Here is a 54858-nt window from a genome sequence, read left to right as displayed (position 1 = left end):
CCGCAGGGAAGACGGTGGCCGACATCGTCGCCTCGCCGTACGTCTCGGACCACTATCCGGAGGCGCTGTTCGACGACGTCGAAGACATTCGGGCGGCGGCAGACGCTGGTCTGGTCACGATATCGAAACCCGGCGTCGTCGTCCTGTGTCCGATCGTTCCGGAACGCGTCGCAGATGCGCCTGGAAACACCGAACTTCCCGAGGCGTTCCCCCGTCCGTGGCCGACGACGTTCTGAGCGAGAACGAACGCCGGTGACGGTCGCTTTTTGTCACGACTGCGCGGCGACCGTCTCGGTGAGACTCCGCTCGTCTATCGAAACTCCGCCCGTCCGTTCTACTCGCCAGTCAGCGACTCGCTCGCCGGCGAGAAGTCGATGGTCGTTCCGAGCCCCTCCTCGCGCGCCTTCTCGTAGAGCATGTGCGCCGCGGCGACCGTCTCGATGCCCGTGCCGCCGCTGTCGAAGACGGTTATCTCCTCGTCGTCCTCGCGCCCGGCGGCGACGCCCGCGACGACCTCGCCGAGTTCGGCGTGGATGTGGTCCTCGTCGACGACGCCGGCCTCGACGGCGGCGAGGAACGACCCGGCGTCCATCGTGGCGCGCTCGCGGAGGTCGGGGACGTACGTCGCGCGCTCGATGGTCGTCTCGTCGAGTTCGCGCTTTTCGGGGTGGTACTGACCCATCGCGGTGACGTGCGTGCCGGGTTCGAGCAGGTCGCCGTCGAACACCGGCTCCGCGGCGGTCGTGGCGGTGACGACGATGTCGGCTCCCTCGACGGCCGCGGCGCTGGAGGCGACGGCGGCGACGCTGGCGTCGAGCGTGCGGTCCATCTCGCCCGCGAACGACTCGCGGCTCTCCTTCGTCGGCGAGTAGACCCAGACGGTGTCGAGGTCGCGGACGGTCGCGGCGGCCCGGAGCTGTCCGCGGGCCTGCGCGCCGCTCCCGATGAGCGCGAGCGTCGAGGCGTCGTCGCGGGCAAGGGCGTCGATGGCGACTCCGCCCGCCGCCCCGGTCTTGAAGGGATTCATGCTCGCGCCGTCGAGGAGCGCCAGCGGCTCGCCGCTCTCGGCGTCGAAAAGCGGCGTCATGAACCACGCGTCCTCCGCGCCGAAGCCGGCGGAGTACATGTAGCCGCCCATCGCGCCCGTCTCGGGGAGCACGGCCGCGTAGGAGGTGAGCATGCCCGGCGGCTCGCGGTTGAACAGTTTCGTCCGTGGCTCGGCCGGCGCGCCCTCGCCGCGCTGTCTGTAGCCCTCGCGGACGGCATCGACGTACTCGACAGGGGTCGCCAGTCCGCTAACCTCGTCGCTCGTGAGGAACAAGGTCGCTGTCATGGTCGGAAAAACGAGACCTGCGGTCAAAACCCTGCGGGCCGGCGAACCGACCGGACGGGCGCGGGTTGGGGGTTAGTCTGCGTCGAGGACCGAAGGAGAGGGCGCGTCAGCGGCGTTGGGACCGGCGTGTTCGTCGAGGCGGGCGGGGGACGGCGACGAGGGCCCGTTCACGAAGAGCGCGTGGCCGGTGAGGAGCGCGGCCATACCCGCGGCCATCGGCACTGCCGTGGTCAACTGCAACCCGGCGACGGTAAGCGTGCCGGTGATGCCGAGGAGTGTGAGCGGGATGAGCCCAAGAATGTAGTCGTAATATCCGGTCATAATATATAACATACTACGGACGTAAGTGGTATAATTCTTTCCCATAGATGACTGATACTGTTTTTGTGGCATTCGGGTACCTTCTCCATAACTTATAGCGAGATAATCGCAAGACGACGGAGGGGTTGTAGCCCCAGAAGAACATCACGAATTCGATACTGTGGATTGTGCCTCTCGCCCGAACAGTCGGGCCGGCGCTCGCGTCGTCTGCCGGAACTCCACACGATTATGGGAGTCGGTGCCGTGGCCGGAGACGTGAACCGTAACGACCGCTCAATCGTCGCGTTGGTGATGCTCGCCCACGGGATGGTCCACACGTACGAACTGTCCATCCCCATCTTCGTGGCCATCTGGCTCGGGGAGTTCGCGAGCATCGACCTCGGCATCGCGACGATTCCCGTCACGACCGCCTCGCTGGGCGTGATGACCGGCCTCGGATTCGCGCTGTTCGGCCTCGGGGCGCTCCCCGGCGGCATCCTCGTCGACCGCGTCGGTTCCAAGCGCCTCATCGTCGCCTGTCTCCTCGGCATGGCCGGGTCGTTCGTCCTGCTCGCGCTGTCGCCGAACCTCGTCGTCGTCGCCCTCGCGCTCGTCGTCTGGGGCGCGGCGGCCAGCGTCTACCACCCCGCCGGGCTCCGGCTCATCAGCACCGGCGTCGAGGAACGCGGGACCGGCTTCGCCTACCACGGCATCGCCGGGAACCTCGGCATCGGTTTCGGCCCCTTCCTCACCGCGCTCCTCCTGTTGTTCTTCGACTGGCACCTCGTCGCCGGCGTGCTCGCGCTCCCGGCGCTCGTGGCCGCCGCGCTCGCTACCCGCGCCAACTTCGAAGAGCAGGCCGCGGTCGCCGCGACCGACGGCGGCGACGGGAGCGACACCGGCGGCGACGACAAAGCCGGCGCGGGCGTCTCCTCGTTCGCGGAACTGGTCTCGCAGTCGAAGCACCTGTTCGCCGGCGGGTTCGCGCTCGTCTTCGCGCTCGTGATGTTCTCGGGGCTCTACTACCGCGGCGTCACGACGTTCCTCCCGGACCTCCTCGGCTCGGTCATCGGCATCGAGCCGATACCCGTCTCCGAACTCCTCCCCGCCGCCCTCGCGTCCGGGTCGGCCGGTGGCGCGCCGACGCTCGACGTGGAACTGTTCGTCTACGCCGGTCTCCTGACGGTCGGCGTCTTCGGGCAGTACGTCGGCGGGAAGCTCACCGACCGCATCAGGACCGAACGCGGTATCGTCGCCGGCTTCGGCGCGCTCGCCGTCATCGCCGTCGCCTTCCTCCCCGTGGCGAGTCTCGGCGTCGGCCCGCTCCTCGCAGTCTGTGCGCTCCTCGGCTTCTTCCTGTTCATGGTCCAGCCGTTCTATCAGGCGACCGTCGCGGAGTACACGCCCGCCGGGCTCCGCGGGCTCTCGTACGGGTTTACTTACCTCGGCGTGTTCGGCGTCGGCGCGCTCGGCGGTGCCGTCGCCGGCTACATCCTCACCGTCGCCGATTCGACGGCGCTGTTCTTGGTCCTCGCCGGGTTCGCGACGGCCGCGACGCTCCTCGGCGTGACGTTGTTGCGACGGCGGCCGACGCCCGCCTGAGGGCGGTCGATCGGCCGAAAAAACAGTTTTTGACGGACGGGTTCGGTCCGGTCTCCGCGTCTCAGAAGAGTCGGAAGTAAATCGTCCGCCAGACGCCGAGCGCGACGGAGCCGAGCACCAGCATGACCGCGACGAACGTGAGTTCGACGCCGCCTTCGAAAAGCGGCGTCCAGCGAATCGCCATGCCGATGACGGTCGCCGCGAGCCACGAGCGAATGCCGAGCGGGACGGCCGACTTCGCCGACTCGGCCGCGCCCGGCGAGTACGCGCCCAACAGCGGGGCGGTGACGAGCCATCCGATGAGGAACGGGACCGAGGTGAGTACCCAGCCGACCGGGTCGGCCGAGAGGTACGACACCCCGTTGTGCTGAACCACGCCGACGGTGACGAGGAGGAAGATGGCGAGCACGTCGCCCACCGCGATGGGTAACGCCCCGGCATCGAGTCGCTCCTCTAAGAACGAAGTCGAGGTTGCCATAGGCGAGGATTCGTCGCCCCCCTAATGGCTTTCCCGCTTTTTTCCGACCACCGTGTACTCGAAGCCCCGTTCGACCACGTCGGCCTCGAACCCGACGCGTTCGAGAAAGCGCACGAGCTCGTCGGGCGCGGCGAACGCCGAGCCGAAGCCGACGACGCGCTCGGCGGCGACGAGCCCCCGCCCGAGGAGCGTCTCGGGGTCGAACTCGTTGACGGCGAACACCCCGCCGGGCGCGAGCACGCGGAAGACCTCCTCGGCGACCCCCCGCTGGTTCGGCATGTGGTGGAAGGCGTCCACGACGGTCACGGCGTCGAGGGAGTCGTCGGCGAAGGGAAGCCCTCGGGCGTCGCCGCGGACGCAGTCGAGGCCTCGTTCGCGCGCCCGACGGAGCATCCCGGCCGAGCGGTCGAGGACGATGCGCTCGGGAACGTCGAGCGCGAGGGTCGCCCGCCCGGAGCCGCCGCCGATGTCGACGACGCGCTCGACGGGGCGGTCGGCGCGGTCGAGCGCGGTCCCGAGCGCGCCGGGGTCGGCGGGCGGCATCACGAGGTCGTAAACGGGTGCGAAGCGGTCGAAGAACCGAACGTCGCCAGCGCCGTGCATGCCCGACTCCACGGCTCCGCCGGGGAAGGTTCTTGCGCGCGGCGGTCCCATCTCGGCCATGGAGTTCGACCTGCTCGGGTGGCCCGAAGACGGGCCGCGACTCCGCCTCGACTACCGGCGGTTCGCCTACGCGGGGAAGTTCGTCACCGCGGGGACGGGCAAGACGGTGTTCCGCGACCCCGACGCGCCCCTGCCGGCGCTCGACGACGACCGACCCGCGCCGACCGGCGGCCCCGATTCTCTGCCGCCGCTGGCCGAGGACGTGGTCGCCGCCGTCGCGTTCAACGAGGACCGAACGGACCCGACGACGCTCTGGCTCCGGTACGTCACGGTCCGGCGGGACCGCCGGGGCGACGGACTCGGTCCCGACCTCCTCCGCCGGACCTGCGAAGCCGCCGCGGACCGCGGCTACGAGACGGTCCGCATCGCCGCGAACAACCCCTTCGCCTACGAGGCGTGCCACAAGGCCGGGTTCGGCTTCACGGGCCGCGAGACGGGCGTCGCCGAGTTGGTGCTGGAGCGCCCCGCCGACGCGCCCGTCGCGGTCTCACGCGAGACGTACCAGTCCGGCCTCGACCGCTACCGCGCCCGCGACCTCGGTGACCCGGAGCGGTCGTTTCTCGCGGCGCGCGAGGGGGCGGAGCCGCCCGGAGTCGGCGGCGTTCACTCGGACGATTGAAACCCTCGGCCCCCGAAGGCCGAGCAAATGGGAAACGCAGACCTGCGGACGCTCGCCGCGCTCTCCGAGGTGTCGTTCGACGAGGTGGCCGGGAGCGTCGTCGCCGTCGACGCCCACAACTGGCTGTACCGGTATCTCACGACGACGGTCAAGTGGACGAGCTCGGAGAAGTACACGACGAGCGAGGGGAAAGAGGTCGCCAACCTCGTCGGCATCGTCCAGGGGCTCCCCAAGTTCTTCGAACACGACCTGACGCCCGTCTTCGTCTTCGACGGCGGCGTCACGGAGATGAAAGACGACGAGGTGGCAAAGCGCCGCGAACAGCGCGAGAAGGCCGAAGAACGGCTCGAAGCGGCCCGCGAGGCCGGCGACGCGGTCGAGGCCGCCCGGATGGAAGCGCGCACCCAGCGACTCACCGAGACGATTCAGGACACCAGCCGCGAACTCCTCTCGCTGCTCGACGTGCCCGTGGTCGAAGCGCCCGCCGAGGGCGAGGCGCAGGCGTCCTACATGGCCCGCAAGGGCGACGCCGACTACGTGGGCAGCGAGGACTACGACACCCTCCTGTTCGGCGCGCCCTACACGCTCCGACAGCTCACGAGCAAGGGTGACCCCGAGCTGATGGACCTCGACGCGACGCTCGACAAGCACGACATCACCTACGAGCAACTCGTGGACATCGCCATGCTCTGCGGGACCGACTTCAACGAGGGCATCACGGGAATCGGTCCGAAGACCGCCGTGAAAGTCGTCAAGGAACACGGCGACCTCTGGTCGGTCCTCGAAGCCCGCGGCGACAGCATCCCCAACGCCGACCGAGTGCGCGAGTTCTTCCTCGACCCGCCGGTCACCGACGACTACGACTACGACACGGACATCGACCCGGACGTGGCCGCCGCCCGCGAGTTCGTCACCGAGACGTGGGAGGTCGACCCTGACGAGGTCCACCGCGGCTTCGAGCGCATCGAGGAGTCGGTCACGCAGACCGGCCTTGACCGCTGGACGTAGGCCGCGCTCGCGCCGAGCCAACAGCCCGCCGACACGTTTACACGGGCCGGTTCGGAACTCCGGCGTGTGTCCCCCGACGACGCCCCTCCCACAGACGACTCTCCCTCCGACGAACCCTCCTCGCTCTCGCGTCGCCAACTGCTCGGCCTCGTCGGCGGCGCGGGCGCGGTCGGCGGAATCGGCTGGTTCAGGCCGACGTGGCTCCCCGACCCGATTACCGACTGGCTGACGACGCTGTATCCCAATCCACCGAGTAACTACGTCTGGCAGCCGCCGGTGAGCGACGACCACGCCGACGCGGCGGTGCAGCGACTCGAAGAGACTGTCGAGCAAGCGACGGAACTGCGTTCGCGAATCGACCTCGATTCGGTGGGCGAGGAGATGCGGTTTCACCTCCGCGGGTCGCCGGCGGGGGGTCACCTCGAATCTGCCAAAGAGGAACGAGACACCCGTGACCGTCTCTTCTCGGCAACCTACGGAATGCTGTTCGCCGGCGAAGCCGTCGGCTACGCGAAGATTGCACTCGGAGAGGAGGACCCGGAGGCCCGTCTCGAACGCGGCCGTGAACTGCGGGAGGCGAGTGACGCGGTTGCGGACTCCATCTCTGCGTACCGTGTCTCCGCCCCCGGCCGTGACCTCGGGTATCTCTACGCCATCGAACGCGAACTGGCCTTTGTGCGAATCAGTTCGAACTGGAATGGGACGTACGTCGGCAGCGACCCCGACTCGGTAGACGAGTACTCGCCCCACGGACTCGCGAACACGTGGGGGTCGCAGTTGCGGGCGGAACAACGACTCGAAAACGCACGACACTACCGAGAGCAGTATCGCTCGGGTCTCGGAGACGACCCACAGCCGCATCGCGAGCGACTGGACGACGCGCTTCTCGGCCTCCTCGCCGAAACCAACCGGTTCCCGAGACGTGACGAGATGCGGACGAAACTCGAAGACGAACTCGAACTCGACCGGTCGTCGCCCTACGGTGCTGCCCGCTGGGAGTTGTACACGCTCTGCTTCGACAACGGCTTCAGATTCTACGGCAACGACCTCCGACGAGACCTGACGGTCTTTCGCGTCGTGAAGACCGGTCAGGCCCTCCTCGCGCGACAGGCCCACGACTTCGCGCTCGACGCCCTCGACGTGGAACCCGGCGATACCGACTACGACTCCGGCCGGTCGTTCCGAGCGAAACGCCGAGCGATGCGCGACTTTCGGGCGACGCGCGACGAATACGACTCGAACTTCGCGGGCGTCGTCGCGAACGAGGCGGCGAGCATTATCCGCGGCGGCGACGTGGGTCTCGAAATCGGCGACGGGCCCGCGTGGAAAGAGCGCGTCGAATCGGCGGTGTACTACCTCGTCGGTGCCGGGATGATGCGCGAACTCGGGAACGTGGTCGAACCCGTCGTCAACCGCGACGCGACCTGACCGGCCGCGTTACGACACGTCCTCGATGGCATCCAGAAGCATCGTCGCGCCGAGGTCGATTTCTCGGTCCGTCACGTCGAGCGGCGGGAGGATTCGAAGCACCTTGTAGCCGCACGAGAGGGTCAGGAGGCCGCGTTTGAGGGCGGCTTCCTGCACGGCGTCGCGGCGTTCTTTGGTGTCGAACTCGACGGCGAGCAGCAGGCCCTTGCCGCGCACGTCGACGACGGTTTCGGGCGCGTCGTCGCGCAGCCGCTCGATGAACTGTCGGCCGCGGGCGACGGCGTTGTCGAGCAGGTCGTACTCCTCGATTGCTTCGAGGGTGAACACGCCCTGCATCGCGGAGACGATGTCGCCCGCGCCCCACGTCGAGGAGAGCCGCGAGGTCTCGTCGGGGAATATCTCGTCGTTCGAGATGGTCGCGCCGACGCGGAGGCCCTTCGCGCCGGTGATGATGTCGGGCTCGATGGGGTAGTGGTCGGAGCCCCACAGCTCGCCGGTTCGGCCGACGCCGGTCTGAATCTCGTCGGCGATGAGCGTCAGGTCGTAGTCGTCGACGACGGCGGCGAGCTCTTCTGCGAAGGCGTCCGACGGGAAGCGGTAGCCGCCCTCGCCCTGAATCGGTTCGACGATGACGTAGGAGACCTCGTCGGCGTCGATGTGGCCCTTCTTCGGGTGGAGCTTCTGCCGGAGCTTGGAGACGGCGGAGTCGCCGTCGGGGAAGAAGCCGCAGGAACACGTCTCGGGCGAGCAGGTCCGGTCGTCGCAGAACGGCACGTCGAGGACGCCCGAAATCTCGGGGAACTTGCGCCGGTAGACGGACTTCGAGCGGTTGAGCGAGAGCGCGCCGAGGGTGCGGCCGTGGAACGCGCCCTCGAAGGTGACGCCGTACTTCGCGCCGTCGGCGTGGTCGTAGGCGATTTTGATGGCGTTCTCGACCGCCTCGGCCCCGGAGTTCGACAGGAACACCGTGTCCATCCCGTAGTGGCTCGTGAGGTCGGTCAGTTTGTCCATGAGCGCCGCGGGGCCGGGAAGCCGCTCCTCGCCGGGCGCGGAGCCGTCGCTGACGTAGAAGTCCTGGCCGGCGATTTTCGTCGGGTCGACGAGGTCGAACTCGGCCATGCGGTCCATGACCTTCGGGTTGTTGTAGCCGAGCGGGGCGGCCGCGACGTGGCTCGTGAAGTCGAGGAGGACGTTGCCGTCGACGTCGGTGCAGAAGGGCCCCTCGGACTCCGCCGTGATGTCCCAGACGAAGTCGTAGACGTACGTGCTCGGCGCGGCGTGCTCGTGGTGGTACTCGACCCACTGGCGCGCTTTCTCGCCGGGCATCGAATCGACGCGTGGCACCGCCGTCTCTCGGTCCATGCGGCTCGGTACGGAGACACGTGTGTTAAGATATTCGTTATTAATGGTGCAATATCGGCCGGGGCGCGGTCCAGTCGGTCGGTTTCGCCGCGCGAGAGGACGCCTTCGACGGCCGAACGTGACGGTGTGGCGTCGTGACCTGTCGCTCCCGCGATAGGCTTTTGACGCCTCCGCGTCCGTGTTGGGTATGGCTCTCCCCGACATCCAGCGTTCCCGCGCGATGTGGTGGTCGCTCGCGTTGGTCCTCGCGGGCGCGCTCGCCTACGTCGTCTACTCTTTTATCGGGACGTTCGTCTTCGGTCTCTTCATCTACTACGCCACGCGACCCATCTACCGGCGGATTCGGAGGCGGGTGAAGCCCCCAAGCCTCGCGGCGGCTGTGGCGCTTTTCGCCCTCGCGCTCCCCGCGCTCGGACTCGTCGTCTACGCCGCGACCATCGCCCTCCGCGAGTTCCTGAAATACGCCGACCAACTCTCCTCCGACGAGGTGCCCATCGACCTCGAAGCCTACGGCATCGACCCCACGCTGCTGGAGGGAATCGCCAGCCCGCAGGCGCTGTTGGAGTACGACTTCCGGTCAGTGTTGACTCCCGAAGCGATCAGCTCGGTGTTCGATTCGCTGAGCGTCGCCGCCAACACCTTCGCGTTCCTCGGTATCGGCGCGATTCACCTGTTCGTCATGATCGCGTTCGCGTTCTATCTCCTCCGCGACGGCCACCGACTCCGCCGGTGGGGCCAGTCGATGTTCGCCGACGACCACGGTATCCTCGAAGCCTACATGCGCGGCGTGGACCGCGATTTCAACAACATCTTCTTCGGCAACATCCTGAACGCCATCCTCACGGGCACCATCGGGGTCATCGCGTACTCGCTTTTGAACGTTATCGCGCCCATGGGCGTCAACATCCCCGCACCGGCGCTTATCGGCCTGCTCGCCGGCGTCGCGAGCCTCATTCCCGTCGTCGGGATGAAGCTCGTCTACGTCCCCGTCGCTGCCTACATGGCTCTCGAAGCGACGATTGCCAACCCGCCCGGGTTCTGGTTCGTCCTGCTTTTCGCCGCCGTCTCGTTCGTCATCGTGGACACGATTCCCGACCTCGTGCTCCGGCCGTACGTCTCCGGACGGAGCCTCCACGTCGGGGCCGTGATGCTCGCCTACACGTTCGGCCCGCTCCTGTTCGGCTGGTACGGCATCTTCCTCATGCCGATGATACTCGTGCTGTTCGTGAACTTCGTCCGGCTCGTTCTACCGGAGCTCCTGGCGGGAAAGCCGATTCGGCCGTACATGGTCGACCCCGGACATCTGGTCGACGGCCCGCCGGTCGAGGAGTTGACGGCCGACGAGGCGGACGACGAACCGCGAGAAACAGCCGCGACCGACCGGCCGGAAGTGAGCGAATCGGACGAGCTAGAGACGTTTACCGACCGAGACGAGAAATCGAGTCGTGACTCACGGTCGCCGTCCGACGCCGGCGTGGACGGGTAGTCCGAGTCGCCCGCTCACGCTTCGAAGTCTTCGGGGACGTACTCCGCTTCCCACTCGTCGCGGGCCTTTATCTCGCGGCGACCGCGGCGGGTGAGCGTGTAGTAGTTGGTCCGGCGGTCGCGCTGGCCCTTGTCGACCAGCCCCTTCTCGACGAGCGTGTCGAGGTTGGGGTAGAGCCGCCCGTGGTGAATCTCCTTTTCGTAGTAGGCTTCGAGTTCTTCTTTGATGGCGAGTCCGTGCGGCTCTTCGAGACCCGCGATGACGTACAGCAGGTCTCGCTGGAATCCTGTCAGGTCGTACATCGGTAAATTCGACTCGTATGTTACTGTCTAATTCAGATAAGCATATCGGCCTCGACCGACGATTCTCCCTCGAAAACCCGCTAGTCTCCGAGATACTCCGTCAGCAATCATGTAGTCCAAATTACTAATCTCCCGAAGTTGCCGTTTCGATGTCCGGATATGTCCACAACTGGACGGCTCGGGCGCAGTAAGCGAGTAGATTGTTAAGTGTTATCAATGAACAATCACACGACTATCCAAAACGGAAATCCGAGGCGAGATGGCGGCGTCACCGCTCTCGGAGCGACTGGCGGCGGGTCGAACACGTAGCTCGTGTGATGAGACCGAGTTGACGACTCGGATGGCCACCGAGAACGGCTGGGGCCGGGGCCGGGACCGGAAGCCGGAGCCGGAGCTCGGATGTGACTCGAACGCGGCACGAATGGAACAGTCGCTCTCGGGTCGTAGCTTCGCGCAGAAGGAAAGCAAGCCGTGCCGGAAATCTCCGGCACGGCATGCCGCCCTGAATTGGTCCCCGCTGACGCTTCGGCCCTCCAAAGCGAAGCGTCACTATCGGCTACTGTTCGGTTTCACTTAAAGATAACGACGCGTGCCAAACATTGACAATTCGGCTAACTGTCCGTCTGAGTGGCACGCACGCGCCGAATTCCGGAAACGATGCGGTTCCGCTCTACTCGAAGATTTATGTTATGAAACTCACATATGTTCCTCTTCCAGGACCCAGCCGAGCGCCCGCTTATAATGGGTCATGAGCTTTCTGACCCCCTCGTGTCGCATCTCGTCGGAGTCGAGTTCGTCCTTCAGGAACTCGTACTGCTCTCGGACCTCGGATTCGCTTCGCATATGCCGACGGTGGGCCGCCGGACGTATGTAGCCCGGCGGTCGTCTCGGCTGGCGACCGCTCGCGGCCGCGTCGACTCGCCTCGTCCCTGATGCCTTCGCGTCGGGTCGCCGTGCTTTTGCGCCGCCGGGTCGAATCCAGTCGCATGGAGATACGCGGCGAGCGCGAGTGCAAGGAGTGCGACCACCGGTGGTCGTACTACGAGACGGGAAGCGTATCGTGCCCGCAGTGCGGGAGCCTCCGGAGCGTCGGTGTCGGCGACAGGGAACGCCACACCGCCATGCAGGTCGACCTCGACCTCTCGGCGCACCGGTCGGCCGTCGGCGACGGGTCGATTCGCGACGCCGCCCCGGCGTTGAAGTCCGACCTCCGCGACTACATCCGGCAGACGGGCTACATCCGCGGGGGCGAACTGCTCCCCCTCGGCGACACCCCGCTGGCGGCTCACGAACTGCTCCACGCGGTCGACGTGGTCGCCCGGTCGAACCGCCCCACGGACGACGAACAGTTCTACGTCATCACCCTGCTCCGCCGCGCCGACGAGGGAGAGCGCCCCGACCCCGACGCCGTGCCCGACTCGATGGCCGACGCCCGCGGCCTCGCCTACGCCGAGGCCATCGACGCCTACTGCCGCGACCTCTCGACGTGGCTCGACGACAACCCGAACCCCGAGGTCAGGACGACGCTCGAAACCCTCTCGAACCATCGCAAGCGCGTCGAAGCGCTCGACGGGGCCGTCTCGCTTTCGGAGTCCGAGGCGCTCGTCGCGGCCGCCCGCGAGATACACACCGCGCTCGTCGACGACGACCTCGACGCGCTCGCGTCGGCCCGCGACACGCTCGCGGCGCTGTTCTGACGCTCCCGAACGTTTTTCCTCCACGACGACCCTTCGCCGACGATGACTGCCGGATTCGACATCCACGACGTGCGCCACCGGGTGAAACTGCTCCGCGACGACGGCGACACGATGCTCGTCGAGAACCGCGATGGCGTGGCCTGTCCGGCCTGCGGCGACGACTTCTCGCAACTGCTCATCTCCGACCGAAACGCGCACAGTTTCGACGTGGACGCCGACACCCGGTTCTGCGTTCGGCGGGACGACGACCGACTGCTCGTGGCGACCCACGAGTGAGAAAAAATCGCGGTCGAACGGGCCTCAGCGCCCGAGCAGAAACCGAATCAGCCCGCGGTCCAGCGTGTCCTCGGGGAGCGTCTCGAACCACGCCACGTCGGCGATGGCCTCGTCTTCGAGGCCGGGGTCGTCGGTGAGGTCGCCCGCGACGGTCGCCTCGTAAATCGCGAATCGAAAGCTCGCGGCGTCCCCACCGTGGTGGAACGACTGCTCCGTGACGACTCGGAGCGCGCCCGCGTCGGCGTCGAGGCCGGTCTCCTCGGCGACCTCGCGGACCAGCGCCTCGCGCCTCGTCTCGCCGGCTTCGACCCCGCCGCCGGGGAGGACCCACTGGCCGTCCTGCCGGACGAGAAGCACCGCGCCGTCACGCTCGCGCTCGCAGAGCGCGCCGACGCCCCATTCGAGGCCGCCTTCGATACGCTCGACGGCGCGGGCGAACGCCTCGGCGTCGAGGTCGTGGCGGTTCCGACGCCGGATGACGCCGTCCACGTCGTACGTCCACTCGCCGTCGATGTCGGCGTCTGACGGGGGACTCACGTCCCGAACTCAGGGAAGGTCCACGTCGACGTCCTCGGCCTCGGCGGCGGCCTTCACGGTGTTCCAGAGGAGCATCGCGCGGGTCATCGGGCCGACCCCGCCGGGGACGGGCGTGATGGCGCTGGCCTTCTCCTTCGCGGAGTCGAACTCCACGTCGCCGACGAGTTCGTAGCCCTTCTCGTTGTCCGCATCGACGCGGTTGACGCCCACGTCGATGACGACGACGCCCTCCGAGAGCATGTCGCCGGTGACGAGTTCGGGGACGCCCGCGGCGGCGACGACGATGTCGGCCTCGCGGGTCTTCGCGGCGAGGTCGTCCGTGCGCGAGTGGCAGACCGTGACCGTGGCGTTGCCGCCCTCGGCCTTCTGGATGAGCAGGTTCGCCATCGGCTTGCCGACGATGTCCGAGCGGCCGACGACGACCACGTCGGCGCCCTCGGTCTCCACGTCGGCGGCGGCGAGGAGCTTCTGGACGCCGTGGGGCGTACAGGGCTTGAAGCGGGCGTCACCGGCGACGAGGCGGCCCACGTTCTCGGGGTGGAAGCCGTCGACGTCCTTGGCGGGGTCGATGCGGCGGAGGACCGTCCGGTCGTCGACGTGGTCGGGGACGGGCATCTGGACGAGGATGCCGTGGACCTCGTCGTCGTCGTTGAGGTCGTCGACGAGCGAGTACAGCTCGTCGGCGGGCGTCTCGGGGTCGAGTTCGTAGTCGAACGCCTCGATGCCGACCTCCTCGCAGTCGCGCTGTTTCATCGAGACGTACGTCTCGCTCGCGGGGTCGTCGCTCATCAGCACGGTCGCGAGCCCCGGCTTCACGCCGGCCTCGTCGAGCGCGTCGATGGCGTCGGAAAGCCCGTCGCGAATCTCCTCGGCGACGGCGTTGCCGTCGATGATGGTCGTCATTGTCTCAGACAGCGCGCCCCGCCCATTTCAAAGATTCGGATTCGTGCGTATTCTCGGTCGTGATGGAGTCAAAATATGCACAAACGTGGACACAAGCAGTCATCCGAAAAGTAAGTTTACGGCGGCCACCGCGACGCCCGCGAGCGCCATCCGCAGGCCGGCGACGTACCACCGCTGGTCCGATATCGACCCCATGTACGCGCCGAACGAAAAGAGGATACTCGTCCCGAGGCCGACCGAGGCGAGCGTCGCCCACGTCATCGACAGCAGCGTGCCGACCGCGAGGAACGGGAGCAGCGGGACGACGATGCCGACCAAGGGACCGAGTCCGCTCGCGGCCGCGTTGATTCCCCGCGCGGCGACCTTGTCGCGTTCGACCGCGGTCCCGCCGAGGTCGGTCAGCATGGCGTCTTCGATGCGGCCCAACTCGGCTCGCTTCTCGGCGCGCTCTATCTCCCAGACGCTCCAGACGCCGGAGGTCGTCAGGCCCACCGCCGCGCCGACGCCGATTTTCACGACCGTCAGCCCCTCCGTGACGCCGGTGAGGTACGCGCCGATGACGAGCCCGATGCAGGTCAGCGCCCCGTCGAAGCCGTTCGAGACGAAGTACCGGCGGGAGATGGCGCGGACGCGGTCGTCGCGCAGGAGCGAAGCGAGGCGAGCCGACATCACGACGACGACGGGTCCTGCGGCTGGTCCCGGTACTCGACCAGCGTCTCGCCCGCAACGACCTCGTCGACGGAGTGGACCGTCCCCCCGAGGTCGCGAATCCGTCGTTCCACCTCGTCGTCGTCGACGGCCTCTCCCTCCACGACGAGTCTGAGGTTCTGGACCTCGCGGTCGGTTTCGAGGAGCGTCGCGTTCACGCCGGCCACGCCGGCCGCGTCGGCGACCTCGCGGGCGAACTCGACCGTCGACGGCGAGTGCGGTTTCAACACGTCGAGAACGAGCCGACGAATCGGAGCCATGTCGAGTGGCGATACGGCGGCGCGGCTAATAGTGTTACTCGACAGAGGGGTTTGAAAACCGGGCGAGCGGAACCGCGATAGTTCCGTCTGGACCCTTACTCGTACAGCGGGTTCGCGTCGCAGAGTTCCTGCACGCGCTCGGAGACGTCCGCGAGCACGTCGTCGTCCTCGGGGGCGTCGACGACCTTCACGATGAGTTCGCCGACTTCGCGAATCTCCTCCTCGCCGAAGCCGCGGGTGGTGAGCGCGGGCGTGCCGGCGCGGATGCCGCTGGGGTTGAACGCCGAGCGCGTCTCGCCGGGGACGGTGTTCGCGTTCAGCACGATACCCGTCGATTCGAGGGCCTCCTCGGCGGTGCCGCCGGTGAGGTCGGGATGCGAGTCGCGGAGGTCGACGAGCACGAGGTGCGTGTCGGTGCCGCCGGAGACGACGCTGAGACCGTGGTCCTGGAACGTCTCCGCGAGGACCTTCGCGTTGTCGACGACCTGCTGGGCGTACTCCTCGAAGGCGGGTTCGAGCGCCTCTTTGAAGCCGACCGCCTTGCCGGCGATGTTGTGCATGAGGGGGCCGCCCTGACCGCCGGGGAAGACGGCGCTGTCGATGTCGGAGGCGTACTCCTCGTCGCACATGATGATGCCGCCGCGACCGGCGCGGATGGTCTTGTGGGTCGAGCCGGTGACGAAGTCGGCGACACCGACCGGCGAGGGGTGGACGCCGGCGGCGACGAGGCCCGTGATGTGGGCGATGTCGGCGAGGTGGAGCGCGTCCACGTCGTCTGCGACCTCCTGAATCGTCTCCCACTCGACGGCGCGCGGGTACGCTGAGTAGCCGGAGACGATGATGTCCGGCTCGAATTCCGCGGCCTTCTCGGCGAGCTGGTCGTAGTCGATGTAGCCGCTTTCGGCGTCGACCTCGTACTGTTCGACGTCGTAGAGCTTGCCCGTGAAGTTCGCGGGGTGACCGTGGCTCAGGTGGCCGCCGTGGGTCAGGTCCAGCGAGAGAATCTTGTCGCCGGGTTCGAGCATGGCGAGGTAGACGCCCATGTTGGCCTGCGTGCCGGAGTGCGGCTGCACGTTGACGTGCTCTGCGCCCCACAGTTCCTTCGCGCGCTCGACGGCGAGGTTCTCCACGTCGTCGGCGTACTCACAGCCAGCGTAGTAGCGCTTGCCGGGATAGCCCTCGGCGTACTTGTTCGTCAGCGCGCTCCCCTGCGCTTCGAGGACCGCTTCGCTGACGTGGTTCTCCGAGGCGATCATCGCGAGCGTGTCGCGCTGGCGTTCGACCTCGCCGTCGAGGGCGTCTGCCACGGCGGGGTCGACGTCGCGGACGTGGCTGTAGTCCATACGTAGTATCCGGTCCAATTACGGCATAAATGTGTCCCATTTGGCTACGCCTGCCGGTGTTGTGTTGCACGCCCGTGTATATTCTGTGGTGTGCTACCGTGAACAGATACACGAACGCGCGATACCGACCGTCTCCGACGTGTTCCCGAGCCGAACTGACTGCCGAGGCCGACCGCCGCGGGCGACAACTCCCGGACGCACGGGGTTCTCGGTTCGCCATCGATTTTCCCGCTCGCCGATAGGGGTAAAATTTCTGAAACGAAATGCTCAATTCGCGCGATACAGCGTTGGTACAACTTGATTTCGAATACGTTCTGCCGGTCGTCTTGCGTTAATATTAAATATATTACTGGCGATATTCAAGCTATGGCTATTCGTTCTAATCTACTCGCTGAGGGGGTAGGAGACATCATCAAGTCCGTCCTTTCCTCGTCGGAAGACGAGGTGTTGGTCGCGAACCCGACCGCCGAGGTCATCGAAGGGCTCGTCGCCGTGGCGACCGACATCGACGGCGACCTGCCGGAGATCCGTCTCGTCGCCGACGAGGGCGTCCTGAAGGACGTGCTCGACGACTTCATCGTCGCCTCCAACGCCGCGAACCTCGTCGCCGAAGGCGCGCTCTCGATGCGGACCGCCGACGACGAAGTCGAGAACACGCTGTTCGTCACGCCGAACTCGGTCGTCGCGCTCGTCGCCGCCGGTGACAAGGTCGCCGGCCTCGTCACCGACGACGAGGCGTTCGTCGAAACGGCGTTCGAGGCCCATCAGGCCCACTGGGAAGCCGCGCCCGAATTCAAGCTCCGGACCCCGCCGCTCTCGCGCGTCCGCGAGACCCTCGGCGAGGACATCGGCGAAGAGACGCTCGCCGACTTCGACGCCGTGCTCGCTTCGCTGTCGTCGGCTCGCGGCGACGGCGACGGCCTCGACGAAGTGACTATCTCGCTTCTCGTCGCCGCCCGCAACGAAGTTCTCCTCTACGACATCTCGAAGTGGGGCGAGGACGTGGGCATCGCCAGCAAGGCGACGTTCTCCCGGACGAAGACGAAGCTCGAAGAACTCGGCCTCATCGACACCGAGAAAGTACCCATCGACGTCGGTCGCCCGCGGCTCCGCCTGAAGCTCGGCGCGGACGAGCTCGTCGCCGCCGCCGCCGACGAACTGGCCGACGAGGCCCAGAAACTGCTCGACGCGTAGCCGACCGCGACCCCCTCGCTTTTTCCCGCCGCCGCCCCTCGTCGCGCGCATGAACATCGGACTCGTCGGGAGCGGTCCCGCCGCCGAGTCGATTCGCGCGGCGTGCGCCGACATCGACGCGACGGTCTCGGAGACGACCCCCGACTCGCTCGGTTCGTTCGACCTCGGCTTCGTCGTCGCCGCGGCCGGCAGCGACGCCTTCGACGCGGCCGACGAAGCCGCTTCGAGATGGCTCGCCGTCGAAATCGGCGGTGTCGGCGGCCACCCCGTGGACGACCTTGACGCGGCCGTCTCGGCGTTCGACCCCGCCAGCGCCGACTTCGCGGACCTCCGGGCGCGCGTCGCGTCCACCACGGAGTCAGAGGGACGCCCCGGCGGTGACCGCGCGGCCGTCCGACTCGCCGGCGCGGTGGCCGGGCGGCGCGGTATCGCGCTCCTCTCGGGCGACGACGTGGCCGGGACCGTCGTCGAAGTCCCCGGTCCCGAGCGGTCGTTCCTCCCCGCGCCGTCGCCGATGGAGCGGGACCGAACCCTCGACCGCGACTTCCGCGCCGTGGAGTTAGACGACGCGCTCGCGCGGGCCGAATCGGCCGTGGACGACCGCGTCGGCATCGTCACGCAGGTCGGCGAGCGCGAGTCGTTCCCGCTGCCGTACTACGTCGCGCAGACGGCGGACACGACGGTCTACGCCGACGCTCGGGCGGCCGAACTCGCCGGCGGCGCGGCCGCCGGCTGGGACGAGGCCTACATGAAGGCGCTCGGCGAGGCGCTCGAACGCTACTCGGCGGGCGTCTACCGCTCCAGCGAGTTCGCCGTCGCGCCCGCGGCGTCTCGGCCGGCCGCGGTGCCGCCGAGTCGCTTCGTCAGACCCGACTCCTTTCGCGACCCCGACCCCGAGGAGCCGATTCAGTGGGTCGAAGGCGAGGACCTCGCGACCGGCTCGACCGTCTCGCTCCCGGCGGAGTTCGTCCACTACCCGCCGCCGTCCGAGCGACACAAGCCGTCGATTACGACCGGGCTCGGCCTCGGCAACTCGGGGACCGAGGCGATTCTCTCGGGGCTCTACGAGGTCGTCGAGCGCGACGCGACGATGCTCGCGTGGTACTCGACGTTCGACCCGCTCGGACTGGACGTGACCGACGAGACGTTCGAGACGCTGGCGGCCCGCGCCCGCTCGGAGTCCCTAGAAGTGACCGCGCTCCTCGTGACGCAGGACGTGGACGTGCCGGTCGTGGCGGTGGCCGTCCACCGCGACGGCGAGTGGCCGAAGTTCGCGATGGGCTCCGGCGCGGACCTCGATGCGAACCGCGCCGCTCGCTCCGCGCTGGCCGAGGCGCTCCAGAACTGGACCGAACTGCGCGGCATGGGACCGGAGCAGGCCGCGACGCAGGGCGGCGCGATTGCGACCTACGCCGACTTCCCGAAGCCGGCTCGGACGTTCGTCTCGCCGGACGCGACTATCCCAGCGGACTCGGTCGGCCCCGACGAGGTCCCCGAAGGCGCGGCCGAACTCGACGCGGTCGTCTCGGCGGTCACGGACGCCGACCTCGACGCGTACGCGGCGCGGACCACCCCGCGCGACGTGGAACGACTCGGCTTCGAGGCGGTCCGCGTGGTCGTTCCGGCCGCACAGCCGCTTTTCATCGGCGAGCCGTACTTCGCCGACCGCGCCGAGTCGGTGCCGCGAGACCTCGGCTTCGAGCCGCGACTGGACCGCGAGTTCCACCCGTTCCCGTAGCTGGCGGGTCCCGGGGGTCGCGGGCGTCAGAGCTGACAGCCGGCACGGGCGGCCGCGTGGCAGGCGGGGGCCTTCGTATCCGCGCGCCGGTGTGCCGGACACCCGCAGGCCGCCGCGCGGCGTGAGTCACAGAATAGCGGCGTTGGCCGCGGCTCGGTACTTGAAGCTTCGCCGGAGGAGAAAACGAGGGGTCGGAACGCGGGAGACTGCGGGGCGGTTAGACGCCGAACGTCGCGCGGAGCATGTCGCGGCTCCCCGGTCCGAGGCCGACCGCGAGGACGGCGATGAGGAGCAAAATCGCGTAGCGCGGGCTGTCCTCGAATATCTGCTCGTCGAACACCCAGACGACGGCGGTCGCGGCCACGAGCTTGACGAGCAGGAACGGCCACGCGTCGCCCGTGACGGCCAGCACCGACTCGGGGAGCGTGGAGGCCGTGAAGTCGACAACCGCTTGATTCACCGGGTGCTTCGGGACGAGGTTGTTGCCCGCGCCGAGCGCGACCATCCAGTCGAGGCCGATGACGTTCGCCACGCCGTCGATGGCGTGGCCCCAGATGACGACGAGGCCGATGTATCCCGTTCCCTCGTTGACCTCGGGGGCGAAGCGCTCGACGAGCCACCACGTCGCCGCGGTGACGAGCGTCGCGCCGACGAGGATGACGACGAGCACCTGCGGGTAGAACGTCGCGCCCTGCGCGCCGGTGAGGCCGGCCCACAGGAGGTAACCGACCGCCACCGCGAGCACCGCGAGGCCGGCCCCGAACAGCGGTTTCACGTAGTCGTCGACGAGCCCCCGCCGTTCGGCGAAGACGCTCGCGACGACGGCGACGAGCGTGATTGCGAAGACGGTCACGTAGATAACCGGGCTGATGACGAGCGTGTTCAGCGGGTAGCTGATGAGCGCGTCGGCGACGCCGGGCGAGTCGTTAGCGTCCTCGACAACGCGGAACGCGCCGCCGAACAGCATGAACGGGAAGAGCGCGTAGAAGAACCGGGGGCTCTCGCCGATGTCGAGGCGGCGGAGGAGGAACACGACGCCCGAGAGCGCGATGACGAGCGTGACCATGTAGCCGACCTCGGAGACGAGGGTGTAGCCGGGGTACGCGACGGGTTCGGCCGCGGCGGCGCAGGCCGACGCCGTGTCGAGGTACTGCGTGGCGCCGTTCGCCCGAATCGCACAGACGGCCGAGTTCGCGTCGGCTTGGACGGGGCCCCAGAAGTAGTGCCAGATGAAGCCGTCGTAGACGACGCGAGGGAACGCGAGCGACCCGCCGACGAGGGCGACGAGGATGGCCGCGACGCCGAGCCCCCAGAGGCGCTCGGGGTCGAGACCCATTCGCTCTGCTACCGTTGCCATAGGCGATACCCCGACGGCGGGCCTGTTGAGGGTTCCGGTCTCTCGCATCCGTCGCGCACGCCTCGGCGCGGCGAGTCCGCGTCGTGGCGAGTCCGCGTCGCAGCGAGGTGGCGCTCCGCGGCGGGCGTGGTTCAGTCCTCGTCGTCGGGGTCGCGAATCGGAAGCACCGGGTCGTCGTACTCGGTCCCGAGGATGACCATCGTCTGGGACCGCGAGAACCCGTCGAGCTCGGCGATGTGGTCGAACATGAGCTCGCGCAGGGCGTCTGTGTCCTCGGCGTACACTCGGAGCATCACGTCCCACTCGCCGGTGGTGAGGTCGATTTCCTGGACGCCCTCGATGTCGCGAAGCTGTTGGAGCGCCTCCTTCTCGCGACCCTGCTTGACCCGGAAGCCGACCAGCGCGGAGGTGCCCAGGCCGACCTGCCGCGGGTCGACGTGGGCGTGGTAGCCCTCGATGACGCCGGCGTCTTCCATCCGACCGACCCGGTCGTGAACCGTCGCGCTCGACATGTCGATTCTGCGGGCGATTTCGCTGAACGGGGTCCGCGCGTCTTCCATCAGAATCCGGAGAATCGCCCGGTCCGTCGCGTCGAGGTCCATGCTATCCTTTCTGATGGGGGGTGACTTCGCACTTGCGGATGGGAAGCACGCTCGCGCCCGCGGCGAGCGCGTCCGGTTCCGGGTTTCGTCCGTCTACCGCTCGTCGATTTCGCGGGCCGCCTCCAGCACGACGTCGTGGACGCGCCCGTTCGAGGCGACGAGTCCCGCCGAATCGTGTCGCCACTCGTTGCCGTCGAGGTCCGTGACCGTCCCCCCGGCCATCCGGATGAGGTGTGCGCCGGCGACCGAGTCCCACGGGTTCGCCCGCTTGTTCGTGATGACGCCGTCGAGCGACCCGTCGGCGACGTACGAGAGCACGACCTGCATGCTCCCGTAGCGACGGAGGTCGCCGAAGCGCGTCACGATGGCGCGGGCCGCCGCGGCGTACTCGTCGCGGACGTCGTAATCCCACCAGAACGTCGGACAGACCGTACACGTCTCGGGGTCGTCGCGCTGGCTCACCGAAATCTCCTCGCCGTTGCGGTAGGCCGCCTCGCCGTCGGCCGCGTAGCAGTCGTCGAGGGCGGGCAGGTAGTTGGCCGCCGCGACGGGGTCGCCGTCGCGGACGGCGGCGACCGAGGTCGCCCAGACCGGCACGTTGCGCACGAAGTTGTTCGTCCCGTCGATGGGGTCGACGACCCACGCCGGTCCCGACTCGGGAACCGACTTGAGTTCGTCGTCCTCCTCGCCGACGATTGGGTCCTCGGGAAACGCCCCGCGGATTCGCTCGACGACGCGGCGCTGGGCGTCCTTGTCGGCCTGCGTGACCACGTCCGTCTTTCCGTCTTTCGTCTCGACGGAGATGCCGGTTCTGAAGGCGCGCCGCGCGACTGCGCCGCCGTCGCGGGCCGCGCGCTGTGCCCGGTCCGCCCGGGCGTCGAGTTCGTTCATGGGCGTGACAGGACGGGGAGGCGCCTATATCCACCGACCCGACGCCGACGCGGCCCGGTGGCTTATGTCGATGGACGGTTTACCTCGTGTCGTGTCAGACGCTATCGACCTCCCGGCGCGGGTCCGCGAGTCGCTCGCGGCGTCCTTCGACGACGCCAGAGCGGCGGTCAGAGCCGGCGACGCCGAAACCGCGCTGGAACACGTCGAGACGGCGTCCCGCGTGCTCGGCCACAAGGTTCCGCCGAGCCCGCTCAAGGAGAAACTCCGGCACGGCGTCGCGGCCGTCGAGCGCACCGCGGCCGACGAACCGCTCGTCGCCTCGGAGTACCTCCGGCTCATGAGTCAGTTGGTCCGGCCGTAGCGTCGCCGCCATGGCGACCCGAGCCCGACGCGTCGCGGACTGCGTCGTCCCGCCAGACGGCCGGCTCGCTCGGGGGTCGGAAAACGGGAAAAGCCAGAATCCGCAATTAGAACCCGGACGGAAGACGTTTTCCGCAGCCCTCACGACCGTTTCGGCTTGCGCCGAGTTCCCGAACTCCGATTTCTCGTGGTCCGGTACTTGGTCTTCCCGCCGCTCGCTCGCAGAGCGGTTTACGGGGCTGTTTCGGTTCCTCTTCGGCACTTTGACCTCGTCTTCCTGTTACGAAAGACTCGGTGTTCGTGTCGATTCCATTCCTCCGCGTCTTGCGATGCGTACCGTCGTCGACGCCTTTCACGTCGTCCGACAGATTCGGTTTGGTCGTCCGGTGCGTCCTTGCGCTTCCGGCAACACTACAGTAGGCCCGGGAATATAATGAATGTTTCTGATAGATTCTGGACTGTCCGGAGAAGCTGATAGTTCGGTCGACGGAACGGTGGTCACGCTCGTCGCCGAACGTCGTCCTCGGTCGGCCCCCTTCCGGCGCTTTTCACCGGAAACCCGGTCTGTTCATGATGAATCGTTCGGAATGTGGGCGGCGGCGCTGTGGTGGCGGCGTAACCGGGAGACGACGGAGACAGAAGAGAACGCGTCCGCGGTCGAGCGACCGGGTTTATACCGGGGTTGCGGGCCGCCTCGGCGTCCCGCTTTTCTCCCGCGGGGTGAGATGCACTCGCCGCTCGGCACGTCGTTTCTCGCGATAAGTGCGAGGGGAGGGATTTGAACCCACGGACCCCTACGGGAGCGGATCTTGAGTCCGCCGCTTTTTCCTGACTTAGCTACCCTCGCGCGTACTCAAGTACGACAGGGGGACCGCTAAAACGTTGCGAAACGTCAGACGAGACCGCCGAACTGCTCGACGACGAGGAGGCCGCCGACGGCGATGCCGACGACGCCGGCCGCGGCGCGGAGGACCCGCGTTCCGCCGACCGCCATCGAGCGGCCCCAGAGGTACGAGACGGTCGCCATCGTGGCGATGGTCAGGAGGCTGAACGCCGCGAGGAACGCGACGGCCTGCCCCACCGCGGGCGCGGTCGAGACCATCGCGATGACGAGCGCGCCGCTGCCGGCGAAGCCGTGGAGGACGCCGACCCCGAACGACTCGTCGTGGACGTGCGTGTGTTTCGTCCCGAACGCGACGTTCCCGAGCGAGAGGTGTCGGTGGACGCCGCTGTCGTGGTCGTGGTCGCGGAGCGTCGGCACGGAGACGCCGGCGGCCCGGAGAAGCATCCGCGCCCCGAGGAGGACGAGAATCGCACCGACGACGACTTCGAAGAAGTGCGTCACCGACTCGGGCAGGCGGACGCCGAGCGCGACGAAGGTGAGACCGACGACGGCAATCGGAATCGAGTGCCCGACGCCCCACGAGGCGCCGACGATGCTCGGTCGGTCGTCGTCTTCGACCATCGTCGCGACGGCGGCGAGGTGGTCGGCTTCCAGCGCGTGCCGGACCCCGATAACCCCGCCGGCCACGAGTGCTGATGCGAGTGCCATACGCTCGAAAGGACGAATCGCGGTAAATAGGTCAGGGGTCCCGGCGGGTACTCCGACCCGGTCGGAGCCTACTCCGGCCGCCACTCGCAGGACGCGCCGGTCGTCAGCCCCGCCGCGTCGATGTGCGACGAGAGGCACGCGTAGTTGCAGAACGCGCCCGCCGGCACGCGCTCGCCGGCTTCGAGTTCCGCCACGAAGACGGGGTCGTGACGCCGAACGTCGCTTCCGCAGTAGGTGCACTCGATTGCGTCCGTCACGTCCGACCGTTGTCGCGCTCGCACGAAAAAGTTGAGCGCCCGGTGTCGCCACCGATGGAGTTACCGGCTTCCCGGTCGCCCTGACTCACATGGACGAACACACCCGCGACCCGAGCGTCGCCCCGCCGCTCGGCAACCCGACGGGGTGGAACGACGAACTGCGGCTGTGGGAGCACGCGACGCTCCGCCGGGCGGTCGAACACGGCGTCCGCCTGTTCAACTCGGGTGATTTCCACGAGAGCCACGACTGCTTCGAAGACGAGTGGTACAACTACGGCGCGGGGACCGCGGAAAGCGCCTTCCTCCACGGGATGGTGCAGGTCGCCGCCGGCGCGTACAAGCACTTCGACTTCGAGAACGACGCGGGGATGCGGTCGCTGTTCGAGACGGCGCTTGAGTACATCCGCGGCGTTCCGAGCGACTTCTACGGCGTCGGCGTGGACGACGTGCGCGAGACCCTCCGGGCGGCGCTGGACGACCCGACGGCGCTCCACGGCTGGCAAATCGAACTCGACGGCCACCGGGCGACCGCCTACCCCGCCGACTACGAGTACGTCGAGGGACTCGACCACTAACCGCGTCGGGCCGCGGTCTTCGCCCGCCACGAACCGTCCCCGCCGACTAACACGTCCGCGAAAGCGGCGCGAACCGGGAGAATCTAAAGGTCCATTAGCGTCCAGTTCTAGGAACCGGCAATGCGAATCTACGAACTCGGTGACGGCACGCCCGAAGTGTCTGTCGTCGGGTCGATCCACGGCGACGAACCGTGCGGCGCTCGCGCCATCGAGCGGTTCGTCGCGGAGGACCCCGACGTCGAGCGTCCGGTGAAGCTCATCGTCGCCAACGAGGAGGCGCTGGCGGCGGACGAGCGCTACCTCGACGAGGACCTCAACCGGGCGTTTCCGGGCGACCCAAACGCCGAGAGCCACGAGCGACGCCTCGCCCACGACCTCGGCCGCGAGGTCCGCGGCACCACCGCGTTCTCGCTTCACTCCACCCAGTCGTACGCCGAACCGTTCGCCATCGTGGACACGGTCGACGCCATCTCCCGGTCGATTCTCCCCCGGCTCCCGGTCGACGTGGCCGTCGAGACGAACCACTTCGCGGAGGGCCGACTCATCGAGCACGCCCACACCATCGAGGTCGAAGCCGGCCTCCAGAAGTCCGACGAGGCGGCCGACAACGCCTACTGGCTCATCCGGGCGTTCCTCACCGCGACCAACGTTCTCCCCGCCCCCGCGGTTGCGAGCGACGGGAGCGGCGAGCTCGACGAGGAGTCCGAGTCGCAGACCGAAGACGACCGCCTGAAACTCGCGATTCCGGAGGAGAACAGCATCGACGTGTTCCGCCTGCTCGAACGGCTTCCCAAGCCGCCGGCGGACCAGTACGAGGTCCACGCGACCAACTTCGAACCCGTCGCCGCCGGCGAGACGTTCGCCCGCGCCGACGCCGAGCAGTTCGTCGCAGACCGCGACTTCTACCCCATTCTCCTCTCCGCGTACGGCTACGCGGACATCTTCGGCTACGCCGGCGACAAAGTCGGCACGCTCCCGTAGTCGGCAGACCGTCTCGTCTCTCCGCGCTACGCGTCGTCCTCGCCGAGGATTCGAGCGGCCGCCTCGGCGACCGATTCGACCGCCGCCGGGTCGTCGCCGGGACCGTCGTCGCCGACGTGGTACGCCTCCCACCCGGCGTCTCGCGCCCCGACCACGTCCTCGTCGTAGGTGTCGCCGACGTAGACGTAGTCGTCCGCGGGGAGCGCGGTCTCCGCGGCCTCGAAGATTCCCGAATCGGGCTTCCGAGAGGCGACCGCGGGGTCGTTCGAGACGACGACGGCGTCGACGACGCCCGCGAGGTCGTGGCGTTCGAGCTTCGCCCGCTGGACCGCCGGCGCGCCGTTCGTGAGAATCCCCGTCGGTCGGCGGTCGGCGACGCGGACGAGCGCCTCGCGGGCCGACGCGGGGACCGTCGTGGCGGCGAGTTCGGCCTCCGCGTAGCGCGCCACGAGCGCCTCCGGGTCGTCGCCGATGTCGAACTCGTCGGTGATCGCCTCGAAGCCGACCGCGTAGGGGTCCACGGCGAGGTCCTCGAACGCGTCGAAGAAGACGGAGAGATACCGGTCGTAGGCACCGTCCGGAGCGTCCGGCACCGCGCGGTCGAAGATGGTCTCGAAGTCGGCGGTGTAGCGGAGGAGCGTCAGGTCGAGGTCGAAGAAGACGGCGGTCGTCATATCAGGGCCAGCGGCCGGGAACCACAAAAACCCCTACTCGTCGGCGGGCTCGAACTCGACGAGCGTCAGGTTTCGGTCGAGGTGGCAGTGGTCGTGCGGCGGGTCGCCGAGCACGTCGCTGATGCGGTACTCCTGGTCGAACTCGGCACCCTCGGGGACGCAGTACTCGTGGCTGGGGCACTCGGTGTGCGGACACGGGCCCTGCAGGCTGGCCTTGCTCCCGGCGTACGCCCCCTTCGAGGGGACGTTCGCCGTGACCGGTGCCGGTTCGACCTCGACGGCGCGGACGCCCTCGTCGTGGACGGCGCAGTCGAGGACCTGCGTGTTCTCGCGCACGCCGAGGACCCGGTAGCGGACGCCCTCGGTGAGGTTGAGGCACTGCTGGCGGTATGGACACCCCTCGCAGGCGCTCGATTCACCGTGGTAGACGAACTCGGTGCCGGGGTCGGTCAGGCGGGCACCGACAAGCGTGACGGAGGTCATAGCGGTGGTTCTCCTGCGAGGTGGTTAAGGCTCCCGCCCGGTCAGCTCGTCGAGCTTCTCGAAGTAGTCCTCGCGGGGGACTTGGTAGGCGCTCCGGTAGTCTATCTCGCCGTCCGAAAAGCGCCCGGCGATGTCGGTCGCGCCCTCGACGGCCGCCTCGCGGGAGTCGAACTCCTCGACGACGACCTCGATTTCCGGTTCGAGATAGAGCACCGCGTGCCACGTCTCGGTGCGTATCTGCGTCGCGCCCGGGCGGTTCGCCCGCGACCCGTTCCACACGAAGACGGTCGGCATGCACTCGGCGGGAAAGGCGCTCTCGTTGAACACGTCGGGGCGGAACGCGAGGATGCGCCGACCCTCGTGTTCGTCGTTCCAGAGGGTCCACCCGTCGGGGAGGTCGGTCATGGGTGCGCTAGTCCGCCGCGCGTCCTAAGCCTTCCCGCTTCCGCGCCGAGGGGCGGCCGTCTCGACCCGGCTCGAAGCGCGTGGTTCGGGCCTCGAACGCGACCCATCGGAGACGACATGAATCCCAACCGACCCGATTAACGACACCGACAGTCGACTGAACCGCCGATTAAATCGACACACTTCGGCTGGTTGGAGGGTCACGGGACGTGGTACGTATCTGGATTGGTTGGCGTTCGAGACAATTTGTTGACTACTTTCAGAGAAAGCGTTATATGTTAACGTCTCTCATTGATTGGTAGTCTCGGTCCCCGGGCCGAGCGAGCCGTCGCGCATCGTCCGCAAATTGCCGATTCTGTCGCCAGTCGCCGACCCGTCGTAAGCGCGCAGCGGCGGCGACGCACTTCGACCTACCGCCCGCGGTCTGCGCCGCGGGTCCGTGGTTCGCGGTGTGTCGTCTGCGACCCGCGAACGCGGGCGCGTCGCCCTCGGTCGTCTAACCGGACGGCTGGTCCGACGAGGCTCCACGAACAATGACCGGCGAAATTGAAACACTCGCAGACCTGAGCAAGCACTACAAAGACTCCGTGCCCGCGGACCTCCGCGAGGCGAAGAGCTTCGAGTGGTACTTGGAAGAGGTCTACGCTCACCCAAAGATCGCTCGCAACGCCCACCAGCGCGTGGCGGACATGTTCGACTTCTACGGCACCCGTTACGACGAGGACGCGGGCGTCGTGGAGTACCTCATGGCCTCCGAAGACCCCCTTCACGACGGTGAAAACGTCTTCTACGGTCGCGAAGTACACGAGTCGATCCACGAGTTCGTCAACAAGGTGAAATCGGGGGCCCGCGGCCTCGGCCCCGAAAAACGCATCAAACTCCTCTTGGGTCCCGTCGGCTCCGGGAAGTCCCACTTCGACTGGATTTCCCGGCGCTACTTCGAGGATTACACGATGTCTGACGAGGGGCGGATGTACACCTTCCGGTGGACGAACCTCGGCGACGTCATCCGCGACCAGGACCCCTCCGACGACGTGGTCCAGTCGCCGATGAACCAGGACCCGCTCGTGTTGCTCCCGCAGGAACAGCGCGACGTGGTCATCAAGCAGTTGAACGAGAACCTCGACGCGCCGTACACCATCCGGAACGACCAGGCGCTTGACCCCGCCTCGGAGTTCTACATGGACCGGCTGCTCGCCCACTACGACGACGACCTAGAGGAGGTCGTGGCGAACCACATCGAGGTCATCCGGCTCGTCGCCTCCGAGAACAAACGGCAGTGTATCGAGACGTTCGAGCCGAAGGACAAGAAGAACCAAGACGAGACCGAACTCACCGGCGACGTCAACTACTCGAAACTCGCGGTGTACGGCGAGTCCGACCCGCGGGCGTTCGACTACGCCGGCGCGTTCTGTAACGCGAACCGCGGCATCTTCTCCGGCGAGGAACTGCTGAAGCTCCAGCGCGAGTTCCTCTACGACTTCCTGCACGCCTCGCAGGAACAGACCATCAAGCCGAAGAACAACCCCCGAATCGACATCGACCAGGTCATCGTCGGGCGGACGAACATGCCGGAGTACAGAGAGAAGAAGGGCGACGAGAAGATGGAGGCGTTCAACGACCGGACGAAGCGCATCGACTTCCCGTACGTCCTCGAGTACGAACAGGAGGCCGAAATCTACCGGAAGATGCTCCGGAACGCGGACGTGCCCGACATCCACGTCGAGCCGCACACCTTAGAGATGTCCGGGCTGTTCGGCGTTCTGACCCGCATCGTCGAACCCGACTCCGACACCATCTCGCTCGTCCAGAAGGCGAAGGCCTACAACGGCGAGTTGGACGACGGCGACGACGTGGACGTGCGTAAACTCCGCGAGGAGGGCGAGAAGAAAGCCGACATCGCCGAGGGGATGGACGGCGTCTCCGCCCGGTTCATCGGCGACGAAATCGCCGAGGCCATCATGGACGCGACCCACCGCGGCCGCGGCTACCTCTCGCCGCTGTCCTCGTTTACCCACCTCGAAGAGAACCTCGAGAACCACGGGTCGATTCCCGAGGAGAACCTCGAACGCTACCACCGCTACCTCGAGATGGTCCGCGAGGAGTACAAAGAGCGCGCCATCGAGGACGTGCGCCACGCCCTCGCCTACGATATCGACGAGATTCGCCGGCAGGGCGAGAAGTACATGGACCACGTCATGGCCTACATCGACGACGCGACGGTCGAAGACGAACTGACGGGCCGCGACCAAGAGCCCGACGAGAAGTTCCTCCGCGCGGTCGAAGAGAAGCTCAACATCCCCGAGGACCGCAAGGACGACTTCCGACAGGAGGTCTCCAACTGGGTCTCTCGGCGTGCCCGCGAGGGGACGTCGTTCAACCCGCAGGACAACGACCGCCTCCGCCGCGCCCTCGAACGCAAGCTCTGGGAGGACAAGAAGCACAACATCAACTTCTCGGCGCTCGTCAGCGCGAACGAGCTGGACGACGACGAACGCAACGCGTGGATAGACGCGCTCGTCGACCAGGGCTACTCGCGCGACGGCGCACGGGAGGTGCTCGAGTTCGCCGGTGCGGAGGTGGCGAAGACCGAACTCGAAGGGTGACCATGCGAGACTACATCCGCGAGGCGGACGAGGCGCTCCGCGGCACCTACGAGGAGCCGATGAGCCTCGGCGAGTACGTCGACGCCGCGTTCGAGTCCCCGTCTATCGCCTCCCACGCGTCGAAGTACCTCTTGGAAGCCATCGAGTCGATGGGGACCAGACAGGTGGTCGAACAGGGCGAGGAGAAACAGCGCTACCGCTTTTTCGACGACCCCGCCAACGACGGCGAGCACGCGGTTCTCGGCAACACGGAGGTGCTCAACGCCTTCGTCGACGACCTGCGGACCATCGCCGCCGACCGCGGCAAAGCCGAGAAAATCGTCTGGTTCGACGGCCCGACGGCCACGGGGAAATCGGAGTTGAAACGCTGTCTCATCAACGGGCTTCGGGAGTACTCGAAGACCGACGCGGGGCGGCGCTACACCGTCGAGTGGAACGTCGCCAACGCCGACGACACCCGCGGGCTATCCTACGGCGGCGAGGTCGATGCCGCCGACGAGGACTGGTACGAAAGCCCGGTCCAGTCGCACCCGCTTTCGGTGTTCCCCGCGGAGGTTCGCAAGCGGCTGCTCGCCGACCTCAACAGCAGGAACGGCGACCACATCCCCGTCGACGTCGACGAGGACCTCGACCCGTTCTGCCTGGAGGCGTACACCTACCTCGAAGAGGAGTTCCGCAGAGCGGGCAAGCAGGACCTCTTCAGCGCCGTCACCGACCCGAAACACCTCCGGGTGAAAAACTACGTCGTCGACGTCGGCCGCGGCGTCGGCGTCCTCCACTCGGAGGACGACGGCTCGCCCAAGGAGCGACTGGTCGGGTCGTGGATGCCGAGCATGCTCCGCGAACTGAACTCCCGGGGGCGCAAGAACCCGCAGGCGTTCAGCTACGACGGCGTGCTCTCGCAGGGCAACGGCCTCCTCACCATCGTCGAGGACGCCACCCAGCACGCCGACCTGCTCCAGAAGCTCCTGAACGTCCCCGACGAGGGCCACGTCAAGCTGGACAAGGGAATCGGGATGGACATCGACACCCAGCTCGTCATCATCTCGAACCCGGACCTCGACGCCGAACTCGACAAGTACGCCGACAGGAACGGCCGCGACCCGCTGAAGGCGCTCAAGCGCCGGCTCAACAAACACGAGTTCCGCTACCTGACGAACCTCTCGCTGGAGGCCGAGCTCATCCGCCGCGAGCTGACCAACGAGACGAGCGTCTGGACCGACGACCCCGAGGCGATGGCCGACCGCGTCGCCGAGGCCGTCTCGCTGGACGTCCGCGAGGGGCCGGGCGAGGTCCGCACGCGAGAACTCGCGCCCCACGCCGTCGAGGCCGCGGCGCTCTACAGCGTCGTGACCCGGCTCGACGGCGACGACGTGCCGCGCGACCCGGACATCGAGTTCGACCTCGTCGACAAGGCGCTGTTGTTCGACCGCGGCTACCTGCAGGTCGGCGACCAGCGCCGCGAGGTGTCGGCGTTCGAGTTCGTCGGCGACTCCGAGGGGACTCACGGGATTCCCGTGACGTTCACCCGCGACGTCATCGCCGACCTCCTGCACGACCGCGTCGACCGCAGACACCCCGACCTCGACGTGTCGTCGGTGGTGATGCCGACCGACGTGCTCGACGAGATGGTCGCCGAGCTATCGGACGCGCCCGTGTTCTCGCGGGCGGAGTCCTCGGAGTACGAGGGCCGCATCGCCATGGTCAAAGAGTACATCTTCGACCAGCAGGAGGCGGACGTGCTCGACGCGCTTCTCGCCGACAAAGGCGTCGAGCGCGAGACGGTCGAGGAGTACGTCGAACACGTCTACGCGTGGGCGTCCGACGGGCAGATAGAGACCGAGCGCGGGCCGGTCGACCCCGACCCGCTTCTCATGAAGCTGTTCGAGACCGAGCACCTCGGGCGCTTCTCGCCGGACGACTACGAGGGCAACGACCCATCCGAGACGGTCGAGGACTTCCGAAACGAGAAGGTCATCACCGCGCTCAACCGCTACGCGTGGGAGAACCGCGACGAGGGCTTTACCGTCTCCGACGTGGACCTGACCGAGATTCCGGTCATCCGGACGGTGCTCGAAACCCACGACTGGGAGGACGTGCGCCGGCTGTTCTCCGACCTCGACCCCCGCCAGTGGGACGACCCGCCGGCGAACACCGAGACGGCGCGCGTGAAAGCACGCACCATCGACGAGTTGGTCGACCGCGGCTACACCGCGGCGTCGGCCGAACTGACCAGCCGTGCCGTGATGAAGGAGGTGAGCCACACATGGGACTGAGAGACGACCTCGAACGATTCCGCGAAGTGGGCGAAGAACGCCGCGAAGACCTCAAGGAGTTCATCTCCTACGGCGACCTCGGCGCGTCCGGCTCGAAAGACATCAAGATACCCATCAAGGTCGTGGACCTGCCGGAGTTCAAGTACGACCGCCTCGACATGGGCGGCGTCGGGCAGGGGAAAGGCGGCACGCCCGACGTGGGCCAGCCGCTCGGCCAGCCACAGCCCGGTGACGGCGAGGGCGAAGACGGCGAGCCCGGCGAGGAGGGGGCCGAACACGAGTACTACGAGATGGACCCCGAGCAGTTCGCCGAGGCGCTGGACGAGGAACTCGGCCTCGAACTCGAACCGAAGGGCAAGGAGGTCATCGAGGAGGTCGAAGGCGACTTCACCGACATCACCCGCAGCGGCCCCCACAGCACCCTCGACTTCGAGCGCCTGTTCAAGGAGGGCCTGAAGCGCAAGCTCGCGATGGACTTCGACGAGGAGTTCGTCCGCGAGGCGATGAAAGTCGACGGCACCTCGGCCCGCGAGGTGTTCCGGTGGTGCCGCGAGCAGAACATCCTCGTCTCGATGGCGTGGATCGAAGACGAGTGGAGCCGCATCCCGGACGACGAACGCGGGACGTGGGCCTCCTTCGAGGAGATGGAGGAGAACGTCGAGCGGACGACGGCCATCCAGCGCATCCGACGCGAGGGGCTCCGCGAGATTCCGTTCCGCCGCGAGGACGAGCGCTACCGCCACCCCGAGGTCATCGAGAAGAAGCAGTCGAACGTCGTGGTCGTCAACATCCGCGACGTGTCGGGGTCGATGCGGGAGACGAAGCGCGAACTCGTCGAACGCACCTTCACCCCGCTGGACTGGTACCTCACGGGCAAGTACGACCACGCCGAGTTCGTCTACATCGCCCACGACGCGGAGGCGTGGGAGGTCGAACGCGACGAGTTCTTCGGCATCCGCTCGGGCGGCGGGACGCGCATCTCGTCGGCCTACGAGCTGGCGAAGGAGGTGCTGGACGAGCGCTACCCGTGGCGCGAGTGGAACCGCTACGTCTTCGCCGCGGGCGACTCCGAGAACTCCTCGAACGACACCAAAGAGCGGGTCGTCCCGCTCATGCAGGAGATAGACGCGAACCTCCACGCCTACGTGGAGACCCAGCCCGGCGGGACCGCCATCAACGCCACGCACGCAGAAGAGGTCGAACGGAGCCTCGGCGAGCAGGGTAACGTCGTGGTCGCGTACGTCTCGGAGCCCGACGACGTCATCGACGCCATCTACACCATCCTCAGCACGGAGGCGACAGCAGAATGAGTTTCAGACGACACCGCAGAGACGCACAGCGCGAGGCCGCCAGACTCGACGAGCCCGTCCGGGAGGCCGGCGCGCTCGCGAAGAAGCTCGGACTCGACCCCTACCCGGTGAACTACTGGGTGGTCAACTACGACGAGATGAACCAGCTCATCGCCTACGGCGGGTTCCAAGAGCGGTATCCGCACTGGCGGTGGGGGATGACCTACGACCGCCAGCGGAAGACCGACCAGTTCGGCATGGGTAAGGCGTTCGAAATCGTCAACAACGACGACCCGGCGAACGCCTTCCTCCAGGAGTCGAACTCGCTGGCCGACCAGAAGGCCGTCATCACCCACGTCGAGGCGCACTCGGACTTCTTCAAGAACAACCAGTGGTTCGGGCTGTTCTCCGACGAGGGGCAGTTCGCCGCCGCGGCGATGCTCGAACGGCACGCCCAGACCATCGAACGGTACGTGGAAAACCCCGAAATCAGCCGGGACGACGTGGAGAAGTTCATCGACGCCGTCCTCTGTCTGGAAGACACCATCGACCAACACCGGACCATCCGCGAGGCCGCCGCCGACGAGGACGGTCGTATCCCCGGAGACATTCGCGCCCAGTTGGACAGTCTCGACATCTCCGACGACGTGCGCCGCGAGGTGTTCGACGACGCGTGGCTCGAACAGGTCGAAGAGGCCGAACGCGAGGCCGCGAAGCTCACCGACCCCCGGAAGGACGTGCTCGCGTACGTCCGCGAACACGGGATGCGGTACGACGAGGAGACGGGCAAGGCCGAAGAGATGGAGCCGTGGCAGAAGGACGTCCTCGACATGCTCCGCGAGGAGGCGTACTACTTCGCCGCCCAGAAGATGACGAAGGTGATGAACGAGGGCTGGGCGGCCTACTGGGAGTCGCTCATGATGGGCGACGAGCGCTTCGCGGGCACGGACGAGTTCATCACCTACGCCGACCACCAGTCGCGCGTCCTCGGGTCGCCCGGGCTCAACCCCTACAAGCTCGGCAAGGAGCTGTGGGAGTACATCGAGAACTCGACGAACCGCGCGGAGGTCGCCGACAAACTCCTGCGCGTGAAGGGCGTCACGTGGCGCAACTTCCACGAGACGGTCGACTTCGACGAGGTGCAGACGCTCCTCCGGGCGGACCCCGCTATCGACGGCGTCAGCGCCGACTCCCTCGACGAACTGTCCGAACTCGGCCCCGACGACCCGAGAGTCGACCACGAGACCCTCGACAGGGCGCTGTCGGGCGACGAGTCGCTCGACCTCGAAGCGTACCCGTGGAAGCTCCTCACCTACGAGGGGCTCGCGGAGCGACACTACTCGCTGGTCAAGGCGCAGAACCGCGGGTTCCTCAGCCGGATTCGGCGCTCCGAACTCGAACAGCTCTCGCGGTACATGTTCGACGACGAGGTGTACGACAGCGTCGAGGAGGCCGTCGCCGACGTGGACAAGACCGCCGGCTGGGACCGGATGCGCGAGATTCGCGAGAGCCACAACGACGTGACGTTCCTCGACGCGTTCCTCTCCGAGGAGTTCGTCCGCGCGAACCACTACTTCGCCTACGAGTACTCCCAGTCGTCCCGGCAGTTCCGCGTCTCCTCGTCGGAGTACCGAGACGTGAAAAAGAAGCTCCTGTTCCAGTTCACGAACTTCGGAAAGCCGACTATCGCGGTGTACGACGGCAACTTCGACAACCGCGGGGAACTCCTGTTGGGACACCAGTACAACGGCGTCATCCTCGACATGAAACAGGCGAAGGGCGTCTTGGAGCGCGTCTATCACCTCTGGGGCCGCCCGGTGAACCTGATGACCATCACGAAGGAGTTCGACGAGCACGAGGTCGAAGTCGCCCGTCGACGGGGGCGCGAGCCGACGCCGGAAGAGCGAGCCATCCGCGTCCGCTACGACGGCGAATCGTTCGACGAACACGACCTCGACCCCGAACTGGAGGCGCGTATCGCCGCCGGCGAGGTCGACTACGACACGAAGCCCGATGACTGGCTCTGAGCGGGGCGATGGCCGAGCCTGACTCGCCGACCGTCTCCGGCGAGCAGGCGGACGGCTCGCTCGACGAGGCCGACATCCACGACGTGCTCAGAAACGAGCGGCGGCGGCTCGCGCTCGAACGACTGCGCGACGGGGACGGGCCGGAGTCGGTCGGCGACCTCGCGGAGCACATCGCCGAGATAGAGTCCGGCGAGTCGCCACCTCCCAAGAACGTCCGTCAGAGCGTCTACATCTCGCTCCACCAGACCCATCTGCCCAAGCTCGACTCGCTCCGAATCGTCGCGTACGACTCGCGGGCGAAGACCGTCTCGCTCGGGTCGAGCGCGGCGGAGCTCGACCACTACTTGGCCGACGAGGAGCCGACGCAAGCTCCCTTCGCGCTCCTGTCGCTCGCGACGTGTCTCGCCGGGCTCGCGCTCCTCTTCGCCGGCTGGATGGGCGTCCCCGTCATCGACCGCGTTGACCCGCGACTCGTCGCCGGGCTCGCGCTCACCGTCGCCGCCGTCGTCGCCGGCGCGGAACTCGGCCTGCAGACGCGAAGCCGGACGTAGACCCGGCGACACGGCCGGGGGTCGCCCCAGGACCGCCGTTCGACTCAAGTCATCCCCATCCTAAGCGCCGCCGACGATGTCCGAGTCAACTTCGCTCGCGTGGTTCCGCCGCGACCTCCGCCTGCACGACAACGAGGCGCTCGCGGCCGCCTGCGACGCCGGCGGCGTCCTCCCGGTCTACTGTCTCGACCCCCGCGAGTACGGCGACCGGCCCTTCGGCGGGCCCGACTCCTTCGACTTCGACAAGACGGGCGCGCACCGCGCCCGCTTCCGCCTCGAATCGCTGTCCGACCTCCGGGCGTCGCTCCGTGACCGCGGGAGCGACCTCGTCGTCCGCGAGGGAACACCCGAGTCCGTCCTTCCGGAGTTGGCGGCGACCGTCGACGCCGACTTCGTGACGGTCCACACGCGTCCGACCCCCGAGGAGTCGAGCGTCGAGTCGGCGGTCGAGCGAGAACTGGGAGGCGACGGCGTCGACCTCCGGCGCTTCTGGGGCCACACGCTCACCCACCTCGACGACCTCCCGATGGCGCTCTCCGAAGTTCCGGACACGTACACGACGTTCCGGAAGGCGGTCGAATCGGCCGTCGAAGGCGACGAGGGAGGCGGCACAGGGCGAAGTGGCGAGTCAGCGGGCGACGGCGACCCCGCCGGTCGTGACCCGCTTTCCGAACCGGACGTCCCGCCGCTCCCGGTCGACGCACCCGTCGCGGGCGACCTCCCCTCGCTTTCGACCCTCGTCGGGACTGCGGACGCCGAGTCCGCCCGCGCCTCCGACGACCGCGGCGTCCTCTCCTTCGACGGCGGCGAGACGGCCGCGCTCGACCGCGTGGAGTCGTACATCTGGACGGGCGACCACCTCCGCGAGTACAAGGAGACGCGAAACGGGATGCTCGGAGCCGACTACTCCTCGAAGTTCTCGCCGTGGCTGAACGAGGGCTGTCTCTCGCCGCGGTACGTCAAGGCCGAGGTGGACCGCTACGAGGACCGACGGGTCGCAAACGACTCGACGTACTGGCTCGTCTTCGAACTCCGCTGGCGCGACTTCTTCCAGTTCCAGTTCGCCAAACACGGGAGCGACTTCTTCCGCCGCGGGGGCATCCGCGAGCGGACCGACATCGACTGGCGGGCGGACGAGACGCAGTTCGAGCGCTGGGCGGCGGGCGAGACGGGTATCCCTTTCGTCGACGCGAACATGCGGGAGTTGAACGCGACGGGCTACATGTCGAACCGCGGGCGGCAGAACGCCGCGTCGTTCCTCGCCAACGACCTCCGACTGGACTGGCGACGCGGTGCGGCGTACTTCGAGACGCAGCTCGTCGACTACGACCCCGCGTCGAACTACGGCAACTGGGCCGCGGGCGTCGGCAACGACTCGCGGGACCGCTCGTTCGACGTGCGCTGGCAGGCGAACCGCTACGACGAGGACGCCGAGTACGTGAAGACGTGGCTCCCCGAACTCGACGCGTTGCCCGCCGAGTACGCCCACGAACCGTGGGAGCTAAGCGACGAAGAACAGGCGACCTACGGGGTCGAGTTGGGCGTGGACTACCCCGAACCGATGGTCGACCTCGACGGGAGTTAGAGCGGCGACGGCGCTCGGAGTGCGGTCCCGACCGCGGTCACATCCCCCACGCGTCGTCGGCCGACCCGCCGAGGCGGGCGGCGGCGAGCGCGAGGACCGTCACGAGCGCGAACCCGATGAACGCGAGTCGCGGAATGGTCAGGATGCCGCCGAGCATGGGATATTGGATGGACGTACACGGGCCGCCGACGGTACAGGTCGCGCCCGGTGCGACCTGCAGGTACGAGTGGTAGCCCGAGAGGGCGAGCCCTCCCAGCGAGAGGGGAAGCACCGTCTTCCAGACGCCGGGTCGGTCCTCGACCGCAGCGACTCCGAGCACCACGACGAGCGGGTACATCAGGATGCGCTGGTACCAACAGAGGTCGCAGGGCGTGAGTCCGAGACCGAGGCTGAAATAGAGGCTCCCGCTCGTCGCGGCGAGGGCGACGAGCGTTCCGGCGGCGAGCGCGGCGCGCGTCGTGTCCGACACGGTCAGACGCTCCCGAGATCGTTTCTCGCCCGGTTCGGCTTCGGGGCCGACTGTTGTCGCTTCGCGTGCGGTTCGCCACGGTCTCGTCGGGTCGGGTCGCGTATCATCGCTCGGTGGACGTAGAGCCACGATAGACGCCGGCGAACCTCAAGCCATCGGCTTCGCAGTCGAGCTGTCGGCGCGAACGGGGGCGGTCGGACGAATCGGGCCACTCAGACGAGCGCAGTCGCTCGGGAGGGTGGATACGCGGAGTGACCCTCGCCCGTCGGGGGACGACCGACGGGCGAATCTTCGTGGGCCGCTCGGTCACGGGATACGCGCCGAACCAGTGCGATTTGATTGCCGCAGCACGGTGTTATCAATGTTGTGTCGCTGACTGTTGTGTCGGTTGCGGTAATTCCGCGTGCGCGTGTCTCCGTGCCGCCCGCTTTACGGGCGAAAGACGACGATAGCGACGCCGGCGACGCCCGCCGCCACGAGGAGCGCGCTCCGCCGGGCGACCGGCCCGAGGAGTTCGCGGTCGACGCTCGCCGCGAGAGCCACCTTGACCGCGATGCTCGCGGCGGTTCCGGCGAGGACGCCGACGACGGCGGTCGTCCCGTCGATGTTGCCGCCGCCGTAGAGCGTGACGGCGGTCGTGACGACCGACCCGCTCGACACCAGTCCGCCGAGGAAGCTCGTCACGACGAACCCGGTCGCGCCGAAGTACTCCTGTGCCGCCGCGGACGCGAGCAACACGAGGAGGAAGAACACGCCGAACCGGAGGGCGCTTTCGAGGCTGAACGGCGACTCGAACGCCACGTCGAGGTCGACGCCCCACTCGCGGGAGTGCAGCGCGTAGCTCACACCCACGAGCGCGACGAGTCCAAGGGGAATCCCCACCTCGACCGCGAGCTCCGGGATGAACACGACGACGAGCGAGAGGTTTCGGAGCGCCATCGCCGCGTCGGCCATCAGAATCGCGCCGGCCGCGAGCGGTCGAATCGACGGGTTCCGGCTGGTCCGACCGGCTATCTCGCCGATGACGGCCGTCGAGTTCACCAGCCCGCCGAAAAAGCCCGTGATGGCGATGCCGCGTTCGCCGTACCGTCGGATGATGACGTAGTTGACGAAGCCGATTGCGCTCACCGCGACGACGAGCAACCAGACCGTCCGGGGATTGACGGCATCCCACGGACCGATTCGCCCCTCGGGGAGCAACGGGTAGACGACGAACGCGATGATGGCGAACTCGACGGCGCTCCGAACCTCGTCGGTCGTGAGCCGCCGGGCGAACCCGTGGAGTTCGCGCCGCAGGACCAACAGGAGCGACGACGTGAGCGCGACGACGACGCCCTCGATGACGAAGCCGCTCACCACCGCCGCGCCGACCGCGTAGGCGACTAACAACGACGTCGACGTAGTGAGTGAGAGGTTCACGCCGAGGTCGTCCAGGCGAACGACCTCGGCGTCACCGCGGCGGCCGTCGTCGGCTTCGGCGTCAGCGTCCGCGTCGAAGTCGAGTTGAGAGTCGGCTCGGTCGTCCTCGCTTTCGTGCGACCCGCGTTCGACGAGTCCGCGACTCCCGAGCAACACCGCCTGTGCGACCACCAACAACCCGCCGACCGCGAGGAGGATGTCGCTTCCGACCACGACGGCGACGCCACCGAGGAGGCTCGTCAGCGTGAACGTCCGCACGCCGGCGCTCTTCTTCGACCGCTCGCGCTCCAACCCGAGGAACATCCCCAACGCCGCCGCGACGAACAGGCGGACGACGACGGGGTCGATTTGGGAGACGAACTCTTCGAGCATCATCGAACTCCCGTCCCGGGACGCTCGTGTTCCATGCTATCGTGTATATTTTAATTGCTATCGTTAAAAACGTGTAAGCTAACTACCGCGGGCGGGAGTCGAGTCGTCCGGGGTGAGAGAACTGCTCGGGAGAGGAGTTGAATTCCACTCGCAACAAGTTGCTCGCTAGTTCGAATATCCCGCTCATATCCGCACCTTCGCGGTCTAGGCGACATGTACAGCGGTCGCTTGGAAGGTAGTTCAGCAGAGAAGTGCTCGGTCAGGGATTTGAACCTCAGTCGCAGCAAGCTACTCCCTGATTCAAATCCCTACACTGCGCGCTCTTCTTCGTCACGTTGTTCCTTAGAGAAGTGCTCGGTCAGGGATTTGAACCCTGGTCCTCGGCTCGAAAGGCCAAGATGATTGGCCGGACTACACCAACCGAGCGTCTGCATTCACGAGTGGTCGTTGGACTATTTTAAGCGTTGCGTTCCATCGTGGGTGAGTGAGAGGAACCCACCCACGGCGGCGGCTTACTCGCCCGTGAACTCGGGGTCGCGGTCGCTCGTGAAGGCGGCGATGCCCTCCATCAGGTCCGAGGTGGTAAACAGTAGGCCGAACGCCTGCGCTTCGACCTCCAGTCCGGAGTCGGTGTCTTCCCAGCCGTTGTGCATGGCGCGCTTGGTGTAGCGCTGGGCGACCGGCGGGCCCTGTGCGAACCGCTTCGCGTACTCGAAGGCCCGTTCTTCGAAGCCGTCGTTCTCGACGACCTCGTTGATGAAGCCGTAGTCAGCCATCGTCTCGGCGTCGTAGCGGTCGGCGCTGAAGATAATCTCCTTCGCGCGGCCGGTGCCGACGATGCGCTGGAGGCGGACCGTGCCGCCCCAGCCGGGGAGGAGCCCGAGGTCGTGCTCCGGCTGGCCGAGTTCGGAGCGCTCCGTGGCGATGCGGAGGTCGGCGCACATGGCGAGTTCCATCCCGCCGCCGAGACAGAAGCCGTCGATGCCGGCGATGACCGGCTTGTCGAGTTCCTCGAGCTTTCCGAACGTCTGTTGGCCCTTCCGAGAGATTTCGACGCCCGAGACGGCGTCGCCGCCGCCCGCGGCGATACTCGTCACGTCGGCTCCGGCGGAGAACGCGCGGTCGCCGGCCCCCGTGAGGAGCACGGCGCGGACCTCGTCGTCCTCGGCGAGGGTGTCGAGCGCTTCGGAGAGTTCGTCCATCAGTTCGATGCTGATGGTGTTGAGGCGGTGCGGGCGGTCGAGGGTGATGTGACCGATGCCGTCGCGCACCTCGACGGAGATGTCGTCGAACGCGGGTGCCTCGTCGGATTCCTCCGCGCCGCCGTAGAAGCCCTCGCCGGACTGGGCGAGGTCGCGGAGGTACTGGACGGCCTCGTAGCGCTCCTCACCGGTCTCGTCGTGGTGCTTGTCGAGCGCGCCGACGAGGGTGGCGATGCCCGCGTTGTCGGCCATCTTCGCCGGGCCGTCGGGGAAGCGCCCGCCGAGTTTGACCGCGCGGTCGATGGCCGCCGGGTCGGCCACGTCGTTTCCGACGAGACCTGCGACTTCGTTCGCCATGACGCCGAGGAGGCGGTTCTTGACCGCTTCGCTCCCCTCGTCGTGGGGGACTTCCGCGCCCTCGCCGTCCTCGTAGTCGTAGAAGCCCGTGCCGGTCTTCTGACCGAGGTCGCCTTCCTCGACCTTCTCGGAGAGGAGCGGACACGGCTCGTAGGCGTCGCCGAGCACCTCGTGCATGTATTCGAGGACGTGATAGCCCACGTCGATGCCGACGTAGTCGGCGAGTTCGAAGCTCCCCATCGGGAGGCCCATGTCGTACTTCGTCGTGGAGTCGACCTCGGCCATCGTCGCGTCGCCCGAGTGGACAATCCACGCGGCCTCGTTCATCAGCGGGACGAGGATGCGGTTCACGATGAAGCCGGGGCTGTCCTTGCGGACGCGGACGGGCGTCTTGCCCATCGCCTCGGCGAGGTCCTCGACGAGTTCGAGCGTCTCGTCGGCGGTGTGCGCGCCGGAGATGACCTCGACGAGGTCCATGCGGACCGGCGGGTTGAAAAAGTGCATTCCGCAGAAGCGCTCGGGTCGCTCCGTCACTTCGGAGAGTTCGGTGATGGAGAGACTGGAGGTGTTGGTGGCGAACACCGTGTGGTCGGGGGCGTGTTCCTCCAACTCGGTGTACACCTCCTTTTTGATGGACATCTTCTCGGGGACGGCCTCGATGACCACGTCGGCGTCGACGACGGCCTCGCCGAGGTCCACCGCCGTCGAGACGCGGGCGAGCGCGGCGTCGGCGTCGTCCTGCGACAGCCGGTCCTTCTCGGCGAGTTTGTTCAGCGACCACTCGATTTGGTCGTAGCCCTTCTGAACGAACTCGTCTTTGATGTCGCGCAGCACGACGTCGTAGCCGGCGAGGGCCGCGACCTCCGCGATGCCGTGGCCCATGTTGCCCGCTCCGAGAACGGTGATACTGTTGACGTCATCTACGTTCATGGACGAACGTTATAGTGCGCGGCGGTTTCAACGTTTCCCTCGCGCAGAATATAAACGTAACAGATGTTTATTTTCTCGGTTAGAAATACCGGCGCAGTCTGTCGATTATTCGTCTCGGCTTTGCTTTCCACCCGTTCGAAGTTAGTCCACGCACCGCCAGAGATACCGGCTGGCGTAGCTCCGATAGGGGGCCCAGCGCTCGGCGCGTTCGCGCATCTCGCCGCGGGAGACGGCGTCGGGTTCGAACCCGAAGACGTGTTCCATGCCGCGTCGAATCCCGAGGTCCTCGACCGGGAACACGTCCTCGCGGGCGAGCGCGAAGATGAGGAACATCTTCGCGGTCCAGTCGCCGACGCCGCGAATCTCGGTGAGCGCCGCGACGACCTCGTCGTCGTCCATCTCCCGGAGAGATTCGGCCGAGAGGCCGTCTCGGAACGCGTCGGCGACGTTGCGGACGTAGCCGACCTTCTGATTCGAGAGGCCGCAGTCGCGCAGGACGGCCTCGTCGGCGGCCAGTATCCCCTCGGGCGTGACCTCGACGCGGTCGAACAGGCGGTCCCGAATCGTCGCCGCCGCGGTCGTCGAGAGCTGTTGGTTGACAATCGAGACGACCAGTCGCTCGAAGGGGTCGTCGGCGGGGTCGAGCGAGAGCGGGCCGTGTTCCTCGACCACGTCGCCGAGGTGCGGGTCCGCCCGGAGTTCGCGGTATGCGTCGTCGCTCATCGACCCGTGGTTGGGTCGTCGGAGAGAAAAGTGCGCGTGTCTCGGGTGCTCGGATGCGGTCACCGGTCGGAGCGACGGCGGTCGTCGCGCCGATGGCGAGCGCGCCGGTGGCCGTGGCGTGGCGCGGGCCGACTTACTCTTCGAGGAGTTCCTCTTCCTCGTCGTCGCTGTCGTTGCGGTCGGCGTTGGCGCGGCGGCGCACGTCCACGCGGTAGTGTTCGAGGATGTCGCGCCCGAGCAGCAGCGGGTAGTCCATGTGCGAGCGGTCCTCGACGCTGGCGGTCACGGTGTGCTGGGTGCCGCCGATACCGATGACGAGGTCGACCACGGGGCGGGCCTTCCCGCCCTTGAGGCTCCCGGACTTCACGCGCGTCATGCTCTTGATGGGCCCCGCGCCGATTTCGGCGGCGAGGCTCGTGTCGATGCTCGTCCGGGTCGCGCCGGTGTCGGACTTCGCGAGGGTCTGCTGGGAGCCGCTGGTCCCGTTGACGACGACCTCCTCGATGTAGCCGATGATGGGCGCTTCGCCGTCGATGATGGGCGACTCGTTGGGGGCACACGAGGGGACGGAGTCGTCGAGCGTCGCGGACAGTTCCTCGACGCGTGCCTCGTCGACCTCGCCGCCCGCGCGCTCGATTGCGAGCTTCGCGATGTGCGGTGCGGGGCTCTTGCCCGTCGCCTGATAGAGGCCCTTGAAGCCGGCGGTCGGGTTGGCTTCGAGGACGAACCAGCCGTCTTCGCCCTCGACGAGGTCGACGCCGACGTAGTCCATCTCCATCACTTCGGCCGTGTAGAGCGCCGTCTCCCGCGCTTCCTCGGGCATCTCGTCGGTCGCGTTGAGCACGTCGCCGCCGAGGGCGACGTTGGTCCGCCAGTCGCCGTCCGGGGCGTAGCGGTACATCGCGCCGATGATTTCGCCGTCGACGATGTAGACGCGCAGGTCGCGGTGGCGGTCGCCGTCGCGGTCGATGAGCTTCTGCAGGAACGCCTGTCGGTTGCCGACCTTCGGGTTCACGGGCTCGGTCAGGTCGACCTTCCACGTCCCGCCGCCGTGGGTGCCGATGGCGGACTTGTAGACGCCGACGTCGCCGAAGCGCTCGCGGCCCTTGTTCAGCCGGTCGTTCGAGAGCGCGAGGAGCGCGTCGGGCACCTGGATGTTCCAGTTGGCGAGCGTCGCGGCCGTGGCGAACTTGTGGATGGCCGCGAGAACCGCGTCGGGCTCGTTGAGCATCGGTCGGATACGGTTGAACGTCGTCGCCAGCCCGAGCAGTTCCGCGGGTTCCTCGGTGTTCGACAGGAGCAGTCGATTCGCGATGATGTCCACCTCAGGCTCGACCGTCACCTCGCCGTCTTCGATGCTGACCGCCGCGTTCTCCCGGCGGAGCCACACCGGCTCGTGACCGAGGTCTTCGACCGCGTTGAGGATTGCCTTCGTCTCCTTGCTGTTGTGCAGAGAAAGCACGCCGACACGCACGGCGTCGTCTGTGGTGGACATACTCAGTTGATATCCTTCCGGTTTCAAAGACATGACGGTCGAGAGCCGGCCGCCCGCGGTTCGCGGCCGCGAGGACGGCGTCGGGCGGTCCGTCGCGACCGTTTATAACCCCGGCCCTCCCATCGCATCACATGGCCGACAACGAGGCCTTCACCTACAACGGCGGGAAGGTCGAGCCGGGCGAGACACAGGACATCCGGTACGGCATCTCCGAGACGTATCTCGGCGACCCGGTTCGCATCCCCGTCACCATCATCAACGGGGAGCGGCCGGGGCCGACCGTGTTCCTCTCCGCCGCCGCCCACGGCGACGAACTGAACGGTATCGAGGTCGTCCGCGAGGTGGCCTACGAGTGGGACCTCGCGGACCTCGCGGGCACCCTCGTCTGCATGCCGGTGATGAACGTCCCCGCGTTCCTCGCCCAACAGCGGTACCTCCCCATCTACGACCGTGACCTGAACCGGTCGTTCCCGGGCTCCGAGACCTCGACGGGAGCAAAGCGGATGGCACACCGCATCTACCAGAACTTCATCGCGCCCTGCGACCTCGGCATCGACTTCCACACCTCCACGCGGGGGCGAACTAACATGCTCCACGTCCGCGCGGACATGTCCGACCCCGCCGTCGCGCGACTCGCCAACGCCTTCGGCTCGCACGTCATCATCGACAGTTCGGGGTCCAGCGGGATGCTCCGAACCGAGTCGTCGGCGAGCGGGACGCCGGCCATCACCGTCGAGATGGGCGAGGCCCACCGCTTCCAGCGCGAACTCATCGACGAGGCGCTCGCGGGCGTCGAGAGCGTCTTCGCCGAGTTCGGCCTCCGGGGGACCTCGACGGTCAACTGGCCGGGCTGGCGGACCGTCATCTCGGACGAAAACGAGAAGACGTGGCTCCGCGCCGACGCTGGCGGCATCGTCGACATGCACCACGACCGCGGCGCGCTCGTCCACGAGGGCGACCGCATCTGCACGATTACGAACCCGTTCAAGGACGACAACGTCACCGTCGTCGCCCCCTTCACGGGCCTGCTCGTCGGCGTCCTCGAGAACCCGGTCGTCTACCCCGGGAACCCGCTTTGCCACCTCGTCGAACTGAAGGACAAGGTGCGGCGCGTCGTCGAGCGCGAGCAGTCCGGCACCCCCGAGCCGACGCTCTGAGACCGGCCGCCCCGCCCCGAGATATTCGGGGTCCGGCGACTTTTGCCAACCCTCACGAAACTCCATACACGTAAGTTCTATACCCTCCCCTTCCCGACACTCACAAGAGCATGAGTCAGTCTTACAATCGGGGCCTCATCGAGGACTTCAGCAGATGGCGGGAGTTCTCGGCCGGCATGTGGGCCTGGATATTCCACAAGTTCACCGGCTGGGTGCTTGTGGGTTATCTCTTTACCCACATCGCCGTGTTGTCGACGGCCCTCTCGGGCGCGGCGGCGTACACGAACACGATTCAGGCGCTGGAGAGTCTCTTGGTCGTGCGTATTCTGGAAGTCGGGCTGCTCGCGGTGGCGGTGTTTCACATCCTCAACGGACTGCGGCTGCTGTTCGTCGACCTGGGCGTCGGGCTGGAAGCACAGGACAAGAGCTTCTACGCGTCGCTCATCCTGACGGGTGTCATCGTCGTCGCGAGCGTTCCCACGTTCCTCTCGGGGGTGAGCATCTAATGGCAGAGCGATACACGTCCTTCGAGCCGGGCGGCCGGCGGTGGCTCTGGCAGCGGCTGACAGCCGCCTTCCTCGTCGTGGTGCTGGCGTTCCACTTCTTCCTGCTCCACTTCGTCAACCACGCCGACGAAGTGACGTTCGCCCTCTCGCAGGCGCGCATGGAGCAGCTGACGTACTTCTCGCTGATGATCCTGTTCCTCGTCACCGCGACGTTCCACGGGGTCAACGGCGTCTACAACGCCCTCGTCAACCAGGGCCTCACGGGCACCCGGAAGACGGCGGTCAAGGCGATTCTCGGTCTCGCGAGCGTCCTCCTCATCGTGCAGGGCGTCCGCACGGCCCTCGCGTGGGCCGGAGGTGTTCCCATCTAATGAGCACGCAAGTTCCCGAAGCAGTCGAAGAGGAATCGGCCACGGAGACGGCGTCCGCCGGCAAGCAGAAGCGCGACGCGAAAAAGCGCGAGCGGGCCGAGCGAGTCCAAGAGCAGCGCGAGGCCGAGGCGGCCGAGAAGGCGCGCTCCGCGGACGACACCTTCCACCTCAAGGTCTTCCGCTACGACCCCGAGGTGCCGGAGAAGCAGGAGCCCCGCTTCGACGACTTCCACGTCCCGTACAAGCAGGGGATGACGGTCCTCGACGCGCTCATGTGGGCGCGGGACCACTACGACTCCTCGCTTACCTTCCGGCACTCCTGCCGGCAGGCCATCTGCGGGTCCGACGCGCTGTTCGTCAACGGGTCGCAGCGACTCGGCTGCAAGACCCAGCTGTCGGACCTCTCGGAGCCGATTCGGGTCGAGCCGCTCCCGCACGCCGACGTGGTCAAGGACCTCGTCGTCGACATGGAGCACTTCTACGACCAGATGGAGTCGGTCGAGCCGTACTTCCAGACGAACTCGCTTCCGGACGGCGAACTCGACGAGCAGCGCCAGACGCGCGAGAACCGCGAGAAGGTCAAGATGTCCACCCGCTGCATCTGGTGTAGCGCGTGTATGTCCTCGTGTAACATCGCCGCCGGCGACAACGAGTATCTCGGTCCCGCGGCCATCAACAAGGCCTACCGCTTCGCCATGGACGAACGCGAGGGCGAGGACATGAAGCAGCGCCGCCTCGAAATCCTCGAACAGGAACACGGCGTCTGGCGCTGCCAGACCCAGTTCTCCTGTACCGAGGTGTGCCCGAAGGACATCCCTCTCACGGAGCACATCCAGGAACTCAAGCGCGAGGCGATTAAGAACAACCTGAAGTTCTGGTGAACTTTCCGGTGAAACCCTGAAGTTCGACCAACCCTACGACACACCCAAACACACCATGTACGAACACGACGTTATCGTAGTCGGCGCGGGCGGGGCGGGCCTGCGCGCGGCGATTGCGGCACACGAGGAAGGGGCCGACGTGGCCATCGTGTCGAAGCTCCACCCGGTCCGAAGTCACACGGGCGCGGCGGAGGGCGGCATCAACGCCGCGCTCCGCGAAGGCGACTCGTGGGAGGACCACGCCTACGACACGATGAAGGGCTCGGACTATCTGGCCGACGCGCCGGCGGCCGAGACCCTCTGTAAGGACAGTCCGAAAGAGACCATCAAGCTCGAACACTGGGGGATGGCGTTCTCCCGGGACGACGACGGCCGCGTCAGTCAGCGACCGTTCGGCGGGCTCTCGTTCCCGCGGACCACCTACGCGGGCGCGGAGACGGGCCACCAGCTGCTCCACACGATGTACGAGCAGCTCGTCAAGCGCGGCATCAAGGTCTACGACGAGTGGCACGTGACCCGACTGGCCGTCTCCGACGAGGAGAAGCCGGAGGACCGGAACTGCCACGGCATCGTCGCCTACGACGTTCAGACCGGACAGGTCGAGGGCTTCCGCGCCCGCAACGGCGTCATCCTCGCCACCGGCGGCCTCGGGCAGGTCTACGACCACACGACCAACGCGGTCGCCAACACCGGCGACGGCGTCGCGATGGCCTACCGCGCCGGCGCGCCGATGGAGGACATGGAGTTCATCCAGTTCCACCCGACGACGCTCCCCTCGACGGGCGTTCTCATCACCGAGGGCGTCCGCGGCGAGGGCGGCATCCTCTACAACGAAAACGGCGAGCGCTTCATGTTCGAGTACGGCTACGCGAACAACCTCGGCGAACTCGCCTCGCGCGACGTGGTCTCCCGGGCCGAACTCACGGAGGTCAACGAGGGCCGCGGCATCGAAGACGAGTACGTCCACCTCGACATGCGCCACCTCGGCGAGGAGCGCATCATCGACCGCCTCGAGAACATCATCCACCTCTCGGAGGACTTCGAGGGCGTCAACCCCCTCGACGCGCCGATGCCGGTCAAGCCCGGCCAGCACTACGCGATGGGCGGCATCGAGACCGACGAGAACGGCGAAACCTGTATCTCCGGTCTCTACGCGGCCGGCGAGTGCGCCTGTGCCTCCGTCCACGGCGGCAACCGTCTCGGCGGCAACGCGCTCCCCGAACTCATCGTCTTCGGCAAGCGCGCCGGCCACCACGCCGCGGGCAAGGACATGGAGGCGGCCAAAATCACGACCGGCAAAGAAGGCGAGTACGAACTCGGCGAGGTCGACTCGCCGGTCGAACTCGGCGAAGCGGGTATCGGTGAGGACGCCGTCGCCGACGGCGGGACGGCGGCGGACGCGGGCGCGTCCGTCTCCGGAGCGGACCTCGTCCAGCGCGCCGTCGAAGACGAGCGCGAGACCATCGACACCCTCCTGGAGCGAGAAGACGGCATCCAGCAGGCCGAGATTCGCGAACGCGTCCAGAAGTCGATGACGCGCAACGTGAACGTCTTCCGCGAGGAGTCGGCCCTCAAGGACGCGCTCCGCGACATCCGCGAGGCGCGCGAACTCTACCAGGACGTGTTCGTGGCCGACAAGTCGCGGACGTTCAACACGGACCTGCTCCAGACGCTGGAGACGCGCAACATCCTCGACATCGCCGAGGCCATCACGCTCGGCGCGCTCGCGCGCAACGAGTTCCGCGGAGCCCACTGGCGCAAGGAGTACCAGGAGCGCCGCGACGAGGAGTGGCTCAAGCACACGATGCTCTCGTGGAACGACGGCCGCCCGGAACTCTGGTACAAGCCGGTCATCCTCGAAGGCGAGGACAAGACGTACGAGCCGAAGGTCCGGAGCTACTGAGTCGACCGCGACTCGTCCGAGTCGCAGACGCCCTTTCTTCCGACGTCGACTCCCGAGCGGTGCACCGACGTGCACAGCGCGCCGAACCGCGTGACCGCGGCCGGAGCCCACCAACGGCTATTTGCCCGCTCGACCCCTACAGCCGCCCGGAAGGGTGGCTCAGTGGTAGAGCACACCGGCGCAGGCCCTCGCGGTCGGTCCGGTGGTTTTCAATGGCTTCGCGTGGTTCGACTCCCGCCCCTTCCGTCTCGGAACCGCGGGCCGCCGGGCCTCGCCGCCCGCCGGCCCGCGACCCGCTCCCTTCGACGACAGTCGAAGTCGGCGGCGTCGAACACCGACAATTATCCGATGTACGTTCGTGACGAATACAACGATTCTCTCGAATTCGGGACGTTCGCGGCCTCACCCCCGACCTCGGTTCTTCGACGATTGTTGTAAGAGAGTTTTATTATCGTCGAAGCAAAGGGGATGACAACGACCATGCAACAGACGGTTCCGACCATCGAAGTCCCCGGCGAACTCGAATCGCCCTCGGCCAAGCTCGTGTACCTCTATCTCACCACGCACGACGGCGCGTCCATCACCGACCTGCAAAACGGGCTGGAGATGAAGAAAATCGCCCTCTACAGCATCCTCAGTACGCTGTCGAAGCGCGGCTTCGTCCGACAGGACGCCGAACGCTACCACGTCGCTCAGTGACGGCTCGGCGAGTCAGTGATTCCTCGGCGACCGCGCCGCCCGGACCTGTGCGCCGTCGCGGACCATATCCTCGCAGTTCGGGCAGACACGCGGATTCTCCATGCCATCGGGAGTGAAGACTCGGGCGTATGCGGGCGTCACGAACGAACCACAGTTCTGACATTCCGGCATGGTATCTAGTATCCTCCATGAATATCACATAAGTTTTCTCCCTAGACGAGTGCGAGAAGGAGGCCGACGAGGAGGAGCGCGAAGATGAGAAGCGTCACGGCGAACATGAATTGATCGGTCCCGTTCATACCGAACACGACGTTCCGGATAAAGATAAAATTCCGTCTCGACGCCGCGTCCCGCCGCGCTCGGCGGGATTCTCTGATTTTCGACCGCGATAACGAGGGGGGTAGAACTAAATTCATCGCCCCCGTCGGTCCCGTAACGGTCCTCCAATGGAGTTCGTGTACGCGTTATCTGGGTTGTTCGCCGGGCTCTTTCTCGGAGCGGTGGCAGTCGTCACTGCGCTCACGTACACCCCCTACGGCGCGTCGCTGTTCGACACCGCGATAACGGCGCTGACCGGTGTCACGCTCCAACTGGGAAACCTCCTGTTCATCTCGGCGCTCACCGCCCTCGCGTTCGAGGGGCTCGCGATGAGCGGCATCCGGTATCCGGTCGTCGTCCCCGCGGCGTTCGCGTACGTGCTCACTCACGTCACAGTCTACTACTCGTGCATCCGCATCACCGACCTCCAGTCGGAGCCGCTCGACCCCGACGTTATCATCAAGCATAATCCGTTTCGGGCGCTCGTCCTCGGCGTGCCGGGGTCGCTTCTCCTCATTCGGGTCCGGCCGCCCGCGAGGCGGAACTGAACCCGTCTCGACGAACCGCGGGCGTGGCTCCGGCTCGCGACGACTGAACGCGGGGCCCGCGTGGGCGCAGAAAACGGTCGAACCGGCGACAGAAGCCAGGAGTGGGATTTGAACCCACGAAGTCTCGATTACAAGTCGAGTGCATGAACCGCCCATGCTCTCCTGGCGCGTCCGTCGATTACCGGTCCTCCTTTGAGTGTGTATCGTTTCGCATCGATTTCTCCAGTTCGACGCGGTGCGGTCGGTAGCCGTGCCGCCGGTAAAACCGACGGGCGGCGTCGTTGTCCGCCAGCACGTCCAACGCGACGGTATCCGCGCCGGCGTCTCCGAGCGCGGTCTCCGCCGCCGCCAGCAGTCGCGCGCCGACCCCGGCGTCTCGGTACGCCGGGCGGACGAACAGGTTCCGAATCATCCCGCGGGTCGCGTCCTGCTCGTACGCCCCCGCCTCGATGTCGAACATGACGAAACCGACGATGTCGCCCGTCTCCGGTCCCTCCGCGTCGTTCCCGTCGTTCCCGTCGTTCTTCTCGGCCCCATCGGTCCCCTCCTCACGGGCGACGAGCACGCCGTCGGCGGCGACGTGTCGCGCCAGCGCCTCCCGTATCGGCGCCCGATTGGCGTCGGCGCGGAGGTGCGACCCGAACGACCGCTGGTCCGCGGCGAGTTCGACCCACAGGTCGGCGAGGTCGTCGAGGTCGGAAAACGCCGCCGAACTGACGCGCATGGGCCCTGTCGGGGCTCTATCCGCTTTTAAGTGTCGGCGATTCGGACCGAAATCGAGGAATCGCGGCCCTGCGGGGTGCCGAGCGGGGTCAGTAAAGACGACCGATGAAGAAAGATTTATCTATGTTTATCGTCCGCACATATCATGAGGATAGTTATCAATGGGTATTGCCGAAACCTACTCCCGTGGCAGGCAGTTCGCCATCGAGCGTCCGTTCGCGCTCGTCTTGGCGGTCATCGTAGTCGTACTATTCGGTGACTTGCTTCGCGGGTTAGCAACAGGGCAGACGCAGTTTGCCGACATTGGCACGCTGGTCTGGGATGGTCTGATGCGGGGGCTCGTAATCGGCCTCGCGGGCATCGGGTTGTCGATGACGTACAGTATTCTAAACTTCGCTAATTTCTCGCACGGCGACTACATCACAGCGGGGGCCTTCTCGGGGTGGGCAACGACGTACCTCATCGCCGGACTGGGACGCGCCGACATCGGCGCGCTCCTGCTCGTCGGGGCCGGGGGGTCGGTCTACGGCGGGACGCTCGGTATCGGAATGCTCTCGACGCCGCTCGCGGTCGTCGCCGGCATCGTGGTCTCCGGCGGCTTCGCCATCGCGCTGTCGCTCGCGGTCGACCGGACCATCTTCAAACCGATTCGGAACGAGGACGGTATCACCCTCCTCATCACGAGCATCGGGGTCGCGTTCGCGCTGCGCTACCTGATGCAGTTCGTCTTCGGCTCTGACGTGCGCGGCACGACCGCGCAGCCGCCCTCGGTGTCGCTGTACTTCATCGACGGCACGGTCTTCATCAACGCCCACGACATCACGCTTCTCGTGGTCGCCTCGGCCCTGATGCTCGGCGTCCACGTCCTCTTACAGCGGACGAAACTCGGGAAGGCGATGCGCGCGATGGCCGACAACAAGGACCTCGCGCTCATCACCGGTATCTCGACCGAGCGCGTCGTCCGCGCGACGTGGATTATCGGCGGCGGGCTGACCGGCGTCGCGGGGTACATGTTCATCCTCTGGAAAGGGACGCTCGGGTTCAACGACGGGTGGCTCCTCTTGCTTCTCATCTTCGCCGCGGTCATCCTCGGCGGCATCGGCTCCATCTACGGGGCCATCGCCGGCGGCCTCGTCATCGGACTGACGGCGTCGATGTCGGTCCTGTGGATTCCCTCGGCGTTCTCGCGGGCCGCGGCCTTCGTCGTCATGATCGTCATCCTCCTCGTGAAACCGTCCGGGCTGTTCAGCGGGAGGGCGACCGCATGAGCGTCCGCGACGACTTCACCGCCCGCATCCCGGGCGGCGACGCGGGCCTCATCGTACTGGTCCTCCTCGGGACGTACCTCGCGTACGTCCTCGCGGGGTTCGTCCTCGGATACACGCTCCGCGGTCAGCTCAACTCCATCGCGACGCTGACGTTCTACATCGGCGTCTTCGCCATGCTGTCGCTCGCGCTCAACCTCCATTGGGGGTACACCGGGCTGTTCAACATCGGCATCGTCGGCTTCATGGCCGTCGGCGTCTACGTCACGGCAATCGTGACGAAGCCGACGTACGTCGCCGGCGGCGCGGCGCAGGTCGGCGGACTCGGCCTGCCGCTTTGGGTGGGCATCCTCGCCGGCATGACCGCGGCCGCGCTGTTGGGACTCGTGGTCGCGCTCCCGGCGCTTCGGTTGCGAGCCGACTACCTCGCAATCGTCACCATCGCGATGTCGGAAATCGTCCGGTTCAGCTTCCTCTCCGGCGAACTCCAGCAGTTCCAGCTGTTCGGTAACCGCGTCGGCTTCGGCGGTGGGTCGGGTCTCATCCTCGACTTCGCCCCGCCGCTGGAGGCGCTGCTTCGCGGCGTCGGCCTCTGGAACGGATACCTCGGCTTCGTCGACGCCTTCCAGGTCCTCGTGCCGAGGAACCCCAAGCCGGTCGTCGACGGCCTCGTCTACGGGCTGTTGCTCCTCGGGTTCGTCGCGGGTTTCTACTGGCTGCTCAAGCGCACCGGCGAATCGCCGTTCGGTCGCGTGCTGAAGGCCATCCGTGAGGACGAGGACGTCGCGAACGCCCTCGGCAAGAACACCGACCGGTTCAAAATCAAGTCGTTCATGCTCGGCTGTGCGCTCATGGGGCTCGCCGGCATCCTCTGGCTCGTTCCGCAGGGCGCGGTGACGCCGAACTTCTTCCGGCCGCGCGTGACGTTCTTCATCTGGATCGCGCTCATCATCGGCGGGGCCGGTTCGAACACGGGCAGCGTCCTCGGTGGGGCCGTCTTCGCGGCGGTGCTCTACCAGGGGCCGCGGTACTTCCAGAACCTCGTGTCGGCGGTGTTCCCCAACCTCGACTCGCCGTCCGGCTTCGGGCAGGCAATCTCGCCGCTCATCTCGCAGTTCGACCCCGTGCCGTTCCTCCTGTACACGGTCGACAGCATCCGGCAGCTCCAACTGGTCGTGATGGGGCTCGTGCTCATCTGGCTGATGCACAACCGGCCGGAGGGGATGCTCGGCTACCGCAAGGAGACCGCGTCAGTCATCCCGCTGTCGCGGCCGAAGTCGATGGCCGTCGACGGCGGCGACGACGACTCGGTCCGCACCGACGGCGGCGTCGACGCCGCGGCCCAGGGAGGTGAGACCGATGAGTGACGCCGCGGACCAGCCGGTCGAAGACGTGGCGAACAAGGTCGACGAAGACGCGCTCGGCGCGTTCGCCTCCGGCGTCGACACGTCGGTCGACTACCCGCTCCGAGTCGAGGGACTGGAGAAGTCCTTCGGCGGCATCACCGCCGTCGACGGTGCGACCTTCGAGGTCGAAGCCGGGTCGCTCACGGGTCTCATCGGTCCGAACGGGGCCGGCAAGTCGACGACGTTCAACCTCATCACGGGCATGCTCAAGCCCGACGCCGGCACGGTCACGTTCAACGGCGAGGACATCACCGGCGAGGAGCCGCACGAAATCGCCAACCGCGGGATGGTTCGGACGTTCCAAATCGCCCGCGAACTGAGCGAGATGACCGTCCTCGAAAACATGATGCTCGCGCCGAAACACCAGCGTGGCGAGACGCTGTGGCGCTCCGTCATGCCGGGCGTC

Annotated in this window: 55 protein-coding genes and 4 tRNA genes (2 of these 59 cut by a window edge); 30 read left to right on the top strand and 29 right to left on the bottom strand. The window is 67.0% G+C overall.

Annotation, left to right across the window (positions count from 1 at the left end; translation table 11 throughout):
- Window positions 1–236: the 3' end of a hypothetical protein gene (locus DEQ92_RS18430; protein ID WP_004974365.1), read on the top strand. 316 nt of this gene lie to the left of the window's left edge; the window shows 236 of its 552 coding nt (coding positions 317–552); its start codon lies beyond the left edge, outside the window; its stop codon occupies window positions 234–236.
- Window positions 237–334: 98 nt separating this feature from the next.
- Here DEQ92_RS18430 and DEQ92_RS18425 read toward each other — a convergent pair whose 3' ends face one another.
- Window positions 335–1333, bottom strand: coding sequence for an ornithine cyclodeaminase family protein (locus DEQ92_RS18425; protein ID WP_004974366.1), 999 nt, complete (start codon window positions 1331–1333; stop codon window positions 335–337).
- Window positions 1334–1405: 72 nt separating this feature from the next.
- Window positions 1406–1654 (bottom strand): hypothetical protein, encoded by a 249-nt coding sequence (locus DEQ92_RS18420; RefSeq protein WP_049905039.1) that lies wholly within the window; start codon window positions 1652–1654, stop codon window positions 1406–1408.
- A gap of 228 nt (window positions 1655–1882) precedes the next feature.
- Here DEQ92_RS18420 and DEQ92_RS18415 point away from each other — a divergent pair, with 228 nt between their 5' ends.
- Window positions 1883–3235 (top strand): MFS transporter, encoded by a 1353-nt coding sequence (locus tag DEQ92_RS18415; protein ID WP_004974373.1) that lies wholly within the window; start codon window positions 1883–1885, stop codon window positions 3233–3235.
- Window positions 3236–3296: 61 nt separating this feature from the next.
- On the opposite strand, the gene DEQ92_RS18410 is transcribed toward DEQ92_RS18415, so the two are convergent.
- Window positions 3297–3713 (bottom strand): DUF3054 domain-containing protein, encoded by a 417-nt coding sequence (locus DEQ92_RS18410; RefSeq protein WP_115804980.1) that lies wholly within the window; start codon window positions 3711–3713, stop codon window positions 3297–3299.
- A 21-nt stretch (window positions 3714–3734) separates the two neighbouring features.
- Entirely contained in the window at window positions 3735–4316 is a 582-nt protein-coding gene (locus DEQ92_RS18405) for a class I SAM-dependent methyltransferase (protein WP_050459949.1), read from the bottom strand.
- A gap of 58 nt (window positions 4317–4374) precedes the next feature.
- Between DEQ92_RS18405 and DEQ92_RS18400 the strand changes: the two genes are divergently transcribed.
- From DEQ92_RS18400 to DEQ92_RS18390, 3 genes are all read left to right on the top strand, one after another.
- Complete coding sequence (locus DEQ92_RS18400; protein ID WP_050459809.1) at window positions 4375–4995, top strand: GNAT family N-acetyltransferase; 621 nt, start codon at window positions 4375–4377, stop codon at window positions 4993–4995.
- A 27-nt stretch (window positions 4996–5022) separates the two neighbouring features.
- Window positions 5023–6003: a flap endonuclease-1 gene (gene fen / locus DEQ92_RS18395; protein ID WP_115804982.1), complete on the top strand. Its 981-nt coding sequence runs from the start codon at window positions 5023–5025 to the stop codon at window positions 6001–6003.
- A gap of 66 nt (window positions 6004–6069) precedes the next feature.
- Window positions 6070–7431 (top strand): transcriptional initiation protein Tat, encoded by a 1362-nt coding sequence (locus DEQ92_RS18390; RefSeq protein ID WP_115804983.1) that lies wholly within the window; start codon window positions 6070–6072, stop codon window positions 7429–7431.
- Window positions 7432–7440: 9 nt separating this feature from the next.
- On the opposite strand, the gene DEQ92_RS18385 is transcribed toward DEQ92_RS18390, so the two are convergent.
- Window positions 7441–8793, bottom strand: a complete 1353-nt coding sequence (locus tag DEQ92_RS18385; RefSeq protein WP_004974387.1) for an aspartate aminotransferase family protein — start codon at window positions 8791–8793, stop codon at window positions 7441–7443.
- A 220-nt stretch (window positions 8794–9013) separates the two neighbouring features.
- Between DEQ92_RS18385 and DEQ92_RS18380 the strand changes: the two genes are divergently transcribed.
- The gene (locus tag DEQ92_RS18380) at window positions 9014–10279 is read left to right on the top strand and encodes an AI-2E family transporter (RefSeq protein ID WP_115805455.1); all 1266 of its coding nucleotides are present in this window, start codon (window positions 9014–9016) and stop codon (window positions 10277–10279) included.
- Between the two features lie 14 nt (window positions 10280–10293).
- Here the strand turns inward: DEQ92_RS18380 and DEQ92_RS18375 are convergent, their stop codons facing one another.
- Complete coding sequence (locus DEQ92_RS18375) at window positions 10294–10581, bottom strand: PadR family transcriptional regulator (protein WP_004044685.1); 288 nt, start codon at window positions 10579–10581, stop codon at window positions 10294–10296.
- Between the two features lie 696 nt (window positions 10582–11277).
- The gene (locus DEQ92_RS23965) at window positions 11278–11424 is read right to left on the bottom strand and encodes a hypothetical protein (protein ID WP_004974390.1); all 147 of its coding nucleotides are present in this window, start codon (window positions 11422–11424) and stop codon (window positions 11278–11280) included.
- Window positions 11425–11567: 143 nt separating this feature from the next.
- On the opposite strand from DEQ92_RS23965, the gene DEQ92_RS18370 reads away from it, so the two are divergent.
- Window positions 11568–12278, top strand: coding sequence for a hypothetical protein (locus DEQ92_RS18370; RefSeq protein ID WP_004974393.1), 711 nt, complete (start codon window positions 11568–11570; stop codon window positions 12276–12278).
- Window positions 12279–12320: 42 nt separating this feature from the next.
- Window positions 12321–12554 (top strand): hypothetical protein, encoded by a 234-nt coding sequence (locus DEQ92_RS18365; RefSeq protein WP_004974397.1) that lies wholly within the window; start codon window positions 12321–12323, stop codon window positions 12552–12554.
- Between the two features lie 24 nt (window positions 12555–12578).
- Here the strand turns inward: DEQ92_RS18365 and DEQ92_RS18360 are convergent, their stop codons facing one another.
- The 5 genes from DEQ92_RS18360 to glyA all read right to left on the bottom strand — a co-directional run bounded on the left by DEQ92_RS18360 (window position 12579) and on the right by glyA (window position 16305).
- A complete protein-coding gene (locus DEQ92_RS18360) occupies window positions 12579–13091 on the bottom strand; it encodes an NUDIX hydrolase (RefSeq protein WP_115821206.1) in 513 nt (170 codons plus the stop codon).
- A gap of 9 nt (window positions 13092–13100) precedes the next feature.
- Entirely contained in the window at window positions 13101–13994 is an 894-nt protein-coding gene (gene folD, locus DEQ92_RS18355) for a bifunctional methylenetetrahydrofolate dehydrogenase/methenyltetrahydrofolate cyclohydrolase FolD (protein ID WP_004974400.1), read from the bottom strand.
- Window positions 13995–14093: 99 nt separating this feature from the next.
- A complete protein-coding gene (locus DEQ92_RS18350) occupies window positions 14094–14663 on the bottom strand; it encodes a VIT1/CCC1 transporter family protein (RefSeq protein ID WP_115821205.1) in 570 nt (189 codons plus the stop codon).
- A complete protein-coding gene (locus tag DEQ92_RS18345) occupies window positions 14663–14962 on the bottom strand; it encodes a DUF211 domain-containing protein (RefSeq protein ID WP_004974404.1) in 300 nt (99 codons plus the stop codon). The genes DEQ92_RS18350 and DEQ92_RS18345 overlap by 1 nt, the downstream gene beginning before the upstream one ends.
- Before the next feature lie 95 nt (window positions 14963–15057).
- On the bottom strand, window positions 15058–16305 hold the full coding sequence (gene glyA / locus DEQ92_RS18340; protein WP_004974406.1) for a serine hydroxymethyltransferase: 1248 nt from the start codon (window positions 16303–16305) through the stop codon (window positions 15058–15060).
- A 366-nt stretch (window positions 16306–16671) separates the two neighbouring features.
- Between glyA and tbsP the strand changes: the two genes are divergently transcribed.
- The gene (tbsP, locus tag DEQ92_RS18335) at window positions 16672–17499 is read left to right on the top strand and encodes a transcriptional regulator TbsP (RefSeq protein ID WP_050459801.1); all 828 of its coding nucleotides are present in this window, start codon (window positions 16672–16674) and stop codon (window positions 17497–17499) included.
- A gap of 49 nt (window positions 17500–17548) precedes the next feature.
- The gene (locus tag DEQ92_RS18330; protein WP_115821204.1) at window positions 17549–19237 is read left to right on the top strand and encodes a YcaO-like family protein; all 1689 of its coding nucleotides are present in this window, start codon (window positions 17549–17551) and stop codon (window positions 19235–19237) included.
- Window positions 19238–19454: 217 nt separating this feature from the next.
- Here DEQ92_RS18330 and DEQ92_RS18325 read toward each other — a convergent pair whose 3' ends face one another.
- From DEQ92_RS18325 to DEQ92_RS18315, 3 genes are all read right to left on the bottom strand, one after another.
- Entirely contained in the window at window positions 19455–20573 is a 1119-nt protein-coding gene (locus DEQ92_RS18325) for a DUF63 family protein (protein ID WP_004974411.1), read from the bottom strand.
- A gap of 152 nt (window positions 20574–20725) precedes the next feature.
- Window positions 20726–21196: an Lrp/AsnC family transcriptional regulator gene (locus DEQ92_RS18320; RefSeq protein ID WP_004974414.1), complete on the bottom strand. Its 471-nt coding sequence runs from the start codon at window positions 21194–21196 to the stop codon at window positions 20726–20728.
- Window positions 21197–21289: 93 nt separating this feature from the next.
- A complete protein-coding gene (locus tag DEQ92_RS18315) occupies window positions 21290–22087 on the bottom strand; it encodes an inositol monophosphatase (protein WP_115804985.1) in 798 nt (265 codons plus the stop codon).
- A 91-nt stretch (window positions 22088–22178) separates the two neighbouring features.
- Here DEQ92_RS18315 and DEQ92_RS18310 point away from each other — a divergent pair, with 91 nt between their 5' ends.
- Entirely contained in the window at window positions 22179–22448 is a 270-nt protein-coding gene (locus DEQ92_RS18310) for a hypothetical protein (RefSeq protein WP_050459798.1), read from the top strand.
- A 762-nt stretch (window positions 22449–23210) separates the two neighbouring features.
- Here DEQ92_RS18310 and DEQ92_RS18305 read toward each other — a convergent pair.
- The 3 genes from DEQ92_RS18305 to DEQ92_RS18295 all read right to left on the bottom strand — a co-directional run bounded on the left by DEQ92_RS18305 (window position 23211) and on the right by DEQ92_RS18295 (window position 24256).
- A tRNA-Leu gene (locus DEQ92_RS18305) sits at window positions 23211–23294 on the bottom strand.
- A 45-nt stretch (window positions 23295–23339) separates the two neighbouring features.
- Window positions 23340–23999: a sulfite exporter TauE/SafE family protein gene (locus tag DEQ92_RS18300; RefSeq protein WP_050459797.1), complete on the bottom strand. Its 660-nt coding sequence runs from the start codon at window positions 23997–23999 to the stop codon at window positions 23340–23342.
- Window positions 24000–24067: 68 nt separating this feature from the next.
- On the bottom strand, window positions 24068–24256 hold the full coding sequence (locus tag DEQ92_RS18295; RefSeq protein ID WP_049905042.1) for a hypothetical protein: 189 nt from the start codon (window positions 24254–24256) through the stop codon (window positions 24068–24070).
- Window positions 24257–24345: 89 nt separating this feature from the next.
- Between DEQ92_RS18295 and DEQ92_RS18290 the strand changes: the two genes are divergently transcribed.
- Together DEQ92_RS18290 and DEQ92_RS18285 are read left to right on the top strand one after the other, a co-directional pair.
- On the top strand, window positions 24346–24831 hold the full coding sequence (locus tag DEQ92_RS18290) for a DUF309 domain-containing protein (RefSeq protein WP_115804987.1): 486 nt from the start codon (window positions 24346–24348) through the stop codon (window positions 24829–24831).
- A gap of 120 nt (window positions 24832–24951) precedes the next feature.
- Window positions 24952–25812: a succinylglutamate desuccinylase/aspartoacylase family protein gene (locus DEQ92_RS18285; protein WP_004974426.1), complete on the top strand. Its 861-nt coding sequence runs from the start codon at window positions 24952–24954 to the stop codon at window positions 25810–25812.
- A 26-nt stretch (window positions 25813–25838) separates the two neighbouring features.
- On the opposite strand, the gene DEQ92_RS18280 is transcribed toward DEQ92_RS18285, so the two are convergent.
- From DEQ92_RS18280 to DEQ92_RS18270, 3 genes are read right to left on the bottom strand one after another with little or no spacing between them, the layout of a single operon-like run.
- Window positions 25839–26486 carry an HAD family hydrolase gene (locus tag DEQ92_RS18280; RefSeq protein ID WP_115804988.1) on the bottom strand — a complete coding sequence of 216 codons (648 nt, stop codon included), beginning with the start codon at window positions 26484–26486 and terminating at the stop codon, window positions 25839–25841.
- A 33-nt stretch (window positions 26487–26519) separates the two neighbouring features.
- Window positions 26520–26969, bottom strand: coding sequence for a UPF0179 family protein (locus DEQ92_RS18275; protein ID WP_004974429.1), 450 nt, complete (start codon window positions 26967–26969; stop codon window positions 26520–26522).
- A 24-nt stretch (window positions 26970–26993) separates the two neighbouring features.
- A complete protein-coding gene (locus DEQ92_RS18270; protein ID WP_004974432.1) occupies window positions 26994–27374 on the bottom strand; it encodes a DUF5820 family protein in 381 nt (126 codons plus the stop codon).
- A gap of 533 nt (window positions 27375–27907) precedes the next feature.
- Here DEQ92_RS18270 and DEQ92_RS18265 point away from each other — a divergent pair.
- From DEQ92_RS18265 to DEQ92_RS18240, 6 genes are all read left to right on the top strand, one after another.
- Window positions 27908–29980, top strand: coding sequence for a PrkA family serine protein kinase (locus tag DEQ92_RS18265; RefSeq protein WP_004974434.1), 2073 nt, complete (start codon window positions 27908–27910; stop codon window positions 29978–29980).
- A complete protein-coding gene (locus DEQ92_RS18260) occupies window positions 29977–32256 on the top strand; it encodes a PrkA family serine protein kinase (RefSeq protein WP_004974435.1) in 2280 nt (759 codons plus the stop codon). The genes DEQ92_RS18265 and DEQ92_RS18260 overlap by 4 nt, the downstream gene beginning before the upstream one ends.
- On the top strand, window positions 32247–33566 hold the full coding sequence (locus tag DEQ92_RS18255) for a YeaH/YhbH family protein (RefSeq protein WP_004974438.1): 1320 nt from the start codon (window positions 32247–32249) through the stop codon (window positions 33564–33566). Before DEQ92_RS18260 ends, DEQ92_RS18255 begins: the two co-directional genes overlap by 10 nt.
- Window positions 33563–35572, top strand: a complete 2010-nt coding sequence (locus tag DEQ92_RS18250; protein ID WP_115821203.1) for a SpoVR family protein — start codon at window positions 33563–33565, stop codon at window positions 35570–35572. The genes DEQ92_RS18255 and DEQ92_RS18250 overlap by 4 nt, the downstream gene beginning before the upstream one ends.
- Window positions 35573–35580: 8 nt before the next feature.
- Window positions 35581–36123 (top strand): hypothetical protein, encoded by a 543-nt coding sequence (locus DEQ92_RS18245; RefSeq protein ID WP_004974441.1) that lies wholly within the window; start codon window positions 35581–35583, stop codon window positions 36121–36123.
- Between the two features lie 76 nt (window positions 36124–36199).
- Window positions 36200–37708 carry a DASH family cryptochrome gene (locus DEQ92_RS18240; protein ID WP_115821202.1) on the top strand — a complete coding sequence of 503 codons (1509 nt, stop codon included), beginning with the start codon at window positions 36200–36202 and terminating at the stop codon, window positions 37706–37708.
- A 37-nt stretch (window positions 37709–37745) separates the two neighbouring features.
- On the opposite strand, the gene DEQ92_RS18235 is transcribed toward DEQ92_RS18240, so the two are convergent.
- The 6 genes from DEQ92_RS18235 to DEQ92_RS18210 form a co-directional block, all read right to left on the bottom strand.
- Window positions 37746–38177: a disulfide bond formation protein B gene (locus DEQ92_RS18235; protein ID WP_008094895.1), complete on the bottom strand. Its 432-nt coding sequence runs from the start codon at window positions 38175–38177 to the stop codon at window positions 37746–37748.
- 429 nt (window positions 38178–38606) lie between these two features.
- Window positions 38607–39968, bottom strand: a complete 1362-nt coding sequence (locus DEQ92_RS18230; protein WP_115821201.1) for an MgtC/SapB family protein — start codon at window positions 39966–39968, stop codon at window positions 38607–38609.
- Window positions 39969–40319: 351 nt separating this feature from the next.
- Window positions 40320–40394 (bottom strand) — tRNA-Glu (locus DEQ92_RS18225).
- Between the two features lie 86 nt (window positions 40395–40480).
- The gene (locus DEQ92_RS18220) at window positions 40481–42457 is read right to left on the bottom strand and encodes a 3-hydroxyacyl-CoA dehydrogenase/enoyl-CoA hydratase family protein (RefSeq protein WP_004974449.1); all 1977 of its coding nucleotides are present in this window, start codon (window positions 42455–42457) and stop codon (window positions 40481–40483) included.
- 141 nt (window positions 42458–42598) lie between these two features.
- Entirely contained in the window at window positions 42599–43180 is a 582-nt protein-coding gene (locus DEQ92_RS18215; protein ID WP_115804990.1) for a DNA-3-methyladenine glycosylase, read from the bottom strand.
- 133 nt (window positions 43181–43313) lie between these two features.
- On the bottom strand, window positions 43314–44675 hold the full coding sequence (locus DEQ92_RS18210) for a RimK/LysX family protein (protein WP_004974451.1): 1362 nt from the start codon (window positions 44673–44675) through the stop codon (window positions 43314–43316).
- A 131-nt stretch (window positions 44676–44806) separates the two neighbouring features.
- On the opposite strand from DEQ92_RS18210, the gene DEQ92_RS18205 reads away from it, so the two are divergent.
- The 8 genes from DEQ92_RS18205 to DEQ92_RS18175 all read left to right on the top strand — a co-directional run bounded on the left by DEQ92_RS18205 (window position 44807) and on the right by DEQ92_RS18175 (window position 51058).
- Window positions 44807–45832, top strand: a complete 1026-nt coding sequence (locus DEQ92_RS18205; RefSeq protein WP_115804991.1) for a succinylglutamate desuccinylase/aspartoacylase family protein — start codon at window positions 44807–44809, stop codon at window positions 45830–45832.
- A gap of 110 nt (window positions 45833–45942) precedes the next feature.
- On the top strand, window positions 45943–46338 hold the full coding sequence (sdhC, locus tag DEQ92_RS18200; RefSeq protein ID WP_004974453.1) for a succinate dehydrogenase, cytochrome b556 subunit: 396 nt from the start codon (window positions 45943–45945) through the stop codon (window positions 46336–46338).
- The gene (locus tag DEQ92_RS18195; protein ID WP_004974454.1) at window positions 46338–46709 is read left to right on the top strand and encodes a succinate dehydrogenase hydrophobic membrane anchor subunit; all 372 of its coding nucleotides are present in this window, start codon (window positions 46338–46340) and stop codon (window positions 46707–46709) included. The genes sdhC and DEQ92_RS18195 overlap by 1 nt, the downstream gene beginning before the upstream one ends.
- Window positions 46709–47590 (top strand): succinate dehydrogenase/fumarate reductase iron-sulfur subunit, encoded by an 882-nt coding sequence (locus DEQ92_RS18190; protein ID WP_004974456.1) that lies wholly within the window; start codon window positions 46709–46711, stop codon window positions 47588–47590. The genes DEQ92_RS18195 and DEQ92_RS18190 overlap by 1 nt, the downstream gene beginning before the upstream one ends.
- A gap of 55 nt (window positions 47591–47645) precedes the next feature.
- Entirely contained in the window at window positions 47646–49493 is a 1848-nt protein-coding gene (locus DEQ92_RS18185; RefSeq protein WP_004974458.1) for an FAD-binding protein, read from the top strand.
- A gap of 148 nt (window positions 49494–49641) precedes the next feature.
- Window positions 49642–49739, top strand: a tRNA-OTHER gene (locus DEQ92_RS23475).
- A gap of 234 nt (window positions 49740–49973) precedes the next feature.
- Window positions 49974–50192 carry a helix-turn-helix domain-containing protein gene (locus tag DEQ92_RS18180; protein ID WP_008094913.1) on the top strand — a complete coding sequence of 73 codons (219 nt, stop codon included), beginning with the start codon at window positions 49974–49976 and terminating at the stop codon, window positions 50190–50192.
- 446 nt (window positions 50193–50638) lie between these two features.
- Window positions 50639–51058, top strand: a complete 420-nt coding sequence (locus tag DEQ92_RS18175) for a hypothetical protein (protein ID WP_004974462.1) — start codon at window positions 50639–50641, stop codon at window positions 51056–51058.
- Between the two features lie 93 nt (window positions 51059–51151).
- On the opposite strand, the gene DEQ92_RS18170 is transcribed toward DEQ92_RS18175, so the two are convergent.
- Together DEQ92_RS18170 and DEQ92_RS18165 are read right to left on the bottom strand one after the other, a co-directional pair.
- Window positions 51152–51225, bottom strand: a tRNA-Thr gene (locus DEQ92_RS18170).
- 11 nt (window positions 51226–51236) lie between these two features.
- Complete coding sequence (locus DEQ92_RS18165; protein ID WP_115804992.1) at window positions 51237–51782, bottom strand: GNAT family N-acetyltransferase; 546 nt, start codon at window positions 51780–51782, stop codon at window positions 51237–51239.
- A gap of 328 nt (window positions 51783–52110) precedes the next feature.
- Here DEQ92_RS18165 and DEQ92_RS18160 point away from each other — a divergent pair, with 328 nt between their 5' ends.
- The 3 genes in view from DEQ92_RS18160 to DEQ92_RS18150 are tightly spaced (each overlapping or abutting the next) and all read left to right on the top strand, a layout consistent with a single transcriptional unit that may run on beyond the window.
- The gene (locus DEQ92_RS18160; RefSeq protein WP_004974466.1) at window positions 52111–53049 is read left to right on the top strand and encodes a branched-chain amino acid ABC transporter permease; all 939 of its coding nucleotides are present in this window, start codon (window positions 52111–52113) and stop codon (window positions 53047–53049) included.
- Entirely contained in the window at window positions 53046–54413 is a 1368-nt protein-coding gene (locus tag DEQ92_RS18155) for a branched-chain amino acid ABC transporter permease (RefSeq protein WP_115804993.1), read from the top strand. The genes DEQ92_RS18160 and DEQ92_RS18155 overlap by 4 nt, the downstream gene beginning before the upstream one ends.
- On the top strand, window positions 54406–54858 hold the 5' portion of the coding sequence (locus DEQ92_RS18150) for an ABC transporter ATP-binding protein (protein ID WP_004974475.1). Its footprint extends 411 nt past the window's final position; the window shows 453 of its 864 coding nt (coding positions 1–453); it begins with the start codon at window positions 54406–54408; the stop codon falls past the right edge of the window. Before DEQ92_RS18155 ends, DEQ92_RS18150 begins: the two co-directional genes overlap by 8 nt.

This window comes from Haloferax sp. Atlit-6N, assembly GCF_003383195.1.
Lineage (GTDB): Archaea > Halobacteriota > Halobacteria > Halobacteriales > Haloferacaceae > Haloferax > Haloferax gibbonsii.
This window is presented reverse-complemented; position numbering and strand designations above follow the sequence as displayed.

Coding starts and splice junctions, on each gene's coding strand:
- DEQ92_RS18425 (WP_004974366.1), bottom strand. CDS start 1,333: ATGACAGCGACCTTGTTCCTCACGAGCGACGAGGTTAGCGGACTGGCG.
- DEQ92_RS18420 (WP_049905039.1), bottom strand. CDS start 1,654: ATGACCGGATATTACGACTACATTCTTGGGCTCATCCCGCTCACACTC.
- DEQ92_RS18415 (WP_004974373.1), top strand. CDS start 1,883: ATGGGAGTCGGTGCCGTGGCCGGAGACGTGAACCGTAACGACCGCTCA.
- DEQ92_RS18410 (WP_115804980.1), bottom strand. CDS start 3,713: ATGGCAACCTCGACTTCGTTCTTAGAGGAGCGACTCGATGCCGGGGCG.
- DEQ92_RS18405 (WP_050459949.1), bottom strand. CDS start 4,316: ATGCACGGCGCTGGCGACGTTCGGTTCTTCGACCGCTTCGCACCCGTT.
- DEQ92_RS18400 (WP_050459809.1), top strand. CDS start 4,375: ATGGAGTTCGACCTGCTCGGGTGGCCCGAAGACGGGCCGCGACTCCGC.
- fen (WP_115804982.1), top strand. CDS start 5,023: ATGGGAAACGCAGACCTGCGGACGCTCGCCGCGCTCTCCGAGGTGTCG.
- DEQ92_RS18385 (WP_004974387.1), bottom strand. CDS start 8,793: ATGGACCGAGAGACGGCGGTGCCACGCGTCGATTCGATGCCCGGCGAG.
- DEQ92_RS18380 (WP_115805455.1), top strand. CDS start 9,014: ATGTGGTGGTCGCTCGCGTTGGTCCTCGCGGGCGCGCTCGCCTACGTC.
- DEQ92_RS18375 (WP_004044685.1), bottom strand. CDS start 10,581: ATGTACGACCTGACAGGATTCCAGCGAGACCTGCTGTACGTCATCGCG.
- DEQ92_RS23965 (WP_004974390.1), bottom strand. CDS start 11,424: ATGCGAAGCGAATCCGAGGTCCGAGAGCAGTACGAGTTCCTGAAGGAC.
- DEQ92_RS18370 (WP_004974393.1), top strand. CDS start 11,568: ATGGAGATACGCGGCGAGCGCGAGTGCAAGGAGTGCGACCACCGGTGG.
- DEQ92_RS18365 (WP_004974397.1), top strand. CDS start 12,321: ATGACTGCCGGATTCGACATCCACGACGTGCGCCACCGGGTGAAACTG.
- folD (WP_004974400.1), bottom strand. CDS start 13,994: ATGACGACCATCATCGACGGCAACGCCGTCGCCGAGGAGATTCGCGAC.
- DEQ92_RS18350 (WP_115821205.1), bottom strand. CDS start 14,663: ATGTCGGCTCGCCTCGCTTCGCTCCTGCGCGACGACCGCGTCCGCGCC.
- DEQ92_RS18345 (WP_004974404.1), bottom strand. CDS start 14,962: ATGGCTCCGATTCGTCGGCTCGTTCTCGACGTGTTGAAACCGCACTCG.
- glyA (WP_004974406.1), bottom strand. CDS start 16,305: ATGGACTACAGCCACGTCCGCGACGTCGACCCCGCCGTGGCAGACGCC.
- tbsP (WP_050459801.1), top strand. CDS start 16,672: ATGGCTATTCGTTCTAATCTACTCGCTGAGGGGGTAGGAGACATCATC.
- DEQ92_RS18330 (WP_115821204.1), top strand. CDS start 17,549: ATGAACATCGGACTCGTCGGGAGCGGTCCCGCCGCCGAGTCGATTCGC.
- DEQ92_RS18325 (WP_004974411.1), bottom strand. CDS start 20,573: ATGGGTCTCGACCCCGAGCGCCTCTGGGGGCTCGGCGTCGCGGCCATC.
- DEQ92_RS18320 (WP_004974414.1), bottom strand. CDS start 21,196: ATGGACCTCGACGCGACGGACCGGGCGATTCTCCGGATTCTGATGGAA.
- DEQ92_RS18315 (WP_115804985.1), bottom strand. CDS start 22,087: ATGAACGAACTCGACGCCCGGGCGGACCGGGCACAGCGCGCGGCCCGC.
- DEQ92_RS18300 (WP_050459797.1), bottom strand. CDS start 23,999: ATGGCACTCGCATCAGCACTCGTGGCCGGCGGGGTTATCGGGGTCCGG.
- DEQ92_RS18290 (WP_115804987.1), top strand. CDS start 24,346: ATGGACGAACACACCCGCGACCCGAGCGTCGCCCCGCCGCTCGGCAAC.
- DEQ92_RS18285 (WP_004974426.1), top strand. CDS start 24,952: ATGCGAATCTACGAACTCGGTGACGGCACGCCCGAAGTGTCTGTCGTC.
- DEQ92_RS18280 (WP_115804988.1), bottom strand. CDS start 26,486: ATGACGACCGCCGTCTTCTTCGACCTCGACCTGACGCTCCTCCGCTAC.
- DEQ92_RS18275 (WP_004974429.1), bottom strand. CDS start 26,969: ATGACCTCCGTCACGCTTGTCGGTGCCCGCCTGACCGACCCCGGCACC.
- DEQ92_RS18270 (WP_004974432.1), bottom strand. CDS start 27,374: ATGACCGACCTCCCCGACGGGTGGACCCTCTGGAACGACGAACACGAG.
- DEQ92_RS18265 (WP_004974434.1), top strand. CDS start 27,908: ATGACCGGCGAAATTGAAACACTCGCAGACCTGAGCAAGCACTACAAA.
- DEQ92_RS18255 (WP_004974438.1), top strand. CDS start 32,247: ATGGGACTGAGAGACGACCTCGAACGATTCCGCGAAGTGGGCGAAGAA.
- DEQ92_RS18250 (WP_115821203.1), top strand. CDS start 33,563: ATGAGTTTCAGACGACACCGCAGAGACGCACAGCGCGAGGCCGCCAGA.
- DEQ92_RS18245 (WP_004974441.1), top strand. CDS start 35,581: ATGGCCGAGCCTGACTCGCCGACCGTCTCCGGCGAGCAGGCGGACGGC.
- DEQ92_RS18240 (WP_115821202.1), top strand. CDS start 36,200: ATGTCCGAGTCAACTTCGCTCGCGTGGTTCCGCCGCGACCTCCGCCTG.
- DEQ92_RS18230 (WP_115821201.1), bottom strand. CDS start 39,968: ATGCTCGAAGAGTTCGTCTCCCAAATCGACCCCGTCGTCGTCCGCCTG.
- DEQ92_RS18220 (WP_004974449.1), bottom strand. CDS start 42,457: ATGAACGTAGATGACGTCAACAGTATCACCGTTCTCGGAGCGGGCAAC.
- DEQ92_RS18215 (WP_115804990.1), bottom strand. CDS start 43,180: ATGAGCGACGACGCATACCGCGAACTCCGGGCGGACCCGCACCTCGGC.
- DEQ92_RS18210 (WP_004974451.1), bottom strand. CDS start 44,675: ATGTCCACCACAGACGACGCCGTGCGTGTCGGCGTGCTTTCTCTGCAC.
- DEQ92_RS18205 (WP_115804991.1), top strand. CDS start 44,807: ATGGCCGACAACGAGGCCTTCACCTACAACGGCGGGAAGGTCGAGCCG.
- sdhC (WP_004974453.1), top strand. CDS start 45,943: ATGAGTCAGTCTTACAATCGGGGCCTCATCGAGGACTTCAGCAGATGG.
- DEQ92_RS18195 (WP_004974454.1), top strand. CDS start 46,338: ATGGCAGAGCGATACACGTCCTTCGAGCCGGGCGGCCGGCGGTGGCTC.
- DEQ92_RS18190 (WP_004974456.1), top strand. CDS start 46,709: ATGAGCACGCAAGTTCCCGAAGCAGTCGAAGAGGAATCGGCCACGGAG.
- DEQ92_RS18185 (WP_004974458.1), top strand. CDS start 47,646: ATGTACGAACACGACGTTATCGTAGTCGGCGCGGGCGGGGCGGGCCTG.
- DEQ92_RS18180 (WP_008094913.1), top strand. CDS start 49,974: ATGCAACAGACGGTTCCGACCATCGAAGTCCCCGGCGAACTCGAATCG.
- DEQ92_RS18175 (WP_004974462.1), top strand. CDS start 50,639: ATGGAGTTCGTGTACGCGTTATCTGGGTTGTTCGCCGGGCTCTTTCTC.
- DEQ92_RS18165 (WP_115804992.1), bottom strand. CDS start 51,782: ATGCGCGTCAGTTCGGCGGCGTTTTCCGACCTCGACGACCTCGCCGAC.
- DEQ92_RS18160 (WP_004974466.1), top strand. CDS start 52,111: ATGCGGGGGCTCGTAATCGGCCTCGCGGGCATCGGGTTGTCGATGACG.
- DEQ92_RS18155 (WP_115804993.1), top strand. CDS start 53,046: ATGAGCGTCCGCGACGACTTCACCGCCCGCATCCCGGGCGGCGACGCG.